We start from the raw sequence: 57,671 nt of genomic DNA, 5'->3' as shown, positions 1-57,671 counted from the left end.
TTTGCGAGAACCTTCAAATTTAAATGGCACAGTTACTACGCCAACGGATAAAATACCTAAATCATGAGCTATTTTAGCGATAGTTGGTAATGCACCAGTACCAGTACCAGCACCGAGTCCTGCTGTTAAAAATACCATATCAGCGCCAACTAAAGCTTTTTTCAGAACATCATAATCGTTTTCTGCCGCTTGTTGAGCAATTTTTACATTGCCACCGCAACCGAGCCCTTTTGTTAAGCTAGCACCGATTTGGATTTTAGTGATTTTTTCGCTGTCTAAAGAATTTAATTGTTTGATATCTGTGTTTACAGCGATTAAATCTAAATCGAGATTTGAAATACTAGCAATTCGTTTGACAACGTTGTTACCACCGCCGCCAATACCGATTATTTTTATATTAACGATGGCATTTTTTATTTCATTAGTTATTTCATTCAAATGAGGCACCTTCTTAAAAAGTATTTAGTATTAGATTATCACAATATTTAAGCTTTGAATAGACTAGAAGTTTTAAATATTATTACACCTAAGATGCCTGATAAAACAGATGCACATAAAATGCTTATTTTAGCACTAGCTAAATAGTTAGCATTATCAAAAGCAAGAGCAGCAATAAACAGTGACATAGTAAATCCAATGCCACCTAAAGAACCTGCACCAGCAAGTTGAATTTTAGTTGCTCCTTCTGGCATTTTAGCAAAGCCGAGTTTAAATAAAATAAAGCTTGCTCCGCAAATGCCAAGTGGTTTACCAATACATAAACCAAGAATAATACCAATACCGATAGGTGATAAAATATCAGATAAACCACCATCTACAGTAACACCGGCATTAGCAAGGGCAAAAACTGGCATTATGACATAAGCTGACCAAGGGGAGAGTTTATGTTCTAAATGGTGTAAGAGAGATTTTTCTTGATTTTTATTGTCAGCAGGAATGAGCATACCAAGGGCAACGCCAGCGATTGTAGGATGAATACCAGCATTTAAGAAGGCAAGCCAAGCAATTAAACCGACAAAGAGATATGGTAAGAAATTACGACATTTTAAGCGATTTAAGATAAATGCACCAAGTAGTGCTACAAGCCCAATACCGAGAGCGGCAAAGGAGATATTTGAATTATAAAAGATAGCGATTACGATGATGGCACCAAGGTCATCAACAATGGCAAGTGCTGTTAAAAATATAGCAATACTACGTGGTGCATTGCTGGCCGCAATTGCCAAGATACCGAGAGAAAAAGCAATATCAGTTGCCATTGGAATTCCCCAGCCAGAAATCGTATCTTGTCCCATATTGACAAGTGCATATAAAATAGCAGGTACAATCATACCACCGATAGCTGCACTGATTGGCAAAATAGTAGCAGATAGAGATTTTAATTCTCCAAATAAAAATTCACGTTTTATTTCTAAGCCAATGACAAAAAAGAAAATAGCCATTAAGGCATCATTAATCCAATAAAGTACGGATAAATCTAAATGTAAACTAGCAGGACCAAGTGCAATCTTAGTATTTAAGACTTGATTATAAAAAGATGCTGCACCTGTATTAGCTAAGACTAAAGCTAAGATAGCAAAACATAATAAGATGATACCACTGGAGGCTTCATGACGGAAAAAAGTCATGAATGGAGCAGTTAAAAGTTCAACCTTATTCTTTACGATGTGATTAACGTTTTTTCGCAATAATATAACCTCTTTCTATAAATATAAATAAAAAAATAAGCGTAATTTCTATAGTCTAATTATATAATTTTTTATATATATAAAGCAAATATATTTTATATTGTATAAAACAATAATTTAATTAATAGTTATTTATCAAAAATAAGTTGATACTTATCAAAAAAATACTGATTGTGTTATATCTTGTTGAATCATATAATAAAGATATCGATAGACAAAGGCGTCAGACAGATGGAAAAACCATTTGCTGGCGCCTTTTTTCCTAGGAATTTATCGGTAGATTTTATGAAGAAAGAAGTTGTTGGTTATGGCAAAATATCCTAAATATAAAGTTGCAGCAGTACAGGCTGCTCCAGTTTATCTTGATTTAGATGCAACAGTTAAAAAATCTGTTAAAATCATTGAAGAAGCAGCTGCTAATGGAGCAAAATTAATCGGTTTTCCAGAAGGATTTCTTCCTGGTTATCCTTGGTTTGCATTTTTAGGTAGAGCATTGGATTATGTTCCAAAATTTTATCATAAATTGTATCTTAATGCAGTTGAAGTTCCTAGCGATGCTCTTGCCAAAATTAGCCAAGCAGCTCGTGATAATGATATTTATGTTTGCATTTCTGGTTCAGAAAAAGATGGCGGTTCTTTATATTTGACTCAATTCTGGTTTAATAATAAAGGCGATTTAATGGGCAAACATCGCAAAATGAGAGTTTCTGTAGCAGAACGATTGATATGGGGCGATGGCTCCGGCTCCATGATGCCAGTCTTCGATACAGAATTAGGTAGATTAGGCGGCGGTCAATGCTGGGAACATGATGTAGCTTTGGATATTGCTGCAATGAATGCACAGAATGAACAAGTTCATGTAGCATCGTGGCCAGGATTTTTTGATGATGATATTGCTAGTAAAGCATATGCTATTCAAACAGGAACATTTGTTTTAATGACTAGCTCTGTTTATAATGATGAACTTTATAATATGCTTTGCACTGATGAAAATGGCAATTTAGAAGAAGAACGTCTTGCATATTTCAAGACTTTAAAGCAAGGCCATACTGCAATCATTGGACCTGATGGCAATTTAGTCAGTGATTACGTTCCATCTGGACAAGAAGGCATTGCTTATGCAGATATCGATTTAGAAGATATCATCGATTATAAATATGGTTTTGATGCAGCAGGTCACTATAGAAATCATTATCTCACTTTGAATTTCTATCGCAAACCACATCCTTTCTGCAATTTTATCGGAGAAGATAGTCAAGAACCTATTGCTTATGATGAACTTCAGCCATATGCAGAAGAAAAATAATTATAAAACAGATTGACAAGTTTGTTATTTTGAATTAGATTTAAGTGTATAAGGGGTAGCTCTATATAGAGTTACCTCTTTTTATTTAATATAAAGAAGATGATATGATGAATTTAAAAGATATGAATTGTTTTATAGTGGTTTGTGATAAAAAAAGTATTACTGCCGCTGCGGAAATATTATTTTTAAGTCCTCAGGCTTTGAGTAAAACCATTCAGAAAATGGAAAAAGAAGTAGATGCAGAATTATTTATTCGTTCAAGTAATGGTGTAAAAATGACTGCATACGGTGAAATTTTATATAATTCTGCTAAAAATATATTAAATGAATACGATGATATGGTGGCGAAAATACGAAGTTTAACAATGCAAAATAAAGGAATATTGCGAATGGCATCTGCTTTTGGTATTTTACGTTTTTTAACACCTGAATTTATCAATGTATTTGCACAAAAAAATCCGCAAATGCATTTAGAGTACATGGAGTTTCCAGATAAATATGTATTAGAAAATATCATAAATAAACATTGTGATATTGGATTAATTCCGTATACAGAAAAAAATAATGAACTTGAATATATTGACCTTTTCAAGGTAGAAATCTTTTTTATTACTCATAAAGAAAGTGATTATTATAATTGTAAAGAAGTTAGTCTTAAAAATGTAGTAACAGAACCTTTAATTGTTGAAAATGAAAATTTTATAATTCGACAAATCTTATTGAATTTATGTTATAAAGAGCATATCCAGCCTAATATTTATTTTAATACTAGTGGTTTTAGTTTATCTTATAAACTATGTAAGGAAGGAAAAGGAAATACTATTTCTATGGATTTTATTTTCGAAGATATGAAAGATAAATCGCTTCGTAAAATACCATTTCAAGAACATCCGATGTGGAATGTGGCTATAGTCTATCGGAAAGATTGTTTTTTATCAGATAATATGAAAAAGTTGATTCAATTTTCATGTGAATGGTGTAAAATACTAAATTAGTTTTTAATAAAATAAATGGGAAAACAGTATCTTTATCATGAATGTAATAACATATATGATTTAAATAAATATAATGTCCTCGGTGATATAATGCTTTATGCTTTAACACTGAGGACATTTTCTACTAATTTTGTATAAATTTAATTTAGTCTTTGTGTTTTAGTCAGCTTTGTTGTAAAATATTACTAAGTATTTTAAGCTGTAGATTTTGGAGTTGATGAATTTGGATAGTAGCATTATGAGAATTGTAATGCCAATGCTAGAAGGTTCACAAGTAACCTTGCAAATTTTCTTTATTACTTTAATTTTATCGTTACCGTTAGGTATGTTATTTTCTTTAGGAAGATTATCTTCAATAAGAGTAATTAGATACATAACAGAAGTATATATTTGGTTAATGCGTGGTACACCACTTATGTTACAGTTGTTATTTGTGTATTTTGCTCTTCCTATGGTAGGAATTCGTTTACCAGATATTGCAGCTGCATTATTAGCATTTTCACTTAATTATGCGGCATATTTTGCAGAAATATTTAGAGCTGGTATTCAATCTGTTGATAAGGGTCAATATGAAGCTGCTAAAGCTTTAGGAATGAATTATCCGCAAATGATGCGACATGTTATTTGGCCACAAGTTATTAGAATGGTATTGCCACCAATAAGTAATGAAACAATTAATCTTGTAAAAGATACATCACTTATCTATATATTGGCGATGAATGATTTATTGCGTGTAGCTCGTTCTATTGTACAACGAGAATTTGATATGACACCGTTTTTAGTAGCGGCTATATTCTATTTATTTATGACATTTATTTTGACTTGGGGCTTTAAGAAGCTGGAAACAAAATATAATATTAAGGTTTAATTGGATATGAGGTAAAATAATGAATAAACGATTAGCTATAGTTTCTTTGGTTTTGTGTTTAACATTAATTTGGTTTCAAAGTATTGTTTTAGCGGCAAGTGATGTAGCAACTATAGAAGATTTGCGTGTTAGTACCAGTGATGATAAAGTACGTATTGTAGCTGATGCAAATAAGGAAGTTGATTATCAATCGTTTGCATTATCTTCTCCAAATAGAGTGGTGGTAGATTTAAGTAATGCTACTTTGGGAAAAAATGTATCAAAAGAAATTGATGTGGATAATCGTTATGTAGAAAAAGTCCGTGTAGCACAGTTTAATAAAGATGTAGTTCGTATTGTAGTTGAATCACCTGTTAAGAAAAACGATTATGATGTATTCGGTATTGTTGGTGGAAGTAGTCCTTATAGAGTAGCTATGGATTTTGGGCAGATATCATATAATTTAGGCAATAGTTCTTCAAGTGGTAGTCAATCAATGAGTAATAATACTTCTATTAACAGCAATAATAATAGTAATAATTATAAACCGAGTGTAAATGTAGATAAAAATACTAAAAAGGTGCTCAAGGGAAAAGTGATTACAATTGACCCAGGGCATGGTGGCAGTGATTCAGGTGCAGTAGGACCTACTGGTTTATATGAAAAGACAGCAACACTTAAGATTGGCTTAAATGTTGCGGAAATGCTTAAACAATCAGGTGCAAAAGTTTATATAACGCGTAAAACTGACAAGGATGTTTATGGGCCAAATGCATCAGCAACAGCAGAACTTCAAGCTCGTTGTGATGTAGGAAATTGGTCGGATTCAGATATTTTTGTAAGCATTCATTTAGATTCATTTACATCACCATCTGCAAAAGGAACGACTGGCTATTATTACACTGGTGGCAGTTATAACAGTCAAAAATTAGCAACGTATGTAAAAGATGGTATTATTGAACAAATTGGCACACCAGACCGTGGTACTAAGACAAGTAATTTCTATGTAGTTAAGAATACAGAAATGCCAGCAACGCTTGTTGAAGTTGCTTTTGTATCTAATCCAGATGAAGAAGCTATTTTAAAAAGTGAAGATGGCATAAAAAAAGCAGCGATAGGTATTTTTAATGGTATTGTAAAATATTTTCAAAGCTAAATAAAAAAGAAAACACACAGTATAATTACTGTGTGTTTTTTATTATGCAAAGTACTTTGTTTTAAAGGAAATAATATCAGCTTCATTTAAAGGGCGAACTTCTTCTAAGTGAGCAATTTCTTGTTTAGCACCATCAGTTTTAATGCTTTCCATATAGACAACACCGTATCCTTTAGCTAAATATTGAATCATGCCCTCGCCTGTTTTTTCATTGTAGATTTTTATGCCGATGCAATCATCAAATGTACCGGCCTTTGTTATGATTTTAAATTTGCCTAAATAAACGATATTTGTGCTGTCACCACCAAGATATGCTTGTGGTTTTTCAGAAGTTGTTTGAACTTGGCGATATGTTTGTTTATAAGGCGGTTTCCCTTGTTTATTTAAGATTATTTCTGAAGTCTCAGAATTAGTTCCAGTAACTTTTTTTACATTTAAGGGATTTAATTTATTATTTTGGTCAATTAAGCAAGTTCCTTGATAAAAATTTATTTTATTACCATTTTGTTGTTGGTCAAAATTAAATGTGGCAATGTAAAAATTGTCATTTTCAAAAGGAGCCGCCATTACATTGACAATTTTAGGCGATTGTTGATACTCTCTAAGGTCGATATTTGCAGGAGAAGCAAAAGCACTAGCATTAACTGCTATTAAAGCTGATAATATGAATAATAATTTTTTCAACATAATAGTTACCTCCTATTCATTATAAGATATATAGATATTATTCTCTTAAAGTGTTAAATTATCCTGTTCACTCTTCATTTTAATGTATAAATAGGAAAAAATAAATAGGATTATAAGGTGATTTCTTATAAAATTTTTATCTGAAATACATATAATAAAAGCTATGGCAATTGAGCTTAATTCATTTGTCATAGCTTTTAATTTTATGTTTAATTATTCGTAACGAAGGGCTTCTATTGGGTCAAGGCGTGCTGCTTTTCTGGCAGGGTAAATGCCGAAGAATAAGCTGATGCCAACAGAAAAACCGAAGGAAATCAAAATCGGTGTAGCTGTAATCACAGTATTGAAGCCACCAAATTGAGAAATAATCGTAGCAAGTCCAATACCAAGACCAATGCCGATTATACCGCCAATTATGCCGACGAAGACTGCTTCAATGAGAAATTGAAACATTATATTGCTATAAGTGGCACCGAGTGCTTTTCGTATGCCGATTTCGCGCGTTCGTTCAGTTACAGATACCATCATGATATTCATGATGCCGATACCACCGACGAGCAGTGAAATGCCAGCAACACTACCTAGCATTAAAGTAAGCATTGTGCTTGTGCTAGTCATGGTTTCCATGATACTGGTCAAATTGCGAACGGTGAAGTCATCTTCTTTATCACCTGTAATGCGGTGGCGTTGGCGCATCAAATTTTCAATCTCCGCTTGAACTTGGTCCATTTTATCAGCAGAGACTACTTGTATGCTTATAGATTGAATATGGTCCATAGCCATTATACGCATGGTAGCGGTCGTTATAGGAATTATCACGATATCGTCTTGGTCTTGACCTACAGAGGATTGACCTTTGCTTTCTAATAAGCCGACGACTTTAAATGGGTCATTATTGATACGAATATTTTTACCAACTGGGTTTACACCTTCACCAAAGAGATTTTCAGCGACAGTAGTACCGATAACTGCTACACGAGAACGCGTATCAACATCTTTTTGGGTGATAAATGTACCATTGGCGATTGATAAAGAACGTATATACATATAATCTGGCGTTACACCAACAACTTGTGTATTCCAGTTTTGATTGCCATTTACTATCTGATAATTTTTTTGTACGGAAGGAGAAACATATTCAGCATCAGGTATTTTTGCTTTTATAGCTTCAGCATCTTCTAATTTTAGTCGAACATTTGAACCTGCTGCTTGTCTAACGCCAGCAGCATTTTTGGTGGCACTAGCATTGACGATAAGCATATTACTACCGAGACTAGCGATGGAGTCTTCTACTTGTTTTTGAACACCCATACCGATTGATACCATAGCAATTACAGCACCAACGCCAATAATTATGCCTAACATAGTTAAAAGAGAGCGCATTTTATTTGACCATAATGCTGATATAGCCATTTGAACGGTTTCTTTAAACAACATCCATAACTACCCCCTTACCAGCGTCTTTAGTGATGACGCCATCTACTACGAGTAGTTGACGGGAGGCACAAGCTGCAATATCTGGCTCATGTGTTACGAGTATCATGGTTTTGCCTTCTTCATGAAGACCGATAAAAATATCCATAATTTCCTTAGTGGATTTAGTATCAAGATTGCCTGTTGGTTCATCTGCCATTATGATGCTTGGATTATTTACGAGCGCTCTGGCAATGGCTACACGTTGACGTTGTCCACCGGATAATTCATTAGGTTTATGGTCAGCTCTATCATCAAGTCCTACAGCTTTTAAATAATGATGAGCGCGCTTTGTGCGTTCACTCGCGCTAAGTCCAGCATAAACAAGTGGCAATGCAACATTTTCCAGCGCTGTTATTTTTGATAGTAGATTAAAGTTTTGAAAGACGAAACCGATTTTTTGATTGCGTGTTTTAGCAAGTTCATCATCACTTAAATGAGCAATTTCCTTGCCATCTAATTTATAAGAACCACAAGTAGGTCGGTCTAAGCAACCTAAGATATTCATTAAAGTGGATTTGCCAGAACCAGAAGGTCCCATTAAAGCGGCAAATTCACCTCGTTTTATCTTTAAATCAATACCGTTTAAAGCGGCTACTTCTTGCGTTCCTACTTGATATATTTTTTTTATGCCAGAAAGTTCAATAGTAATGTTTTCATTATTGTCCATACCATTTACTCCTTTCTCTTTAGAAACGAGGAGGTGGGCCACTGTTTCGTTGATTATTATTGGATTTAGTCGTCTTTTTAGCCATAGCTACAGAAACAGCTTCTCCTTCAGATAATCCACTGATGATTTCTACATTATCATCACTGTAAATACCTGTTTCAACATAGCGATTTTCAGTAGTACCATCTTTTTTTACGATTACAACATAAGAACCGTTGCTATCTGTTTTAAGTGCGGAGAGAGGTACAGCAAGAGCGTTGTCTTTATTTGCTGTTTCAATTTCAACACGAGCTGTCATTGATGGCATTAAAAGTCCTTCAGGGTCATCTACATCAAGCGTTACACTGTAGTAAATAACTGCAGCAGAAGAAGAACTACTTGAAGAACTGCTAGTGTTCCAGCTATTATCAAGGTCCGTTTGAGAAATTTTGGAAACAGTGGCAGTAAATGTTTTGCCACTATAAGCATCAACAGTGAAAGTAGCTTTTTGACCAACTTTTACATTGCCGATATCTGTTTCATCTACTTTAGCAGTGATTTGTTTTTGTGATAAATCAGCAATTCGCATTATTACAGTAGGATTGCTATTGCCTTGAACAGCCATAGTACCATCGGTTACAGGTTCGCCAATTACAACGCCATCCATAGGAGATGTGATAACTGTTTCAGCTAAATTAGATTCAGCTTCAGCTAGTTTACTTTCAGCTGTATCATAATTATATTGCGCATCATCGAGTTCTTCTTTAGATTTTGCACCGATATTATATAAGTAGCTAGTGCGGTCATATTTTATTTTCGCATTATTTAATGTAAATTCAGCTTGCTCTTTTTGAGTTTCATAATCTTTGCCATCTAAAAGTGCAACTGTTTGTCCTGCTGTAACATGGTCATTTTCTTTGACGAGTACTTGTTTTACACGTGCCGTTATTTTTGAGCTAACTTCAACAGATTCTAATGGTTTTATGGTACCTGTTGCTGAAACGACAGATTTCATGCTTATATATTTTGCTGGAACTGATTCAATGATAGGAGTATTAGCTATTTGTTGTTTTTGTTGATAATAATTATAGCCAAAAGTTCCAGCAGCAATGATAACGATTAAAAGGATTATCCATTTTAGTCGTTTTTTTAATTTTGTTTTATCCATCGATTGATTCTCCTTCCGGTACGCCTATGGCATATTCAAGGCTTGCTTTATAGCGTGCATAATCGTACTGAGCACTACTATAATTTAATCTAGCTTGTGATAAAGCAAGTTCAGCATCAATTACATCTAAGATAATACCTTCGCCAACACGATATTTTTCAGTGGCAATGAAATAATCTTCTTCAGCTTGTTTTACTGCTAAAGCAGTAGAGTTAAAGCGTTTTTCAGCTTCACGCATATTAAGATATGCTTGTCTAACTTCAAGGTCGATATTATCAAGTGTTTCTGATAATGTATATCCAGCTTTATCGTATTCAGCTTGTGCAGCTTCGATATTTGCTCTTGTTATATTACTATCAAATAGATTCCAATTAGCAGATACTGTAGCTCTATAATCGTAATCATTTGAACTAGGTAAAGGTTGTTTATCCCAATTAGTACTTAAAGAAAAATCAACTGTAGGAAGATATCCAGCTTTAGCGATATCTATATCATTTTTAGCAATGTCTAAATCAAGTTTAGCAGACATAGCATCACGTCTAGAACTTAAAGCGTAATCTAGACATTCATTTAAAGACATTTTAACTGGTGTATATGAAAAACCATCTGTTAAAGTTACAGATTCGGCACGGTCTAATTTAATGATATTACGAAAAGTACTTACATTAATATCATAAGTGTTTTGTGCTAAAATTAATGATTGTTGAGCATTAGATAAAGCAACTTCTGAACGTAGTAAATCAGAACGAGGTACAGCACCGCCTGCATAGAGATTTTGTACATCAGTTAAATGGCTTTGATAGTTATTAACAGATTCTTGATTTATATTTACGTTTTGTTGTGCTTCAAGAATGTCGTAATAAGCTTTAATTGTATCATGACGTACAGTTTCTTTAGTGCGTTCTAGATTAAGTTGAGATTTTAATAAATTAGCTTCATTATTATCGATATTGAGTTCATTTTTTTTACCAGTATAAATAGGAATAGATGCAGAAATTCCATTGCTATTGCCTTTTTCAAAGGAACTCATAGCACCGTCACTTCCAGATAAGTTTGAGCTTAGAGAAACTGAAACGCCATTAGCACCTTTTGCTGCTTTTAAATTAGATGCAGCGATTTTTGTATCTTGATTGGCAATTTTTATGCTATTATTGCGTTCAAGTGCCATTTGTACAGAATCATTAATAGAAAGAGAGGCAGCTCCAGCTATAGGCACATTTATTCCCATACATAAAGATAAAATTATTACTAAAGTGTTTATTTTGGAATTAGCCATAGTAGTATCCTTTCATTAGTTTTTTTATATTGAAGTTGATATATTTAAGATATATTAAAATTATACAACAAATTATGTACAAGATTTATTAAAAAAGAATTAAAATCAAATAAATTTGCATAAAAAATTTTTTTCTTGACGATTTCAAGTGAACACAATAGAATATTTAGATATACAATATTATTACACAATTGTATTTTTTAGCTCTATTATTATCGAGGAGAGATTTACAGATGAAAGTATTAGTAGCTGATGGTGTATCACCTAAAGGCATTGAAATTTTGCAGCAAGCTGGATTTGAATGCGTAGTAAAGGATAAGTTGCCAGCAGAAGAATTATTGGAAATTATTCCAGAATTTGATGGCATAATTGTACGCAGTGCTTCTAAAGTAACAAAAGAAGTAATAGACCGTGCGCAAAATCTCAAAATCATTGGCCGTGCTGGCGTAGGTACAGATAATATTGATATTGCTGCTGCGACAGCTCGCGGTATTGTAGTAATTAATTCACCAGGTGGCAACACTATTGCTGCTACAGAACATACTATGGGTATGATGCTAGCAATGGCAAGAAATATTGCTGTAGCAAATGAAACACTTCATAAAGGTGAATGGAATCGTAAAAAATATACTGGGGTAGAACTTCGTGGTAAAACTTTAGGCGTTGTTGGTCTTGGTCGTATTGGTAGTGGTGTTGCTACTCGTTCATTAGCTTTTGATATGAAGGTAATTGGTTATGACCCATATGTAAATGAAGAACGCGCTCAATCTTTGGGTATAAAAGTTGTTTCTTTGGACGAGCTTATTGAACAGTCTGATTTTATTACTGTACATATGCCTTTAACTCCAAAAACAAAAGGTATGTTTAATAAAGATAATATCTACAAAATGAAAAAAGGCGTTCGTCTCATAAACTGTGCACGTGGTGGTATTATTAATGAAAAAGACCTTGCTGAAGCAGTAAAATCTGGTCATGTAGCAGGTGCTGCAATCGACGTATTCGAAAGTGAACCACTTGCAGCTAATAGCCCACTTTTAGGTGTACCAGGTATAACTATTACACCGCATTTAGGTGCTTCAACAGTAGAAGCTCAGATTGGTGTATCTGTAGATGTAGCACAGGGCATTGTTACAGCATTAAATGGAGAACCAGTTTCTACAGCTGTTAATATGGCACCTGTATCAGCACAGACAATGAAAGTTATTAAACCATATCTTGATTTAGCTGAAAGACTTGGTTGCACAGCATGCTCACTTGCTGATGGCGGAATAAGTGAAATTAAAATTAAATACAATGGCGGAATTGCTGATGTAGATACAAAAATGATTACAATTGCCGTTGTAAAAGGTATACTTAATCCTATTTTGGAAGATAAGGTAAACTATGTAAATGCGCCTAGTCTTGCAAAAGAACGCAATATCAAAGTAAAAGAAGTAAAAGATAAATCTGTAGAAAACTTTGCAAACCTCATAACTGTTTCTGTTGTAGCTAATGGCAAAACTCAGACAGTACAAGGTGCACTCTTTGGTGATGAAGGACGTATCGTTACAATTAATTCTTATCGTGTAGACGTTGACCCACATGCACGTATTTTGATTTGCCCACATATCAATCGTCCTGGTATCATCGGTACAATTGGTTCACTTCTTGGCTATGCTAATATCAATATTTCTGGAATGCAGGTTGGTAAAACAGAAATTGAAGGTACTAGTATGATGGTTCTTACAATTGATAATGAAATACCGGATAGTGTTATGCAGCAAATTATAAATATGAACGGTATTTTTGATGTGAAACTTGTAAATTATAATGTAGTAAAATAAGAAAATCGGCTTTTTAGCCGATTTTTTTATTAAAATATAAATAAATTTTAAGATTTATAAAAAGTGGTTTGTATAATCTGTATTTTGGCTGATTTGTTAAAAAAAGCATATTGATATTTTATGCAAAATTAATATTAATGTACAAAAATAATGAATAATAATTTATATTATTATTGACATTTTAACTTTATCTAGCTAAACTAAAGATAAATAGAATTTCACTTTTAGGGAGATGTTCATTTATGAAAATTTCAGTTATTGGTTCCGGTAACGTAGGTGCTACTTGCGCTAACGTACTTGCACTCAAAAATTTTGCAACAGAAGTAGTTATGGTTGATATCAAACCAGGCTTAACAGAAGGTAAAGCTATGGACATGATGCAGACTGCACAGATGATGCACATTGATACTAAAATCATCGGTAAAACTGCACCTGTTGATGATGCTGCAGCAGCTGACGAAGCTTACAAAGCAACTGAAAACTCCGACGTTGTTGTTATTACTTCCGGTATTCCTCGTAAACCTGGTATGAGCCGTTCCGACCTTATCGGTGTTAACTCCAAAATCGTTAAAGGCGTTATGGACCAGGCTTTAAAACATTCTCCAGAAGCAGTATTCATCATTGTTTCTAACCCTGTTGATACTTTAACTTACCTTGCTCTTAAAGATAGCGGTCTTCCACGCAACCGTGTAATCGGTATGAGCGGTTTATTAGATGGTAGCCGTTTTGAATATTACCTCGCAGAAGCTATTGGATGCCCAGTTCGCGATGTAAATGCAATGGTAATCGGTGCTCATGGTGACTTAATGGTTCCTCTTACTCGTTTCGCAACTTACAAAGGTAGACCTGTTACTGAACTTCTTTCTGAAGAAAAACTTGCTGAAATCGAACATGCTACACAAGTTGGTGGCGGTACTTTAACTAAATTACTCGGCACTTCCGCTTGGTATGCTCCTGGCACAACTGCTGCTACTATGGCTGAAGCTATTGCTAAAGATAGCGGTCTCCAGATTTCTGGTATTGCTTACCTCGATGGTGAATACGGCGAAAAAGACGTTTGCGCTGGTGTTCCTCTCATCCTTGGTAAAGGCGGCGTTAAGAAAATCGTTGAACTCGACCTCAACGACAAAGAAAAAGCACAGTTCGATGCAAGTGTTGCTTCCGCACGTGAAACTAATGCTAAATTAGCTGAAGCTTTAAAATAAGTTTTTGCTCATAAAGTATTAGAAAAAAGTTAATCTATTAATGAAAATGCTCTCTTTCTAACAGATGTATTCTGTATAAAGAGAGCATTTTTGTTAATTACTTGAAATAAGCGATAATAAATGTAATATATGGGTGAATGATATGGAAAATATTTATGGAAAATACTTTTCAACACTTGAAGCTATTATGGAAAATATAGTTAAAAAAATTAAGGCATATAATGAAGAAGAGATTGAAAAAAATGGAGAGGCAGCTTATGAACATTTGATTTATCGTATAAAATCTTCTGATAGTATGAGTGAAAAATGTATTCGTAAATCATTACCACAAACTACTTATTCGGCACTACATGAAATACAAGATGCTATAGGCATTCGTATCGTTTGTCGTTTTGTAGACGATATTTACACTAATTTGAAATATATAAGAAACTTAAAAGATATTCGTATAATTGAGGAAAAGGATTATATCAAAAATGTAAAACCAAATGGATATCGCAGTTACCATATTATTATTGAAACAATACAGCCATTTGAAGATGTAACAGGGAGAAATCCAGGTCATTTTTTTGCTGAATTGCAAATAAGAACGATAGCTATGGATACTTGGGCTAGTTTAGAACATCAAATGAAATATAAACATAATATAAAAAATTCTGATTTAATTGTACGAGAATTAAAGCGGTGCGCTGATGAACTGGCAGCATGTGATATTTCTATGCAAACAATACGAAATTTAATAAAAGCGGATAATTAATGAAGGTAGGTATAAGATGAGATTATTATTAGCAGAAGATGAAAAGGAAATGTCAGCAGCTGTTGAAGCTGTATTGAAGTATTCTGGTTATAAAGTTGACTGTGTATTTGATGGACTAGCTGCTTTGGATATGGCACAAAAAAATGCTTATGATTGTTTGATTTTCGATATTATGATGCCTAAAATGACTGGCGTAGAGGCATTAAAAATTCTACGTCAAAATGGTGATGTAACGCCTATTATTATGCTTACGGCAAAAACCGAGATTGATGATAGAATTAATAGTTTAGATGCTGGTGCTGATGATTATTTAATGAAGCCATTTTCAATGGGGGAATTACTAGCACGTATTCGTTCTATAATAAGAAGAACTAGTTCTTTTTCGCCTTCTATATTGTCTGTAGCTTCTGTGAAGTTAGATATAGAAGAACAAACGTTATCTTGTAAAAATTCTATTGGTTTAAATGGTAAAGAAACAAAACTTATGAAGCTTTTTATGCTTAATGAAAATAAGTATTTATCCACAAAAGATTTATTTTCACATATATGGGTAGAAGAAAAAGAAGTTAATGAAGAAATTGTATGGATATATATATCATATTTACGCCAAAAATTAGAATCTGTAAATGCAGATATCCAAATTTTAGGAGAAAAGGGAGAGTCTTTTGTATTGACAAAAAAATAAATAAAGAATAGATGGTGTTATCTATGAATGTAATAAGAAGACTGCGCCGTAAGTTCATTTTAATTTCTACAACTACAGTTATCATCATTGTGGTAGGAGTGCTTGGGCTGGTTAATACTATTGCTTATATGCGGGTGTATACACATATAGAATCAAATTTAATGTATTTAGCACAAAATAATAAAAATCTCATGCCTAAAGAAATGCTTCAAAATAGTAACAGTTTATTTGGTGAAATAGATTGGTCAGAAAATACACCTGATTTTCCATATCAAATTCGTTTTTTTAGTTTACTCATGGAAGAAAATGGACAAATTAAAGAGCTTAATCTTAAAAATATTGCTGCTTTTACAGAAAAAGAAGCTATTGAATATGCTTCTTTTGTGCTAAATAGTGGACGGACAACAGGATTTTTTAAAAAGGATAGAGCAACGTATGCGTTTTTAATTACGGAAAATAAGAATAATGATGTAGCAATAGTTATAATGGATTGTACGCCAGATATTTCTATTGTAGAAGATTTTATGCGTGTTTCTATTACGTTAGGTTGTTTAAGTACATTATTATATGTAATTATTTTGGCGATATTAAGCAATTTTGCAATTAAACCATTTGTTCGTAATGTAGAAAATCAAAAACGGTTTATTACAAATGCAGGTCATGAGTTAAAAACTCCTATTGCAATAATATCTGCTAATACTGAAGCAATGGAATTGATTAATGGCAAAAACCAATGGACTGAAAGTATTTTAAAGCAAGTGCGTAGATTGTCTAAAATGATAAATGATTTAATAATTTTAGCTAAAGTTGGTGAAAAAACGGAGTCTGAGATAATTTTTACAAAGATAAATTTTTCGGAGATAGCAATAGAAGTTGTCAAATCATTTGAGCAGATGGCAATAGAACAGAAAAAACAACTTGAATATAAAATTGAACCAGATGTCTTTATTAAGTCAGAAGGAAAATGCTTATATGAATTGATTAATATTCTTGTAGATAATGCCGTTAAGTATTGTGATGATGGAGGTAGTGTACAAACTGAGCTTATCACTAAGAAAAAAGAAGTGATATTAAGTGTTTCTAATAATTATGCAGATGGAAAAAATGTGGATTATTCGCGATTTTTTGAACGCTTTTACCGTGGCGATATTTCACATAGTAGTGAAAAAGCAGGTTATGGAATTGGTTTATCTATAGCAAATGAGTTAGTACAATTATTAAAAGGAAAAATTCAAGTAAAATATATCGATGGAAGAATAATATTTACTATTAAATTTAATCTTTAATATTATATGTAAAATAAAAGAGAGAAACAAAAATGTTTCTCTCTTTTGGGAATTTATATATTTTAAGCGTTTAACAAATTAATTAATCTCTAATAATACGGGCCATACGTACGCCAAAGAAGTAGTTCATAACCCATTTGAATACAACTGTAACGTTAGTAAGAGGACCTGCAAGTCTTAATACATGAACTGCCATCCAAGCAACCCAAGCGATTAAACCTTTAGATTTCATCATGCCTTTGAACATTACAGCATCGCCGGCACCAATTGTTGCCATGCTACCGAGGTCTTTATAAACAAATGTTTCTTGTTCTTCGCCTTTAATAGCGTGCATGATATTTTTAACAGTTGTTTCAGCAGCTTCATAAGCAGCTGGTGCAATTGTAGGAAGTGGACGACCATCTTGTTCAAAATGAGCACTATCACCAATTGCATAAATTTCAGGGAAGCCTTTAACTTGTGTTGTTTTTTCAACGATTACACGACCAGCACGGTCAACTTCAGCACCAAGGCTAGCAACTACTGGTTGAGCTTTTACGCCAGCAGCCCAAATAACTGTACGAGTTCTGATTTTTTCAATTTTATCATCATGTTTAACTGTGAGGTATTCGCCATCGTAGTCTTGAACCATAGTTTGGAGACGAACATCAACGCCTTTTTTAGTTAAAACATCAACAGTATTTTTACGAAGATTTTCAGGCATCATTGGTAAAACTTTATCAGTAGCTTCAATTAATTTGATATCTACATCGTCCATATTGAGATTATGATAATCTTTTTTCATAGCAGTATGTACGAGTTCGGAAATTGCACCTGCTTCTTCGATACCAGTAGGACCACCGCCAACTACAATGATAGTCATAAGAGCCTTTTTCAATTCATTATCGTTTTCGATACGAGAAGCACGTTCAAAAGTACGAATGAGATGATTGCGAAGTAATGTACTTTCACGTAAGGTTTTCATTGGATAAGAATTTTCTTCTACGGATTTCATACCGAAATAGTTTGTAGTAGCACCTGTAGCAATAATTAAATAATCATAGCTAACATCGCCATGAGATGTTTTAACAATTTTATTTGCTGGGTCAAAACCAACTGCTTCAGCCATAAAGAAATCTATGTTATCGTTTTTTTGGAAAAAGGCACGAATTGGATAAGAAATTTCATCTTCAGACAAAATAGAAGTAGATACCTGGTATAATAATGGTTGGAATAAATGATAATTGTGTTTATCAACAATTGTTACATCTACATCTTTATCTGCAAGTAATTTGGCTGCTTTAATTCCTCCAAAACCTGCTCCAAGAATAACTACATGTGGTCTTTTTCCTGCGCTTTTTTTAGGCATTTTTATCTCCCCCAAAATCATTTTAAATAATACTTGTGAAAAAGTTCACAATACCATTAAAACATTACCCTTAAAATCATAAATAAAAAAATGATATAATATAAAAATTAAAACAAGATTGTAATTGTGAATAAATTCACTTTTTCAATTAAGCAAAATATATATTTAACTCTCTGAGATATAAGATACATTTTTCTATTCACTTTGTCAAGATGAATTCAAAATATTTTATAGTTTTTTAAAAAGATTTAAAATAATGATAGGTATTTATTTATAAGAAAAGATTAAGATATAAGTCAAAGGTTTTCATATACTTATATCTTAATCTTAATTTATTTTAATATCGGATTATAATTTTTCGATAATACTGTTGTAAATATTATCAAGGTCTTCATCGGTTGGTTGATTAGCAATACGAATCATATCATGGAAAATATCAAAACCAATTTCTTCTAATTCTTTTTGTACAAGAGCAATACTTTGTCCGCCCCAACCATAAGAACCGAAAGCTAAAGCTTTGCGATTGCTTTTTTTCGGTGTAAGTCCTTTTAAATAACATAAGAAAGCTGCAACATTAGGCATCATATTATTATTGAGTGTCGGTGAACCAACTGCGATGTATTCGCTATCGAGAAAATCTGTAACGATATCAGAATAATGAACGACTTTTAAATCACAATATTTAGTGGAAATGCCTTTGGCATTAAAAGCTTCACCGATAGTTTTAGCGATTAATTCTGTAGAATGCCACATGCTATCGAAGACAACGAGAGCTTTATGTTCATCAGCTTCAAAGTTACTCCATTTATTATAAAGGTCTAAAATATCTTTTATATGGCTACGCCAACTAATACCGTGACCTGTTAAAATCATTTCAATATCAAGATTAGCTACAGTTTTTAAAGTTGTTTGAGCTTGACGACCGTAGAGCATTAAAATATTGGCATAATATTTTTTAGCTTCATGCATCAAAATAGAATAGTCAAATTCATCATCAAAACGTTCATTTGTAGCTAAATGTTGACCAAAACCATCATTGGAGAAGAGAATTTTTTCTTCTGGGCAATAAGTAACCATGCTGTCTGGCCAATGAAGCATAGGAACAGGAACAAATGTCAAATTACGTTTGCCGATATTGAGAGTATCACCAGCTTTTACACCGTTATAAGAATGTTCACCGCAGAATTTAGCTATGTTTTTTAAACCATTTGGTTGGCTGACGAAAATTTGTGCATTTGGGCAGTATTGTAAAATATCATTCATGGAACCAGAATGGTCAGCTTCTAAATGGTTGCAAACTATATAGTCAATTTTTGCTGGGTCAATAACGGAAGAAATACGAGAAAGAATTTCAGCAGAAAATTCTTTTTTAGTTGAATCGATTAGAGTGATTTTATCATCGATGATTAAATAAGCATTATAAGTGCTACCGCGACCGGTTTCATAGCCATGAAAATTGCGAACAGACCAGTCAATTGCACCAACCCAATAAATATTGTCACGTATTTGTATAGCTTTCAAAATATTTTCCTCCTAAAACAATATTATATTTGGATACGAATGTACAGTAATATATATCAATTATTATACAATCTGAAGATTATAATTACAATATATAATAGGAACTATTTCTCAATAAATTGAGAGATATTATCATTGATTGCTTGGGCATAAATTTTTTTTGTTGGAATATCACCATGAAGTCCATCCATGCCGTAGTACGTTGGCAAAATAGCAGGGCTATTTAAAGCAGCAGCAGCATCGATATGAGGTTGGGTACGAATAAATTTATTTACGATATTGAGATTTCTTTGCCAAACGGGTGATGTGTTTTCATCGAAGACTTTTTTTATATTTTCAGGATTTATAGGCGCTAAGGTTAAAAATATAGGTGTAATATTATTTTCATAACATTTTTCTCGAATGGCTATTAAGTCTTCAATAACATTTTCGGCTGGAATACCAGCGCGTAAACTATTTGTTCCACCCATGATTAAGAGATATTGTGGATGAAATGGTACTACATCTGTATCGAAGCGTTTGACCATGGTTTCGCTAGTATCTCCGCTACAAGATAAATTAATCGTAGGAAAATCAAGATAATAAGCATAGCTGTATTCCCAATCAGCAGGGCCGAAGGATAAATGACCACCACCGTGACTTATACTATCGCCAAAAATACCGATTTTCCAGTTGTCATTAGGATTGTTTTCAAATGTTTGTGCATCACTGTAAACACCGACTGGATTATTATCATCATCAAGACCACGTACGCGCCAATAATATTTACCGATACGAGCTTTAGGGTCATAATAATCACATAAATTAGTAATGGCAGAAAAAATGCGGTATTTAGAAGGTGTAGTTCCATTGGGATTTTCTGGTGGTCGGTCAGTTACTTCAATTTCAAATTGCGTTGCATGAGCGTTGGGAATAAAAGCGTATACAGGATAAAGGAGTGTTGTTCCATTTTCTTTATTATAAGTGACATGAGGTAGTGGTGAATTCATGCTAGAAGGTGCATCTGTAGCGTATAAGGTTTCTAATTTAGAAAAAGAAGAGATAGGATTGCCATCGATATCCATAGAACGAACGCGCCAGTACAAAGGTTTTTTATTTAAATATTCTGGAGCTATATCTTTTAAATCAATTTGATATGCATTTGTATAAATTGAAGCGGTATAATATAAATGGTCTGATGATAAATCATCATTGGAAAGATTTTCTGGTACAGTGTCAAACAATTCTAATTCATAATAAACAGCATTTAAATCTTTATTCCATTCTAAAAGAGGAGCTGATGAAGCAGGAATTTCAGCAGAAAAATGTGATAAAGCTACTATTTTTGAACTAGAAGGTGGAACAGGTTCATTTTGTTCAAAAGATGGATTGTTGCTTGAATTATAAGTATGAAGGTATAAAGCAAGTATAATTAAAATGAATAGATAAAGAAATTTTTTCATAAATAAAACACCTTTTTATAGTAAATTTTATGTATTTTTATTGTAATGATTAATAAGCACTATATTAGTTGTTATTTTATTAATGCAAGATAAATTATAAACATTGTAGTGTAGTACAAGTCAAGCAAAAAAATAATTTTAAGGGATTTGTATTAAAGACTAGATTTTTTAGTATGATTTGTGATAAAATATATATCGTTTCCGACTATAAATATGTAGTATTTAGGGCGGATTGTATTGCAATTTGCATTATTACGTGATAAACTATTTTGGTACAATTATAATGATGAAAGGGTGAATTTCTTGCCAAACATTAAATCTTCTATCCTCAGCGTAAAAACAGATGCTCAGCGTCGTGCAAAAAACGTTTCTGCTAAATCTGCTATCAAAACTGCTTCCCGCAAAGTTTTAGATGCTGTTGCTGCTGGCAATGCAGAAGAAGCAAAAGCATTACTTGCAATCGCTTGTAAAAAAATAGACCAGGCTGCTGCTAATAGATTATTCCATAAAAACTGTGCAGCTCGCCGTAAATCTCGTTTAGCTCGCCGAGTAAACAGCTTAAGCAAATAATTTGCAAAACAAAGTAAGGACTGATTTCTAAATGAAAGCAGTCCTTTTTCGTTTTTATATGATATTTTAAATAGATTAAAGTTTTTCAGCAGCGTATTTAATTAAAATATGAGCGCTTTTTCTATTAGTAGCGAGTGGAATATTGTGTACGTCACAAATGCGAAGAAGTGCATTGATATCTGGTTCATGTGGTTGAGCATTGAGTGGGTCACGCATGAAGATTACATAATCGACTTTTTCTGTTGCAACCATAGCGCCGATTTGTTGGTCACCGCCGAGTGGACCGGACATCATAGTTTCAACATTGAGATGATATTTTTCGTTGATTAAAGTACCAGTAGTGCGAGTAGCAACTAAATGAAAATTTTTGAGTGTTTCAAGATGATTGCCAACAAATTCGAGCATTTCTTCTTTTTTTTGGTCATGGGCAATTAATGCGATTGTTTTCATAAATAAACACCTACTTAATATGATATTCCTTCTAATGGTTACAAAGAAGAGGAATACAGCAGTGTTTCTTTGTACCCATTGAAAATAAACTTAAACGATATTTTTAGTATAAACTATTTAATTTTTAAGGTAAAGTAAAATTATGGTAAATAATTTATATAACTGTGCTTGTCATAAATATGATATTGTGCTAAAATATCATCTGATAACAGTTTCTCATGTAAGACGGCGGTATTTGGGTCTCGCGCAATGGAGACTCATGAACCCCGCCAGGTCCGGAAGGGAGCAACGGTAAGTGATAATCTTCATGTGCCGTGAGGGCGCCTAAGTACCGTCTTCTTACCTGAGAAGCTGTTTTTTTGTATGCAAAAATAGATATACATTCAGGAAGGAGTGGTTATTTATGGTTTATATGGCACTTTATCGTAAATGGAGACCGCGAGATTTTTCAGACCTCATAGGACAAGAGCATATAACTAAAACATTGTCTAATGCTATTGTAAATGGTAAAGTAGCTCATGCATATTTATTTGCAGGTCCACGTGGTACAGGTAAAACGAGTACCGCTAAAATTTTAGCAAAGGCATTGAACTGCGAGCATGGGCCAACGCCATCACCATGTAATAAATGTGTATGTTGCCAAAAAATAAATGACGGCTCTTTTATGGATGTTTTTGAAATAGATGCGGCTTCAAATCGCGGTATTGATGAAATTCGTGATTTGCGTGAAACTGTAAAATTTGCTCCAGTAGATGGCAGATACAAGGTTTATATCATAGATGAAGTGCATATGCTTACGACAGAAGCTTTTAATGCTTTGCTAAAAACTTTAGAAGAACCACCAGCTCACGTTGTATTCATCTTAGCTACGACAGAAGTACATAAAGTACCGATAACAATTCAGTCGCGTTGTCAGCGTTATGATTTTAAGCGAATAACAAAAGAAGATATTTTAAATCGATTAATATACATTACAGAAGAGATGGATATTAAAGTCACAAAAGAGGCTTTAGAAGTAATCGCTGTGCAAGCTGATGGCGGTATGCGTGATGCACTAAGCTTACTTGACCAATGCTTGGCTTTTGCTAAAGATGAACTCACGACTGATGAAGTGAAAAAAGTTTTAGGTTTAGTAGGGCATAATTGGATTTGGCAAATAACAGATTTTTTAGCGCAAAAAGATAGTGCATCAATTTTGACAACCTTAAATGATGTCATTGCTCAAGGTAAAGAAATAAAACAACTGTTAAATGAATTTGTATTGCATTTGCGTTCAATTCTTTTGTACAAAGCGACTAATAAGATGTTAAATCTCGATATGTATTTGGAAGATGAAGCTGTTTTACAAAGACAAGTAGCGCTTTTTACACATGAACAGATAATCGCAATGATACAAAAGGTGCATGAAGCGATTAATGAATTAAAATGGGCTTTACAACCGAGAATAACGGCAGAAGTTTTATTTTTAAAATTGTGCTGGCAAGATGAAAATATTGTTTCAAGTGAAAAAAATATAGAGGCAAAAACTCAGCAATATTCAAATGTTGATATGCCTATGATGACAAATCAAGCGTCTAGCACTAAAATTACAGCATTAGAACAACAGATAGCGCGCCTTGATAGAATTGTCAAAGCTTTGAGTAGTCAAGTGGCAGCTCTTAACGAAAAGCAACAATCTGTAGCAAATACTAATATGAATGCGCCGACTCCAGTGCAAGTTCCAATAAAACAAAATACTTTTGTAAATGAATTGCAAAATAAGCCGTCAACTCAAACGGCAGTTGAGCAAGATGGTGCAGCTATGCCACTGCAAAATGTTGATGTTACAGCGATTTGGCAAAATGTATTGGCGGGGCTCAATGCTCGAAGAAAAAAAGTTGTCGTTGCTTGTGTGAATAGAGCTGTTCCATATCAAGTGGTGAATAATCAATTCTTCATTCATTTTGATAGCCCGTTTTTGCAGGCACGTACGGAAAAAGAAGATTATCGAAAATTAATCGAGTCTGTTTTATATGATGTTACAGGACATAATTTGCGTCTTGTCTGCACATGTAAAGATGTTGTAGCAGTAGCAACACCTGCACAGGTATCATCACCTTCTCCAGCAAAGCCTAAACCTATTAAAGTAAATTCCCCTTCTGTGCCAATTCCGATGATTGAAAGAGAACCTGTCATACCGCAAGGTGATTATCAAGATGATATACCAATGCCAACGGATGATGATTATAGCAGCGTGGGGGATAGTGATATAGATTATGGTGAATTGACAGAGGAAAATAAACATACTTTAGAAACGGCAATGGAAATTTTTGGAGGAAAAATAATTCCAGAAGATGAAATGAATAATTGACGATTGTACTATATTTTGATACTCTAATTAGAGAAAAATTTTTAATGGAGGTTTATCGAATGTTTAATCAAGGTAATATGGCCGGCATGATGAAAAAAGTTCAGAAAATGCAGGCTGATATGAAAAAAATGCAGGATGAACTCAAAAAGAAAACTGTAGAAGTAAGCGTTGGTGGCGGTGTTGTTAAAGTCGTTATGAACGGTGAAAAACAAATGCAGTCTCTTGTTATTGATAAAGCAGCAGTTGACCCGGATGATGTAGAAATGTTGCAAGACCTCATTTTATCTGCTGTTAATCAGGCAATGGTTAAAGTTGATGAAATGATGGCTAGTGAAATGAACAAACTGACAAGTGGACTTAAATTACCACCAGGATTATTTTAATGAGATATATTGAGCCTATGGCTAAGCTGATAGAACACTTTCGGGCCTTGCCGGGAATTGGTTCCAAAACGGCTGTACGCTTAGCATATCATATTTTAGACATGGAGCCTGCCCAAGCAAAAGCCTTGGCGCAGGCTATTATTGAAGCTAAAGAAAAAATTGGCTATTGTAGCATTTGTTTTAATTTAACAGATACAGACCCATGTGCGATTTGTTCATCGCCAGCGCGTGACCATTCTACTATTTGCGTGGTAGAACAGCCTAAAGATGTTGTAGCGATGGAAAGAATGCGCGATTATAAAGGTGTATATCATGTACTACATGGAGCATTATCACCGATAGAGGGAATTGGCCCTGAAGATATTAAGGTTAAAGAATTATTGACTCGCCTTTATGATGAAAATGTAAAAGAAGTAATCATGGCTACAAATCCTAATATTGAAGGCGAAGCTACAGCTATGTATATAGCAAAGCTGTTAAAACCTCTTGGAATAAAAGTAACGCGTATTGCACACGGTTTGCCTGTCGGCGGAGATTTAGAATATGCTGATGAAGTTACGCTTGCAAAGGCTATTGAAAATCGCCGCGAAATGTAATTTATTGACAAGGATTGTGAACGAGGTAAAATGATAGAATCATCGTTAGTCGTAGCCTTTTTTGTAGGGCTATTTATTTTATGTATAATAACGAAAGTATTTTCTTTGCCATTACAATTATTGTGGAAATGTATTTATAACAGTGTTATAGGTGCAATCGTATTATATGTGATAAATTTTTTAGGGATTGTTTATATACCTATTAATTTTATAACGGCATTTATCGCAGGTATGTTTGGTATACCAGGTGTATTAGTACTTGTGATATGGGCTTTATTATAGACTGCAAAAAGCAGTCTTTTTTTATTATTTAAGTGGTTAATTGATTATTTGTTTTAGTTATGTTAAAATAGCTATTGTTTAGATAATAAAAAACTATTTAAAATTTTTTTGAAGTGAGAGTGTATGATATTGAATTTAAAAAAAATCTTAGCTATTGTAATGGTTTTTGTTTTTGCCTTTAGTGGAATTGGCATGGCTAAAGCTAAAGTTGGCGGTGGCGGAATGAAAGCACCTACAACAACAAGCAAATCCATGGTACCATCAACACAATCTAAATCGACTACTCCTAGTAGTTCAAGTAATTCTGCGCCAAAGACTAATGCAGCAGATACAAATAAATCTAATGCGACAACAAATTCCAATACGACAAATTCTACTAATAATACAACAAGTAATGCGACAAATAATACAGCTAATAAAACAAATACTACAACAAATTCTACAGCTACACAGCAACAATCTGGTAGCCGTTGGGGTAGTGCTCTTAGAAATATCGGTTTATTCGCTGGTGGTATGTTCTTAGGTAGTATGCTCAGCAGTATGTTCGGCATGGGCGGTTTTATGGGTGATGTACTTGGCTTGATTGCAAATGTAGTGCTTATCGGTATTGTAGTCATGGTAATCATGGCTGTATATCGTAAATTTTTCGGCAAGAAAAATGAAGGCAATGCATATGCTTCTAGTCGATATGATGAAAATAATATTCGTTGCAGTAATTGTGGTTGGGTTTGCCCAGATAGAAACAATCCACCAAAATTCTGTCCAGAATGTGGCAATCGTATGAATGGTGGTAATGGTGATAGTGGATATAATCAATATCAGAATGAACAAGATGCACAGTATCAAGAACCATCTTCGCATAAAATCATTGATATAACGCCACCAAAAGATAAAGATAAATTCTAAAAAACAAAGACTCATGGATTGATTTGATATGCACCCAAAATATTGGACATATTAATTAAGCTACTAATTGAGACTTAGTTCTGTATTCTACGGGACTAAGTCCTTTTAGTTTTATCTTTATCCGTTTTGTATTATAATATTTTATATAAGATTTTAACTCTTTTATAAAATCTTCAACGGATTTAAATTTTTTTAAATAGAACAATTCGCTTTTTAGCAAACCAAAGAAATTTTCTATTACGGCATTATCTAAGCAGTTTCCTTTTCGGCTCATGCTTTGGATAATGCCTTTTTCTTTTAATAACTCCTGATATTTTCTATTCTGATACTGCCATCCTTGGTCTGAATGTAGAATTATCCCTTTTGTTTCTTTTATCTTTCTTGTTGCATCTTCTACCATATCTAATACTTGCTTTAGTATTGGTCTTTTTGATATTTTATAACTTATTATTTCTCCGTTATATAAATCTATTATTGGTGATAAGTATATTTTTTCATTACATAATGCAAATTCTGTTATATCTGTTGCCCATTTTTCGTTTGGTTTTGATGCTTTGAAATTTCTATTTAATATATTTTTAGCTATTTTCCCTTCTTGCCCTCTATACGATTTATATTTCTTTGCTCTTACTTTGCATGTTAAATTTTCTTTTTTCATCAATCTCATAACAACTTTATGATTGACTTTTATTCCTTGTTTATGCAGCTGCAAAGTTACTCTTCTATATCCATATCTTCCATGATTTTTATTACAAATATTATGAATTAATGTTTTTAATCCTTTATATTTATCTTCTCTAGATAATTTTTTTAATGCATCATAATATGTGCTTTTAGCTAATTTTGTATAGTTTAATAGGGCTTTTAGAGTATATTTTTTCCTTAATTTAGCAATTACTAGAACTAGTGTTTTCCTTCCTTTTCCCATTGCTTCATTAAGGCATGCCACTTTTTTAATAGGTCATTTTCCATCCTTAATTGATAAACTTCTTGTTCCAATTGTTCAACATAAGAAAGTTCTTTTTTAGGTTTGTTAACCTTATTTTTAGATTTAGATTTTTTCATAGATGGTCTACCTCGTTTCTTAGAAATTAAGCCAGAAAATCCATAAGAACTATACAACTTTTCCCATGTAGAAATTGTACCAGTATTAGGAATGGAAAATTTGGCTGCTGTTTGATTTAATGATAAATGATGTAGCCATTTATATTCAATAACTTTTTGCTTAAAGATAGGAGTATATTTACGATTTTTATGAAGAAGTTGTGAAATGCCACCATTTTCATAATGAAATATCCATCTGCGAAGAGAAGCTGTATTTGGCATGTTTAGAATTTTAGCTACATGATAAATAGAATCTCCTTTTAAAACCATTTTAATTGCTTTAACTTTAAATTCATTTGAGTATTTAGTCATAAAAAAACTGCACCTCCAAAAGTTGTTTTTTTGTCCAACTTTTGGGGTGCAGTTCAATTTCCATGAGTCTTTTTTATTGGCAAAATTCAATTAAAATATTTTCGATTAAAGCAGGTTCATTTGAGCCTGTTTTTAATTTATAATCGGCAATAGCTAATTTGTGCAATGTGCGTTCAATACATTGCAGTGAAAAATTATTTGCCTGTTTTACGATTTTTTCAGTAATGAATGGATGAAGCTTTAAAGTAGAAGCGATTTGTTTTACGTTTTGACCTTCTGATAAATAGATTTTGACTTGCCAAAGCTGGCGTATTTGTCGTACGAGAAAGGCGAGCAAACGAAGTGGATGCACTCCAGAAGATTGCTGTATTAAAAACAATTCTAAAGCGATTGAGATGTTTTTTTCGCACAAGCTATCCCAAAGCCTAAATGCAGAAATCTCTGGAATGGTGGAAAATACATTTTCTAGTGTTTGGCGATTTATGAATTTATCGTCAGTGTACAGGGTTAATTTCACAAGTTCTTGGTCTAAAAAACCGAGAGAAATTTTATCCATGGATTTAACGGCTTCAATGAAATAAGCATAAGCTTCTCTATCAAAGCGCAAATTTAATTCATGCAAACGCGCGTTGAGCCAATCGTTTATATTCCAATAGTTTAATGTCTCACATTCAATAATAGAGCCGTATTTATCGATACTTTTAAATAATTTGCGCCGTTTGTCTATTTTATTTTTATGGTAACGCAAAATCAATATGCTGTACTCGGGTAAAGTCGGTAAATAATTGATGAAATCCTGTTCATCGCGCTTATCTTTTTCGGATAATTTATCTTGAAATATTTTTAAATCATTGGCTATAATGATGTTTTTTTCACTGAAAAATGGTGAACTATCGAGTGCTTGCAAGAGTGCTTTCATATCGCTAGAAGTGTCAAAATACTGTATAGCTTCGGAGTCATTTTGAGGATTGACGATAGAAAGCAGTGTTTTTAAAAATTTTTCTGCAAGATACGTTTCTTCACCGTAGATTAAATATATGGGAGATATTTTTTTTCGTTGAAGTTGTTTTAATGCCTCAGTGTATTTCATAAAAAATCCTTTCTATCAAAAATTTAATAGCATGATTTATCTATTAGCATGATACCATAATTAATTGAATGTATCTATTTTTAATTTATAGCCATCAGTAGAAAATACGATAGCGCCATTTATATCCGTTCGATAAATAGGAATGTTTAATTTATTTAAACGCTCGATAATTTGAGAGCTAGGGTGGTTAAAGCTATTGTATTTACCTACACAAATCACAGCAAATTGGGGATTTACAGCTTGAAGAAATTCTAAACTAGAAGAGGTTTTTGAACCGTGATGTGCCACTTTTAAGATAGTTGATTGAAGGTTTTGGCATTCGTTTACAAGCTGTTGTTCTTGTCTTTGAGGTAAATCACCAGGAAATAATGCGGAAAAATTGTGATACGTTAATTTTAGTACATTTGAAGCTTCATTGCTAGAAGATGCGGAAGGATTTTCATTGGCGCGGAGAAATTTAAATTGAACATCATCTAATGTGAAATTCATATCAGTTTTAGCTATGATAGCTTGAGAGAGTAATTCACAATTAGGTGGAAGATTGAGCGTTTTTATATATTCTTCTGGAGGTTGATTGGCGATTATTAAATGATTGACAGGTATTTTTTGCATTATGGTATAAGTAGCTTCAGCGTGGTCAACATCAGCATGAGATAAGATTAAATAATCTAATTTTGTGATACCATAGTGGCGCAAATAAGGTAAATCTACTCGCAAGCCAATATCAAAATCAGAATTTACACTGCCACCTGTATCAATCATCACGGATTTTTTATTAGGCGTGATAATCAATATGCAGTCGCCTTGTCCAACATCGATAAAATGTATTTCTAAAGGTTGCGGTTTAAAAACAAAATACATAGTTAAGACAAAAGAACTTAAAAATATCATATAGCAAATAATTTTATATCTGTGTAAAAATTTTATCCAAAATTTAGCTAAGGATTTATTAAATATGTTAAATAAAACTAGATAGTAAAGAAAAATACATATAAAGGGAAATGTAGGAAAATAAACCGAAGCAAATGGCATTTTAGCTAAATGCAGGGTAAAAATATTGCTGATGCCTAAGATTAAGCTAGATAAGATAAAGAGAATTTTAGCCATGATAGGAATAAAGATTACAAGGCAAGCGATGAGGCTTAAAATTATGATGAATTCTAAAATAGGAACTGCTATGATATTAGCGATTAAACTACTTAGAGATAATGAGTTAAAATACCAAGCTATTAAGGGAAGTGTCATTATTTGTGCACTTAGGGTAAGTGATAAATTATCGGCTAAAAAACATGGCAGAAAATAAAGTTTTTGTCGAATTTTAGACATTAAATAGACAAGCCCTGCTGTAGAGGCAAAAGAAAGTTGAAAGCTGATGTCAAATAGTAATAGAGGATTGATTAATAGCATGATAAGCGCTGTAATGCTCAATAGATTAGAGGCTTCATGAGATTTTTGTAAGCTCAAAGCTATGGCAGTGAGTATTCCCATGACTGTAGCACGCATTACAGGTGCAGAAAGACCGCAGATAAATGCATAAAATGATATGATGATGATTAATAAAGTGATGTTTATAAAACGGGGTAAACGGCATAATTTACCTAAACTAAGCAAGAATCCAGCGATTAGGCTGACATGAGAACCAGAAACAGAAAGTATATGAATTATGCCTGTTAGAGAAAAAGCTTCTAATAGTTCAGCTGGAATGTTGGCATAACCGCCGAATACCATAGCGTAAATCATATAGGCATCATCTTCGGGCATAGTATTTAATAATTTATCTAAAATATGTTTTTTTATATCAATGCTAAATTTTTTAAAATTGAAATCGTTGTTTGCTTTAAGGATTTGCATATCAGCTTTGCCCAAAGAGATAAAACCATAAATTCCTTGGGATTGAGCACGAAGTTCGCTATTGATTAAGCCAGGGTTATGATAGCCGTGAATTTTGCGTATTGTTCCTGCTGTAGAGACGATATCGCCGATTTGAGCTATTGAATTTAAATCATCTTGTTTTTTATAGATATAAATTTTGCCCGTAGTATTTTGTGCCTGTTTTTGCCAAAATACTGTTTGAACATCAACGATATAGGTAATATGATAAATTTTTTGTTCATCTTGTTTGATGATTGGCTCTTCACAGATTGTACCTTCAATCGTGGCTGTTTTATTTTCATAATTGATGATGTTATTAGGTGAAGGTGAAAGGGCAAATATTCCAGAAAGGTAACCGAGTAGGGTAAAGATGATTAAAAATGGGATAAAAGTCAAATCGTGTTTTTTTAATATAAAAATAAAGGCAATGAAAAAATTAACAATAAGTAATAAAAAAAGGCATTTTTGAGGCAGAATGTATTTTTCTGCGCCAAAAACGCCTAAGCTATAACAAAATATTAAACTGTTTAAAAATAATAAAGGGTATTGCCCATATCGTATCTTTATCATATCTGTATCCTACTTTGCATTTTAGAAAATTTAGCTTCACCGATACCACGTACATTTTTAATATCTTCAATTGAGTTGAATTGTCCGTTCGTTTCGCGGTATTCAATGATTTTATCGGCAGTGGCAGGGCCAACACCTGGAAGGGTATCGAGTTCCTCTTTGCTAGCGGTGTTGATATTTACCATAGTTGTGTTTTGAATAGATTTATTATTATTATTTTCGTTTGAATTTGTATTATTATCAGTTTTATCATTTTGATTTTGTGATAAAGCTGATATTTTTATCTGCATACCATCAGTTACTTTTTGCGCTAAATTTACACTGTTTTTATCTGCAAGTGGTGTAAAATCGCCGCAAGCTATTATGGCATCTTTTATGCGACAATTACTATCAAGTGTTATGACTCCAGGTGAATTGACTTCGCCACTTACATATATTGTGACTTCATCATTTACAGGTATATTTTCTGTAATATCAGTAGAAGGTGTTTCAATGGTTTTTTCTTTATTAGTAAATTGGTTATAAAAAACTCCACCACCTGAGATTAGAGCAATGAGCAGTAAAATACATAACGATTTTTTGTACATGGGCATATATATCATTCACTTTCTAGATTGCGACATTTTTGGATTAAATCCAAAACGGCAAAATCTTTTACAGCAATATCTTCTAAAGTATTTAATGCTGCTTTATATTCTCCATTTTGACATAATAAATAACCGAGATTTTTTAGGATAATATCATTTTCATCATCAAGTAAGAGGGCTTGTCTTAATAAAAATAGAGCTGAATTTAGATTATTGTGCTTGCGGAAAACGTCCGCTAAATAATTAAACAGCCAGATTTTCTTTTTATAAGATAAAACTTGTTTCATGATAGCGGAAGTGATTTCTTCGGCTGAGCTATTTAGGATTTTTTGAGTATCTTCTTGATTTACGGATTGCATATCCCAAATATGATTTAAAAGAGAGTTTAATTGTGAATTACTTGGTATGTTTTGTGTTGATGTTGGCATGATAGTCCCTTCGATTTGAACAGGTTGAATGGATTGAGTTGTTTCTTTATCAACCTGTTGTGTATTTTTTAAAATATGACGGCGTTTTCTTTGATAGTCATTTAACAAAGGACAACGGCGTGCTAATTTATCGGCTTTAAATATTTTTTTTAGACGATTGATTATATAATCAAGTTTCTGGTAATCTTCTTCGCTTTTGATTTCGACTTTTTGTGAAAATAATTGATTGATTATAGTGAGAACTTCTTCTTTTTTTCCTTGTTGAAGAAATATTTGAGCTTTTAATAAGAAGCCCTTACAATTTTTAGGTTCTGCAGTTTGAAATTTCTGTATCCATTTAAGGCTACGAGTGTAATCGTTCATTAGAAAATAGATATCAGCTAATTCATAAAAAGTATAATTATCAGCATATTTTTTTTCAAAAATAGTACTGAAACAGGAAAGTGCTTCTGCATAGAGTTTTTTTGCTTTAAATTGATGAATTTCTTCCCAAAGGATATCTTTTAATGATTTTTCAGCTGTAGTAGTTGTCGTTTGAGCTGAATTTGGTTTAATTGAAGTGTATTCATTGCTAAATACGGTAAATTTTGAAAATGTTGAAGCGGGTGAAGTGTTTGTATTTGGTTGAAACCATTTGCGGCGGATTTTTTTCAAATAAATACCTCCTTTCAAAATAGCGGTTAATCATCAGCATTACTAGCTAAAACAAGACCGCATACTTTAATTGCACCATTTTCTTTTAGTGTTTTGGCGCAATTTTTTAATGTGCTTCCTGTGGTGAAGATATCATCAAGCAATAAACATTTGCAATTTTTTACGGATATATTATCTTTTAAAATAAACGCATCTTGTAGATTTTGATTGCGCTCCGTGGAATTTAATTGAAATTGCGATTTTGTATTTTTGGTGCGGATTAATATATCAGTATAGGGTAAATTATGTGTTTTAGCCCATGGCTTAAATATTTTATCCACCTGATTAAAACCACGTTTTTTCAATTTTGCTTCATGAAGTGGTACAGGAATTATAAAATCAAAATCAGATATTTGCCATGGCATATCTACATTGTTTACTAAAGTATGAATATATGGCAAGGTGGAAAAATCATTTTTATACTTTAATTCGTGGATTAAATCTTTAAGTCCTTTATCATATTTACCTATGGTTATAATTGGTGAAATATATTGGCGGACAGCAATATCGTATGCGAGATTTTTATTGCGCATGATTTCTAAAAGACAACTATGGCACCATTGCCCTTCTTTTTCTACATAGCAATGGCAAGAAGGACAACGGCTTGGAAATAAAAATTGTGTTATTGCTTGATAAATTGAATTTAACAAAAGCAAAATCTCTTTTCATATTAAGATAATTTATGTGCCAATCTTTCAGCAAGTAGGGTATATCTTTTCTGTGTTCGATTATTTTGAACAGCTGTCGTCAATGCTTTTTTTGAACCGAGTAAAATGACTTTTTCTTTTGCTCTAGTTATAGCTGTATAAAGCAGATTGCGCTGTAACATAATATAATGGCTTACAGATAGAGGCATTATGATGATTTTGTATTCACTGCCTTGACTTTTATGCACACTAGAAGCATAGGCGAGCGTAAGCTCGTTTAATTCGTTTTTAGCGTAAGATACATTATGGTCGAGATATTCGACAGATATATTATCGTTGTTTATCGCGCGAATAAAACCGATATCACCATTGAAGATATTTTTTTGGTAATTGTTGCGAATGTGCATGACTTTATCTCCTGTGCGGAAAATTTGTGCCCCCGATTTTATCTCATTTTTATCATCACTTGCAGGATTTAAAGTTTGTTGTAAAAGTAAATTTAAATTTTCAACGCCACAAGTAAAGCGGTGCATAGGTGATAAAATCTGTACATCAGTTAAGATATTGTATCCTTCTTTAGGTAAGATATCTGTACATAATTCGAGAATTTTTTTATTGATGAGTTCATCATTGTCAATTTCGTAGAAGATGAAGTCATCGTATTGCTTGCGAATATCAGGTAAACGACCAGCATTGATGATATGGGCATTTTGAATAATCATGCTCGTTTGTGCTTGGCGGAAGATTTCATTTAGCTCAATAGAAGGAATGACTTTGCTGCGGATTATATCTTTTAAAACAGAACCAGGACCAACAGCTGGTAATTGGTCGATATCGCCGACTAAAATTAAACGACAACCATCAGGAACTGCATTTAAAAAATGGTGCATCAATGCGATATCCACCATAGAAACTTCATCTAAAATGATGGCATCGGCATCTAATTGGTCATCGATATCTTTGGAAAAACCGAGTTGAGGTGAATTCGTATCAGATAAATTATTAGCTTCTAATAAGCGGTGGATAGTTAAAGCTTTTCTGCCTGTTGTTTCGCTGAGCCTTTTAGCGGCGCGACCTGTCGGTGCAGCAAGACGAATTTTTAATCCCTGTGCATTTAAGATTGATAAAATTCCTTTTATTACTGTAGTTTTACCAGTACCAGGGCCACCTGTCAATACAAATACACCATGGTGAAGACAGGCTTTTACTGCTTCTTGTTGTTTTTGTGCTAAATGTATGTGATTTTCCTTTTCCCATACTTTAATGAATAGATTGATATTGTCTTCGTCGAGATTTTTACTGCTTTGTTTTAGTTCTAATAATCGTTTTGCTACTTTTTTTTCTGCATAGTAAAGATATGGCGGGTAAATTAGAAGTTCGCCACCGATTGTTTCTGTATTTAAGCTTTCATCTTTAATGCGTTGATTTAATACTTGATGAACGGAATTTGTTTCCAATTGTAAAATTTTAGCCGTTTTAGTGACTAGTGTCATTTCGGGAACACAGCAGTGACCATTTGCGCAAAGTTGCATTAAAGCATAGTCAATCCCTGATGAAATGCGTTTGAAATCGTCTTTTTGAACACCGAGATTAAAAGCAATTTTATCAGCTGTGAGAAAACCGATACCGTCGATATCTTGAAATAGGCGATATGTATCTTTTTCCATGATATCTATAGCAAATGAACCGTATTTAGCAAAAATTTTACCTGCATATGTGCTTGAAATACCATGATTTTCTAACCATACCATTATTTCAGTAAGTTCACTTTGTTCTTTATAGGAAGAGGCAATTTTTTCAGCCGTTTTTTGACCGATACCAGCTACTTTTAATAATTCTTTAGGTGATGATAATACATCAAGTGTTTTTTCACCAAATTTAGCCACAATGCGCTTTGCCATAGCAGGGCCAATGCCAGAAATCGCACCGGAAGCGAGAAATTTTTCAATGCCAGATGCTTCTATTGGAGCGACGATTTTAAAAGAATTGGCTTTAAATTGTTGACCGAACTTTGGATGTTGTGTCCAGTCACCATTGATTTCTAATAATTGCCCAATCAGTGGAGCCATGCCATTTAAAATGACAGTTATTTTTGTCGAGCGTTTTTCAGGTGTTAGTTTTAATACAGTAAAACGGTTATCATTGCTAGCAAAAATAATATTGTCTACTGTTCCACGTATGTTTTCCATAAAAATCCTTCTCTTAAGTTTATTGTATTATCTGATTTTATATATAATCTTTGTGGTTTTATACGGATAAAGCCATAAAGCGTTTATTTCAAAATATTGAGGAAAATAAAACAATAATTAATCTGTATTTTTAATAAAAGTATTATTGTTTTAGGGTATATTTTAAAGCCATAGAATATTTTATATTGCATTTGTTAATAAAATATAAAGCAAATATAAAACTTCTATGGCTGTATATTAAATATTTATTTTGCCGATAATTGGTCAGTTAATTTTTCCCATTCTTGATATTTGTCGTCGAGTTCTTGTTCTTTTTGAGCGTATGCTTGAGCTATTTCATGACTCTTTTTCGGGTCTTGTTGTAATATAGGGTCATTCATTTGGTATTCAAGTCCCTTTAATTCAGCTTCAAACATGGCAATAGTTGCTTCACAGCGTTGGATTAACATAGTGAGTTTATCTGTACTCAGTACAGCATAATTAGTTTTAGAACGAGAAGTTTCTTTTTTTGGTGCAGTTGGTACAGCTTTTTTTTCTGCTGTTTTCTTTGGTGCAGTAGCTTGTTGTTCTTCTAGTTCTTTTTGCATTTCTAATTTTTTTTCACGGTAATAGCTATAATCACCATTATATTGAGTTAATACACCATTTGATAATTCGCAAGTAAAATTAGTTACTTTATCTAAGAAATAGCGGTCATGTGATACGACGATAAATGTGCCAGGGAAAGCCATTATAGCTTCTTCGATGGCTTCTTTAGCAGGAATGTCGAGATGGTTAGTCGGTTCGTCGAGCACTAGGAAATTAGCACCGGTTAACATCAATTTTAAAAGTGCTAGGCGAGATTTTTCGCCACCGGATAAATCGCTTACGCGTTTATATACATCATCGCCTTTAAATAAAAATGAACCGAGACAGCTGCGAGCTTGTTCATCGTTTAAGCCGAAAGATGAAAGAATTTCATCAAAAACAGTGTTGGATGGAGTTAAACCTTCATGTTGTTGTGAATAATAACCGATTTTTACACGGCTACCAATTTTTATGCGGCCAGTAGGTGATTCTAATTCTCCGAGAATAAGGCGAAGTAATGTAGTTTTTCCAGCACCATTTGGGCCGACAATTGCAACACCATCACCGCGACGTATTAATAAAGATAGATGTTCAAAAATTTTGTGTGTATCAAAACTTACAGATACATCATCAAGTTCGAGTACGCGTTCAGCACATTCATCTGGTTTATGAAACATAAAGAAGTTAAATGAAGTTTTTGTTGGCGGTAAAATGATGCGTTCTAAGCGCTGTAATTGTTTTTCGCGACCGCGTGCTTGTTTTGCTTTAACGCCGGCTTTATAACGGCGAATAAATTCTTGTGTTTCACGAATGTGTTCTTGTTGCTTAGCGTATGCGGACTCCAAAGCAGCACGGCGTTGTGCTTTGACTTCCATTGCGGTAGTATAATTTCCGTCATATAAGACTGTTGTTTTATTATCTAAATCAAGAATTTTTGTTGCTACTTTGTCGAGAAAAAAGCGGTCATGCGAGATTAAGAGTACACCGCCTTTGTAACTGCTTAAAAATCCTTCAAGCCATTCAATCATTTCTATATCAAGATGGTTTGTCGGTTCATCGAGAAAAAGAAAATCAGGCTCACGCAAAAGTGCTTTAGCAAGGCAGATGCGAGTGCGCTGTCCACCGGAAAATAAAGAAGGGCTTTTATCAAAATCTTCTTCTTTAAAACCGAGACCAAATGCAACGCGACGCAAACGGCTTTCATAATCATAGCCACCGAGTTGTTCAAATCTATCGGAAATACGGCTGTAATCCTTCATCAATTCTTCCATTTGTTCATCAGTGGAAGCTTGTTCGATTTCTTTTTCAAGTTCTGTTTTCTGCACGCCTAAAGCTAAAATATCGGAAAAAGAGTCGAGTAATTCTTCATGAAGTGTTGCGTGTTTAAAGTCAAATTGTTGTTGCATATAGCCAATAGTATCAGCACTATCTATGCTGATACTACCATTATCATATTCTTCTAAGCCGAGTAAACAGCGCATTAAAGTTGATTTTCCTGCGCCGTTTGGACCTACAAAACCTATTTTATCGCCACGGGCTACATCAAAAGTTACATTATGAAATAATTCTTCTATACCGAAAGCTTTACCTAAATCTTTTATGCGTAAAATGCCCAAGTGAGTTCACGTCCTTAATTTCAGTATTGATTTATTTTTGATAGTCGAGACCTATATTTACTGTTGCTTGTCCTGGACTGCCACCTGACATAATTGTGCAGGTAAATGGCATACCATAAAAGCAATTTAATTCATTTTCATTAGCTGTGATGGTTGTGTGTTCACGCGATGAAGTATTACCTGTTTCAACGCTGGAGATTTTAAAGCCTTTATGTTTTAAGATATCAGCTACTTCAGCACCAGCTCCGTTTATACCACTGGAATTTATGACAAGTACAGTGATATCTTCATTTTTTACAGGAACAGGCTTTTCTTTTGCGTCTTTTTCTTCTGTAGAAGAGGTTTCTTCATCAGAATTATTGCCCATTTTTAATCCTTTTGGTAAGGATTTTTCATATTGAGTGATGGTTTGTTCTGTATCTTTTTGAGCTGCTTCATCAAGAGTTATATCCATATTTTGAGCAATGAGTTGACGTGTTTTGGCAATATCAGGTATCCAATAACTTATATCTTCTATATAAGCAGGTTTACCTGGAACCATTGTAGAATTTAGTCCATTTTGTTGAACTGTAGGTAGATCTGTCATTAGAGAAATCATTTTATCAATTGGCATATCTGTTTGAATTGCAGAAGAAATATTTTGAATGATTTCAGGTAATTTTGGAAGAATTGACGGAGAAATAATTTGACTCATAAAAGCTTTTATGAATTTTTGTTGGCGAGTAATTCGTCCGATATCCCCTTCGCCATCACGATAACGTACATACTGAATAGCTGTTTTTCCATCCATGTGTTGTTTGCCTGGATAAAGGTCGATTACAAGTCCCCCATCATCGTCCCAAGGGTCTTCATAGTACATTCTTTTTTCGACGTCAATATCTACGCCACCCACGGCATCAATGATTTTTTCAAAAGCATGGACATCTATCATTACATAATAATCTACGGGAACATTTAAAAAAGCTTCTACTGTTTTTTTAGTTAATTTATGACCGCCATAAGCGTAAGCGTGATTTATTTTATCATAATCATTTTTTTCAATATGAACACGAGTATCACGTGGTAAAGATAATAGTGAAGCTTTTTTATCTGCAGGATTATATGTAAGAACCATTAAAGTATCACTGCGACCAACATCATCAGCACGTCTGTCTACCCCCATTATCATTATATTTATAGCATTTGATTGCTGAGTGGTAACGGTAGGGGCAGCATCTTCATTATCATTTGTGTATAAATAATAAATTAAACCACCGATTAAAGCTACTAAGATGATGATGAGTGCAATTAAACGGTTGTAATTTTTTTTCTTAACATATTTTTTCTTAGGTGCAGAAGAATTTTTTTCAGAAGAGTGTTCTTCTTGCCACTTGCGACTTATCCACTCTGGAGTATCAGGCAAATCTAAAGTATTATCAGTATTATTTTCGTTAGAAATAGTGTTTGTTTCTGTTTTGTCGTTTGTGTCTATATCTGTTTTTTTGTCCAAGATAAAAAACTCCTAAATAATATAAGGTAAGCTAATTTTATTAACTTAGTTAGTATAACAAATATAAGGCATGTTTTCAATTTTCAATTTGTATTAATATTTATAAATATATCGTATAATAATTCAAAAACTAAGGCGTTTTTTTCGAGAATTATACAATTTATAAAATAAATTTTGCTTGATTTTTAATTGATAAACACTTATACTAAAAGCAGTAAACAGCTTTTTTGTTCTGACGTAGAATCATGTGCTTCTGGATAAAACGGCTTGGCTTAAATGAACCTTAAGGAGTTTTCTAAATGGATTTTCAAGACAAAACATTAGTATGTAAAGATTGTGGCAAAGAGTTTGTTTTTAGTGCAGGTGAACAAGCTTTTTATGCTGAAAAAGGATTTAAAAATGAACCGGCACGTTGCCATGAATGCCGTGATAAAAGACGTCGTGAACGTAATGGCGAAGGACAGCAACGTCAAATGTACACTGTAATATGTGCTGAATGCGGAAAAGAAACACAGGTTCCTTTTGAACCAAAAGGAGATCGTCCTGTTTATTGCCGTGACTGTTTTAATGCTAAACGTAATAAATAATTTGTCTTAACCGGCAAGGAGGCTCGGAAATTTCCGAGCCTTTTTTAAGGTTAAATGCAATAATAATTTATTAATATAAAAAAGAAAGGAAGTTACATAATGAGTAAAAAATTATTAACTTTATGTGCTCTTTGTATGTTCGCTGTAAGTGCACTTTTTGCTGGCTGTGGACAGAGTGGTTCTGATAAGGCAGCTTCAAGTGATGAAAAAGTATTACGTGTTGGTACGAATGCAGATTTTGCTCCATTTGAATTCCAAGATGAAAATGGTAGTACTGAATATCAAGGTTTTGATATGGATTTAATCAGAGCTGTAGCTAAAGAAATGGGTTATACAGCTGAAATTCAGAATGTTAACTTTGATGGTTTAATTCCTGCTATGGAATCTGGTAATATTGATATAATCGCTTCTGGTATGACTATTAATGACGAACGTAAAGGTCAGGTAGAATTCTCTGATCCTTATTATACTTCTGGTCTTACTATTGTTGTGCCAAAAGATAATAATGATATCAAAGGTTTTGCTGATTTGAAAGGTAAAAAAATTGCTGTACAAATTGGTACAACTAGCATGGAAGAAGCACAAAAAATTGAAGGTGCTGATGTAAAAGCTTTAAATAGTTCTGCTGATACATTCATGGAATTAAAAGCAGGTAATGTTGATGCTGTTATCAATGACCTTCCTGTAAATGATTATTACATTGCTAAAACTAAAGATACTGATGTAAAACGTTTAGATGATAAACTTACTTCTGAAGAATATGGTTTTGCAATGAAAAAAGGCAATACAGAATTAAAAGAAAAAGTAGATGCAGCATTAAAAACACTTAAAGAAAATGGTGAATATGACAAAATCTATGAAAAATGGTTTGGTACAAAACCTGCTAAATAATAGATTGTGTATTTGACATAGTAACCTATGAGGACACTGTCTGGTGGTCAGTGTCCTTTTTCTATAATAGAAGAAAGTGAGGAGGTTTTATTTTTGGATTTTAAATTTGATATTATTATCAATGCTTTTCCATTACTTATTGAAGGTGCTATTTTTACAATTCAAATTACAGCACTTAGTGTAGCAATTGGTATTATTATTGGTTTATTTGTTGGTGTTGCTCGTATTAGTAAAATAAAAATAGTTAAATGGTTAGCAGCTATTTATGTTGATTTTTTACGTGGAACTCCATTGTTGGTACAAATTTTCTTGATATATTTTGCTTTGCCAGTTTTGACAGGTATAAAAATGAATCCATTTGTAGCTGCTATTGCTGCTTGTAGTATTAATAGTGGTGCGTATGTAGCTGAAATTTTCAGAGCAGGTATACAATCTATAGATAATGGACAGATGGAAGCTGGTCGTTCTTTAGGTTTGTCATGGTTTCAAACAATGCGATATATAATTATTCCGCAAGCTTTTAAACGTGTAATACCACCATTAGGTAATGAATTTATTGCTTTATTAAAAGATTCATCATTAGTATCAGTTATTGGTTTTGAAGAATTGACACGTCGTGGTCAGTTAGTTATCGCTAGAACATATGCTTCATTAGAAATTTGGGTTTGTGTTGCTTTAATTTATTTAGTAATGACATTATCGATTTCTCGTTTTGTGGCATATTTAGAACGGAGGTACCAAATTGATGATAGAAATTAAAAATCTGCATAAATCTTTTGGACATGTAGAAGTATTAAAAGGTGTAGATGTTTCCATAGCAGAAAAAGAAGTAGTAGTTATTATAGGTCCAAGTGGTTCAGGTAAATCTACTTTACTTCGTTGTATGAATTATTTAGAAGAACCAACAAGTGGAGATATTACTGTGGATAATATGAAACTTGATAAACATGCTGACATTAATAAAATTCGTGAAAATATTGGCATGGTATTTCAACGTTTTAATTTGTTCCCACATATGACTGTGCTTGAAAATATCACACTTGCGCCAATGAAAGTACGTAAAATTTCTAAAAAAGAAGCAGTAGAAACAGCAATGGATTTATTACAACGTGTTGGATTAAAAGAAAAAGCCTCAGCTTATCCAAGTCAGCTTTCTGGTGGTCAACAGCAACGTGTTGCTATTGCTCGTGCTCTTGCTATGAAGCCTAAAGTTATGCTTTTTGATGAACCAACTTCAGCACTTGACCCAGAAATGGTTACAGAAGTTTTAGATGTTATGAAAAAATTGGCACAACAAGGCATGACAATGGTTGTTGTAACACATGAAATGGGTTTTGCTCGTGAAGTAGGTGACCGCGTATTATTTGTTGATGAAGGTCGTATTATAGAAGAAGGTACTCCAAAAGAAATTTTTGAAAATCCTAAGCAAGAACGTACAAAATTATTCTTGTCCAAAATTTTATAATGAAAAATCCTAATAAAATAGCTCAGAATATATCTGAGCTATGTTTTTTAGGTTGACAAATTTGATTTTTTTTGATAGAATTTTTTATTACCAGACGTATGAAGAATTAGCTAAGACGAGTCTTTGTACAGAAGCAAAAAACTATATGTTTTTTATTAGATTATTGTGTTAAAATAATCTTTGGGGATGGACATAAGCCCAGCAAAAAAGTATGTCATCAAGTAAATATCCTTGATTAATGTTGTAGATTTAATTCTATGACTTTATATATTTTTAGGAGTGAATGAGGTGTACAAAATGGAATATCTTTGGCAATTATAAAGCAAGGTCTTTAAAAAGAAAAAGTGCCTTGCCTTTTTAGCGTTAATAGAAGATATTTCTTATACAACATTCACATATTTTAATTAGTTTCAATTCGGTTTGAGGGGTGAAGATTTTAATGTTCAATCCTGTCTCAGTTGGTAAACGGACCAGGTATAGCTATGCCAAAATCAAAGAGGTTATGGATATGCCTCATCTTCTGGATATCCAGAGAAATTCTTATGATTGGTTTATGAAGGAAGGCTTACAGGAAATTTTCCATGATATTTCTCCTATTCAGGGATTTACTGGAAATCTTTCTTTGTCGTTTGAAGGTTTTTCTTTAGGAAAACCAAAATATGATATTGATGAATGTAAAGAACGTGATGTTACTTACGCTGCGCCTTTACGTGTTAAGGTGTGCCTGGTTAACAATGATACCGGAGAAGTAAAGAAACAGGAACTTTTCATGGGTGATTTCCCACTCATGACAGAAACAGGTACATTCATTATCAATGGTGCAGAACGTGTTATTGTAAGTCAGCTCGTTCGTTCACCAGGGGCTTATTATAGTGAAAATATAGACCCTACAGGAAAAAGACTTTATAATACTACGGTTATTCCTAACCGCGGTGCATGGATAGAGTTTGAAACAGATTTAAATGATGTTATTTCTGTTCGCCTTGACCGCAATCGTAAGTTGCCAGCTACAGTATTAATTCGTGCTTTGGGTTATGGTACAAATGATGCTATTTTGTCTTTATTTGATAATGATGAACGCATTAGAAACACTATTGACCGTGATACTACAGTAACAAAAGAAGAAGGTTTAGTTGAAATCTATAAAAGACAGCGTCCAGGTGACCCGCCAACAGTAGATAATGCTAAACAACTTTTAGAGCAACTCTTATTTGACCCAAAACGTTATGATTTAGCTACAGTAGGTCGTTATAAACTTACTAAAAAATTGGGTTGGAAACGTCGTATTTTAGGTAAAAAATTAGCTGAGCCACTTGTTGATAAAGAAACAGGTGAAGTTCTTGTTCCTGCCGATGTAATTATAGAATCTTCTATGGTAGAAAATATTACTGTAGAACAGGAAGCTGCAATTTTTGGAGAAGACGAACCAGCTATTGTTTATATTAAAGATAAAAATGATAATCGTATTAAGATGATTTGTTCACGTACTTTACCATATAGTCATCGTACGATTACTGTTAATGATATTATTGCTTCCATAAGCTATTTATTAAATTTGATGGATGGTCATGGTCATAAAGATGATATCGACCATTTAGGTAACCGTCGTATACGTTCTGTTGGAGAACTTTTACAAAATCAATTCCGTATTGGTCTTTCCCGTATGGAACGTGTAATCAGAGAACGTATGAATACACAGGATAATGATGTTATTACAGCACAAGCACTTGTAAATATTCGTCCTGTTGTAGCTGCAATCAAAGAATTCTTTGGTTCTAGCCAGTTATCTCAGTTTATGGACCAAAACAATCCACTTAGCGAACTTACACATAAACGTCGTTTATCCGCACTTGGTCCTGGTGGTCTTAGCCGTGAACGTGCAGGGTTCGAAGTACGTGACGTACACAACTCTCACTACGGTCGTATGTGTCCTATTGAAACACCAGAAGGTCCAAACATCGGTCTTATCGGTTCACTTGCAACTTATGCTCGTATCAATGAATTTGGCTTTATGGAAACTCCATATCGTAAAGTTGATAAAGTAAATAAAGTTGTAACAAATGAAGTTCGTTATTTAACAGCCGATGAAGAAGACGATTTAGTAATTGCACAAGCCAATGAACCACTTGATGAAAACAACTGGTTTAAAGCTAGCCGTGTAACAGCGCGTGTTCATGAAGAAACAATGCTTGTTGATGCTAACAGCGTTGATTACATGGACGTTTCGCCAAAACAAATCGTATCCATCGCAACAGCTATGATACCATTCCTCGAAAACGATGACGCGAACCGTGCACTCATGGGTGCGAACATGCAACGTCAGGCTGTTCCACTTTTCAGAACACAGGCTCCACTCGTTGGTACTGGTATGGAATATAAAGCAGCATGTGACTCCGGTGTTATGATACTTGCTAAACATGCAGGTGAAGTTGTACGTGCTACAGCTGACTTTATCGAAGTTCGCGCTGATGAAACAGGCGAAATCGACCATTATAAATTACAAAAATACATGCGTTCCAACCAAGGAACTTGCATAAATCAGGTGCCAATTGTTTATAAAGGCGACCATGTAGAAGCAAAAGAACCAATTGCAGACGGTCCAGCAACAGACCATGGTGAACTTGCACTTGGTTATAACGTAATCGTAGCTTATATGCCATGGGAAGGTTATAACTACGAAGACGCTATTTTGCTCAGTGAAAAACTTGTAAAAGAAGATATATATACTTCCATTCATATTGAAGAATATGAATGCTCCGCTCGTGATACAAAACTCGGACCAGAAGAAATCACTCAGGACATTCCAAACGTAGCAGAAGATGCGCTTAAAGACCTCGATGCTGATGGTATTATTCGTATCGGTGCAGAAGTTCGTGCAGGTGATATCTTAGTTGGTAAAGTTACACCAAAAGGTGAAACAGAACTCACGGCAGAAGAAAGATTACTTCGTGCTATTTTCGGTGAAAAAGCACGTGAAGTTCGTGATACATCTCTTCGTGTACCACACGGTGAATCTGGACGCATTGTCGATGTAAAAATCTTTACGCGCGCTCATAATGATGAATTGCCAGCTGGTGTAAACGAACTCGTTCGTGTATATATTGCTCAGAAACGTAAGATTTCTGTCGGCGATAAAATGGCTGGTCGTCATGGTAACAAAGGGGTTGTTTCCCGTGTTATGCGTGAAGAAGATATGCCATTCTTACCAGATGGTACACCAGTTAATATCGTGCTCAACCCATTAGGCGTGCCTTCTCGTATGAATATCGGTCAGGTTCTCGAAACTCATCTTGGTATGGCAGTTCGTGAACTCGGTATGCAGATTAAAGCTGGCGATCCAACAGTTGAAAAACGTTTGCGTGCTATTGGCTATGATTTTGATAAATATGGAATGCCAAAACCAGATGTTGCTGGTATTCACATCGCAACACCAGTATTCGATGGTGCTAAAGGTGATGAAGTATTTGAAACACTCAAAGCTTCTGGTTTCTCCGAAAATGGTAAAACTATTTTATATGATGGACGTACTGGTGAACCATTTGAAAATCCAGTTACTGTTGGTTGCGTGTATATGCTTAAATTACATCATCTCGTTGATGATAAAATCCATGCACGTTCCACAGGCCCATACTCACTTGTAACTCAGCAACCATTAGGTGGTAAAGCTCAGTTCGGTGGTCAGCGTTTCGGGGAAATGGAAGTTTGGGCACTTGAAGCATATGGCGCAGCTTATACACTTCAAGAAATATTGACAGTTAAATCCGATGATGTTGTTGGTCGTGTAAAAACTTATGAAGCCATCGTTAAAGGTGAAAACATTCCAGAACCAGGTGTACCTGAATCCTTCAAAGTATTGATTAAAGAATTACAAAGTATTGGTCTTGATATCAAAGTGCTTTCAGAAGATGCACAAGAAATCATGATTAACGATACTGATGATGATATCAATAATGAAGAAACAGCAAAAGAACTTGGTATGGATGCTACAGCTGCTAAAGAATCATATGGACAAGCTGTTAATACAGACGAAGTTTCCAATGAAAATACAGTTGATGATGATTACACAACTGATAATAATAATGATGCAGATAATGACATGGATGATGATGACATTATCGCTCATTTAGGTAATTTTGATACAGATGATGATTTTGATAAATAATCTGAATTTGAACGATTATTATAGATACAAGGCTGAAATTAGAGAAAGGGAGTGACAGCCCCTTGTTAGATGTAAACAATTTTGATTCAATGCGTATAGGACTCGCTTCTCCAGAAAAAATACGTGAATGGTCTTACGGTGAAGTAAAAAAACCGGAAACTATCAATTATCGTACATTAAAGCCAGAAAGAGATGGCTTATTCTGTGAAAGAATTTTTGGTCCAACACGCGATTGGGAATGCCACTGCGGTAAGTACAAACGTATCCGTTATAAAGGTATTATCTGCGACCGTTGTGGTGTTGAAGTAACTCGTGCAAAAGTACGTCGTGAACGTATGGGACATATAGAACTTGCTGCTCCAGTATCTCATATTTGGTATTTCAAGGGCATTCCAAGTCGTATGGGTCTTATTCTTGATATTTCACCTCGTTCTTTGGAAAAAGTATTGTACTTTGCTTCATATATAGTGCTTGACCCAGGCAATACGCCTCTTATTAAGAAACAGCTTTTATCTGAAAATGAATACCGTGAATGCTATAACAAATACGGTAATACTTTTAAAGTAGGCATGGGTGCTGAAGCTGTAAAACAGCTTTTAGAAGAATTAGACCTCGATAAAATGAATAAAGAATTGCGTGAAGAACTTCGTACATCTAGCGGTCAACGTAAAGTTCGTGCTATTCGTCGTTTAGAAGTAGTAGAAGCCTTCCGCAAATCTGGTAATAAACCTTCATGGATGATTTTAGATGTAGTTCCGGTTATTCCACCGGAATTACGTCCAATGGTTCAACTTGATGGTGGTCGTTTTGCAACATCTGACCTTAACGATTTATACCGTCGTGTTATCAATCGTAACAATCGTTTAAAACGTCTTTTAGAATTAGGTGCACCAGATATTATTGTTCGTAATGAAAAACGTATGCTTCAAGAAGCTGTTGATGCACTTATTGATAATGGTCGTCGTGGTCGTGCTGTAACTGGCCCTGGCAATCGTCCTCTTAAATCTTTAAGTGATATGCTTAAAGGTAAACAAGGTCGTTTCCGTCAGAACCTTCTTGGTAAACGTGTTGACTATTCTGGTCGTTCTGTTATCGTTGTTGGTCCAGAACTTAAATTACATCAGTGTGGTTTACCAAAAGAAATGGCTCTTGAATTATTCAAACCATTCGTTATGAAAAAACTTGTAAACTCTGGTTTAGCACATAATATAAAATCTGCAAAACGCATGGTAGAACGTGTTCGTCCAGAAGTTTGGGATGTACTTGAAGAAGTTATTAAAGAACATCCAGTACTCTTAAACCGTGCCCCTACGCTTCACCGCTTAGGTATTCAGGCATTTGAACCAGTTCTCACAGAAGGTCGTGCATTAAAACTTCATCCACTCGCTTGTACAGCATATAATGCTGACTTCGATGGTGACCAGATGGCTATTCACTTACCACTTTCTGCTGAAGCACAAGCAGAAGCTCGTATCTTAATGCTTGCTGCTAACCATATCTTAGCTCCAAAAGATGGTGGTCCAATTATCGTTCCTACACAGGATATGGTACTTGGTTCTTATTATTTAACAATTCTTCGTCCAAATGCACAGGGTGAAGGAAAAATATTCACTGGTATAAATGAAGCTATTTTAGCTCATCAACATAAAGAACTCCATTTACAAGCACTTATTCAAGTTCGCTTAGATGGTTATGGACTCGTAAAAACTACACTTGGTCGTATGATTTTCAACGAAATTCTTCCACCAGAAATTCGCGATTTCTACCAAGTAACAAAAGTTTCATTAGAAGCAGATACACCAGAACAGCGTGAAGCTATTGTAAATAGCTTAAAAGGCAAGAAAATGGCTGAACCTATCGTTGATAGCGAAGGCAAAGAACTTGTTCCTGCTGATATGGCTGTAGAAGCTACTCATGTTAAAGCTATTTTAGCAAGTGATGCTAAAGTTGCTATCGTTCATGGTGGTAATAGCGGTCAGTGGTATCTCGGATTTAAGACTGGTAAAAAAGAACTTGGTAAACTTGTTGCAAGATGCTTTGATACTTTTGGTAGCTCTAAAACTGCTGAAGTTATCGATAGCGTTAAAAACTTGGGTTATCATTATGCTTGCCTTGCAGGTATGACAGTTGCTATCTCCGATATCATCGTTCCACCAGAAAAGAAAGAAATCTTGGCTGCTACAGAAAAAGTTGTTAACCGTGTTGAACGTGACTATAACCGTGGTCTTATCACTGAAGATGAACGTTATAAGAAAGTTATCAAACTTTGGAGCGATGCTACAGATGACGTTGCTGATGCCATGATGGCAAACATGGATACATTCAATAATATATTCATGATGGCTGACTCCGGTGCCCGTGGTAACAGACAGCAGATGCGTCAGCTCGCTGGTATGCGTGGTCTTATGGCTGACCCATCTGGTAAAATCATCGACTTACCAATCAAAGCTAACTTCCGTGAAGGTCTTACAGTGTCTGATTACTTTATTTCTTCTCATGGTGCACGTAAAGGTCTTGCCGATACAGCTCTTAGAACGGCTGACTCTGGTTACCTTACTCGTCGTCTTGTTGACGTTGCGCAAGATGTCATTGTACGTGAAGAAGACTGTGACGTTGTAGGTATTAATCTCGTTCGTGAACGTGCAAAACTTGCAACATCTTCCGTTGCTGCTATTAAAGAATTAGGCGATAGCTTAAAAGGTCGTATTTTGGCACAAGACGTTATTAGTCCAAAAACAAATGACGTACTTTATCCTGCTGATACAACTCTTGATGAAGCAGCACTCGAAGCTATCGGTGAAAATGGTGTAGGTGAAATTGTTCTTAAAGGTTCTGCTATTTATGAAGGTCTTAACTCCATGTCTACAGAAGTTATCACTCTTGGTGCTCCAGAAGAACAAGTTCGTAAGACACTCAAAAAATCTATGATGCGTGAAATGCTCGGTAAAAATACTACTGATGCTGTTTATGATAGCACTGGTAAAGAAATTATCCCAGCAAATACACCACTCACAGAAGAATATATCGAAGCTGTTTTAAATAGTGATGCTAAAGAAGTAAAAGTTCGCAACAATAATGTTCGTGGTATCGCTGTTGAAGCTATAAAAGAAGGTTCAGCTATCATTGAATCCTTGAAAGACCGTATCGTTGGTCGTGTATTGGCTGAAGATATCATCGACCCTGCTACAGGTGAAAAGATTGCTTCTCTCAACGAAACAGTAACACCAAAATTGGCTGATGCTATTTGCAAAGTTCGTGAAAAAGTTACAATCCGTAGCGTACTCACATGTAAATCTCAGCTTGGTGTCTGCATCAAATGCTATGGCCAAGACCTTGCTACAGCAAATGAAGTTGAAGTCGGCGAAGCAGTTGGTATCATCGCAGCACAGTCTATCGGTGAACCAGGTACACAGCTCACAATGCGTACATTCCACTCCGGTGGGGTTGCCAGTGATGAAGATATCACACAAGGTTTGCCACGTGTCGAAGAATTGTTCGAAGCAAGAAAACCAAAACATCATGCTATTATTGCTGAAATTGCTGGTACTGTTCTTGTTTCTGAAGAAAATGAAATGCGTGTTGTAACTATCACTCCAGATGATGGCGAATCCAGAGAATACTTAATTCCATACGGTTCTCGTCTCACTGTTAAGAGCGGTGATAAAATTAAACCGGGTGATAAAATCACTGAAGGTTCCGTTAACCCACATGATATATTACGTATCTGCGGCTTAGGCGAAACACAGCGTTACCTTGTATATGAAGTACAGAAAGTATACAAATCACAAGGTGTTGGTATCAACGATAAACACATTGAAGTTATGGTTCGTCAAATGCTTCATAAAGTTAAAATTGAAGACTCTGGTGACACTGATTTCTTACCAGGTGAATATATTGATATCAATAGCTTTGAATCTGCAAATGCTAAAGCTATCGAAGATGGCGGACTTCCAGCAGTAGCTCGTCCAATTCTTCTCGGTATTACAAAAGCTTCCTTGGCAACAGACTCCTTCTTATCTGCTGCTTCCTTCCAAGAAACAACTCGTGTTCTTACTGATGCAGCAATTAAAGGTAAAGTTGACCCTCTCATCGGTCTTAAAGAAAATGTTATTATCGGTAAACTCATTCCAGCTGGTACTGGTATGAGCAGATATCGTAATATCAAAGTTCAACCATTAGACGAAGATGATGAAAAAGATGAAGCAGAAGTAACAACTGAAGCTAAATAAATACGTTTTATAAATTGAAATACTGTCGACATTTTTGTCGGCAGTATTTTTTTTGCACTTGCATTATGTGATAAAATAATACGTGTATATATTTAAGGAGGTATGCAATTTGAATGTAGCACAAGCTAAAGTGGGAGTTTCTTATATAGTAAATAAAATTAATTTGACAGGAGCTTTAGAACGTCGCTTAGAAATGTTGGGCATGACAAGTGGCGTCAAATTAGAAGTTCTGAATAAAAAAAATCATGGAGCAGTGATTTTAAAAGTTAGGGGAACACGTTTTGCCGTAGGCAGAGAGATTGCTGAAGCAATTGAAATAGGAGGAAACAAAGATGAATAAAGATGTACATGTGGCGTTCATTGGTAATCCAAATTGCGGCAAAACTACATTATTTAATGCGTTTACGGGTGCTCATTTAAAAGTGGCAAATTGGCCAGGTGTTACAGTTGAAAAAAAAGAAGGCGCAATGCGTTTTCATGATAAAAATTATAAATTAGTTGACCTTCCAGGTATTTATAGTCTTACTTCGTATACGATGGAAGAAAAAGTTTCACGTCAATATATTTTAGATGATGAAGTGGATATAGTTGTTGATGTAGCAGATGCCTCTTCTTTAGAACGTAATTTATATTTAGTACTTCAACTTATTGAACTTGGAAAACCAATGGTATTGGCACTTAATATGATGGATATTGTAGAAGAACGTGGCATGGATATTGACTTGCACCGTTTACCAGAAATGCTTGGTATTCCAGTTGTTCCAGTCAGTGCACGCAAAAAAAGAGGCTTGGAAATTTTGATGCATGCTGTAGCGCATCATCAAGGACGTAAGCCTAATGATAGAATAGAACATCAGCATGAAGAACAGGAACTTTCCAGTAAACATCGCCATAATCATCATAAAGATTGCGTTGTAGTTTACAGTGATGAAATAGAAGATAAGATAGATATAGTTGAAGATGCACTGCGTGAAAAATATGGTGAATTGCCTAATATGCGTTGGCATGCAATTAAAGAATTAGCACAAGATGCAGAAATAACGAAAAAATATCCGCTCGATTTGCCTGATGTATTAGATAGAAGTTATGAAAAGGACATCATTAAACAAAAATACGATTTAATTGAAGAAATTGTTCAAGAAGTACTTGTAAACAAAGATAAAAAGACTCAAGCTACGGATAAAATTGATAAATTTCTCACACATCCTATTTGGGGCGTGCCGATATTTTTAGCAATCATGGCATTTATTTTCTTTTTAACGTTTACAATAGGTGATATATTCAAAGAATATTTAGTAGAAGGCATAGATTTTGTAAGTACAAATTTAACTATGCTATTAGATAGTATACATGCAAGTCCTGTAATATCATCATTATTGATTGATGGGGCTATAGCCGGTGTAGGCGGTATTTTGGCATTTTTGCCGAACATATTCATTTTGTTCTTAGCGCTTGCAGTATTAGAAGATAGTGGATATATGTCGCGTGTTGCCTTTGTAATGGATGGTATCATGGGAAAAGTCGGTTTGTCTGGTAGAGCTTTTATTCCATTGTTATTAGGTTTTGGATGTTCTGTGCCTGCAATCATGGCTTCAAGAGCATTAGAAGACCCAAGGGATAGACTTAAAACAATATTGGTTACGCCGTTTATGTCCTGTAGTGCTCGTTTGCCGATTTACATTTTATTTTCAGGTATGTTTTTCCCAGATAATGCAATGCTTGCAGCATTTTCTATGTATATATTAGGTATTGTAGTAGCTATAGTAATGGCTAGAATTTTTTATAAATTGGACAAACCTACTGAAAAAAATGTGCTTTTAATCGAATTGCCAGAATATAAATCACCAAATGTAGCGTCAATTTTCTTTTATGCTTGGGAAAAAGTAAAATCATATTTATCTAAAGCAGGTACGACAATTTTCGTGGCTTCAATAATCATATGGTTTATCTTGAACTTCAATTTTGATGGCATGGTAAATATAAATGATAGCTTTGGTGCTTCTATCGGTAAATTCTTAGCACCGCTTTTAATTCCAGCAGGTTTAGGATTATGGCAAATCGTAGTAGCACTTATTTCTGGACTTGCAGCAAAAGAAGTTGTCGTAGCTAGTTTGAGCGTGCTTTATGGTATTAGTAATATCAATTCTAGCGAAGGCATGAGCTATATGGTATCACAATTAGCACAGGTAGGTTTTACTCAGCTCAATGCATATGTATTGATGATATTCTGCTTATTATACACACCATGTATAGCAAGTATAGTTACGATAAAGAAAGAAACGAATTCCACTAAATGTATGATGTTTTCAATCGTATTTCAATTGATAGTAGCTTATATCGTATCAACAATTGTATATCAGATTGGCAGTATATTATTAAATTAAATTATCGTTTTTTAGATAATAAAAACAGCATTATATATCTATAAAAAAGATATTTGATGCTGTTTTTATTCATATATATGTTTATAAATTATTTTGATATAACGATAAAATGTAAATAATTTGCTATTATAATAATTATTTAGTAAATTTTATATCTTTTTTATTGAAATATTTCTAAATATAACTTATAATAAAACTTGTTTGATTTAGAAAGTTGTATTTTGTTATAACAAGTTGTAATACAACATTAGAGTTGATAAAACAAGTGTTAATTCTAATATGAAAAAGGGGTAGTTAAAACATGACAGACATCAATACTTTATCCGTTAATGCTATTCGTGTATTAGCAGCTGACGAAGTGCAGAAAGCAAACTCTGGTCATCCAGGTCTTCCACTCGGTTGTGCTCCTGTTGCTTACGAACTTTGGGGCAAACATATGAAACACAATCCTAAAAACCCTAAATGGGCAAATCGTGACCGTTTCATTTTATCCGGTGGACATGGTTCTTCCATGCTCTATGCACTTTTACATTTATTCGGCTATGGCTTAACAAAAGAAGACCTCGAAAACTTCCGTCAAGATGGCTCTTTAACTCCAGGTCATCCTGAATATGGTCATACTGTAGGCGTTGAAGCAACAACTGGCCCTCTCGGTGCTGGTATGGGTATGGCAGTTGGTATGGCTATGGCAGAAGCTCATTTGGCTGCAACTTTCAATAAACCAGATTTCCCAGTTGTTGACCATTATACTTATGTACTCGGCGGCGACGGCTGCATGATGGAAGGCATTTCCTCTGAAGCTTTCTCCTTAGCTGGTACACTCGGACTTAATAAATTAATTGTTATCTACGATAGCAACCAAATTTCTATCGAAGGTAGCACAGATATCGCTTTCACTGAAAACGTACAAAAACGCATGGAAGCATTTGGTTTCCAGACTATCACAGTTGAAGATGGTAATGATTTAGCAGCTATCGGCAAAGCTATTGAAGAAGCAAAAGCTGATAAAACACGTCCTTCTTTCATCACTGTTAGAACTCAAATTGGTTATGGCTGCCCAGCAAAACAGGGTAAAGCTTCCGCTCATGGTGAACCTCTTGGCGTAGACAACGTAAAAGCTATGAAAGAATTCTTAGGCTGGCCAAGTCAGGAACCATTCTATGTTCCAGAAGAAGTATATGATAACTATAAAGCACTCGCTGCTGAAGGTGCAAAAGCTGAAGAAGCTTGGAACGCACTTTTTGCTGATTACTGTGCAAAATATCCAGAATGCAAAGCTTTATGGGATAAATTCTTCGGTGAAGTTGATGCACAAGCTCTCTTAAATGATGAAGAATATTGGGCATATGAAGATAAAGCTGTAGCAACTCGTGCTCTTTCTGGTACAATGATTAACCGCTTAAAAGATAGATTACCAAATCTCTTTGGTGGTAGTGCTGACCTTGCACCATCTAATAAAACTCATATGAATGATGTAGGCGATTTCAGCAAAGATGATTATCTTGGCAGAAACTTACATTTCGGTGTACGTGAACTCGCTATGACAGCTATCGTAAATGGTATTGAACTTCACGGTGGCTTAAAAGCTTACGGTGCTACATTCTTCGTATTCAGTGATTATACAAAACCAATGCTCCGTTTAGCTTCCTTAATGAATTTACCTATCACAATGGTATTCACTCATGATAGTATCGGTGTTGGTGAAGATGGTCCTACACATGAACCAATTGAACAGTACGCTATGCTTCGTTCTTTACCAAACTTCAATTTATTCCGTCCTGCTGATGCTACAGAAACAGCTGCTGGTTGGTATCTCGCTGTAACTAGCAAAACAACTCCTACAGGACTTGTTTTAACTCGTCAGAACTTACCACAACTTCCAGGTAGCTCTAAGGAAGCATTAAAAGGCGGCTATGTAATCGCTGACTCTACAAAAGAAACTCCAGATGCAATCATCATTGCAACAGGTTCTGAAGTATCTTTAGCTTTAGATGCTAAAGCAGAATTAGCAAAAGAAAATATTGATGTTCGCGTTGTAAGTATGCCTTGCATAGACTTATTTGAACAACAATCTGCTGAATATAAAGAAGCAGTTCTTCCAAAAGCTATTCGTGCTCGTGTAGCTGTAGAAGCTGGTACTGACTTTGGTTGGGGTAAATATGTAGGTTTAGATGGCGCAGTTGTAACAATGCATGGTTTCGGTGCATCTGCTCCAGCAGCAACATTGTTCAAAAAATTCGGCTTCACTGTTGATAATGTAGTAAAAACAGTTAAATCCGTACTTTAATATTTAAGATATATTAATAAAAAAGGCGATTGCTTTAGCAATCGTCTTTTTTTTATAATTGTATTTTTTAGGGTTGAATTTTGTGCTGAATGTAGTATACTTAGCGTAAGTTTATTTGAATAATTATAAATAAACGAATTTTATGTTTAGCACAACAAAGATACTGTGCAAGGAACAAGGGGATGTTAATGAATAGTTTTAAACTGACAAAAGAAAATGCTGAAATGTTGGCAAGCCAATATGCTACACCGATGGAGGTTATATCTATAAAGCATATTGAGGCAAATTACAAATTATTGCAGGAGCATATTCCAAGGCTAAAAATTTATTATGCAATTAAAGCCAATCCTGCAACGTGTATTTTAGAAAAATTACGAGATTTAGGCAGTAATTTTGATGTAGCTTCAGATGGAGAAATTGAAAAATTAGAAAAGCTGAAAATTTCAGGAGAGCGCATGATATATGCCAATCCTGTTAAATCTCAGAAAGGATTGGAAGCTGCCAAAAAAGCCGGCGTTAAGCGTATGACTTTTGACAGTAAAACTGAAGTAGATAAAATTGTAAAATATGTACCGAATGCAGAAGTTTTGGTGCGTGTTAAAATCAATCAATCTGATGCAGTTGTAAATTTAAATATTAAATCTGGTGCTGATGAAACTGATATTATTGAATTGTTGCAATATGCAAAACAAAAAGGTTTAAAAGCTGTAGGAATTTGTTTTCATGTAGGCAGTCAAACTCATTCAGCACAGGTTTATTTAAGTGCTTTTAAATTGGTGCGAGGCTTGATAGATAAGGCGCGTCAAAATGGAATTGATATAAAATATATAGATATAGGTGGAGGTCTGCCAGCTCCTGCATTGCAAAATGATGTCGATGCTATTAAAATAATGACAGATATCAATAAATGTATTGAAAAATATTTTGCTGATGTAGAAGTATGGGCAGAACCAGGACGCTATATTTGCGCTAGTGCTGTAAATATTTTGATGTCAGTAATCGGCAAACAACAGCGTAGTGGTCGTGATTGGTACTATGTAGATGACGGAATATATGGTTGCTTTTCGGGTAAGCTCTTTGACCATTGGGATTATGATATACGTTCATTTAAAAATGGCGAAAAAACAGTGGCAACTTTAGCGGGGCCAAGTTGTGATTCGCTGGATATCGTAAAAAATGAAATGTATTGTTCAAAATTAGAAATGGGTGATTTGCTTATTGCAGTAAATGCAGGAGCATACAGTAGAGTATCAGCTACGACTTTTAATGGTTTTAGTTTACCAAGGACTGTGGTTTGGAAAAAATAAAGAGAGGAGGAAATGCTATAAAGCTAGGAACTTTAATTAATTTAATCGTTATTTTGCTGGTTTTAGGTGTGGTATTTTTGTTGATGTCACCAGAAACAGACACGAAGATGTCAGCTCTTAGTGAAATAACAATCGGTGCTTTAGTTGTATTCATTGTTGTTACACTCATACGTATGATAATAGGAAATAGAAAAAAATAATCAGTAGAAATAAAAAATCCCAAGAGTTATCTCTTGGGATTTTTGCATTGATAAATATTTTTGCTTGAATTATTTTTTCATACCGAAGCGTACGATTACATAACTTATTTCATATAAAAGTATCATCGGAATTGCAATCATACATT

General features: G+C 34.2%; 48 protein-coding genes and 1 other RNA gene (2 of these 49 only partly in view). 27 read left to right on the top strand and 22 right to left on the bottom strand.

Annotated elements, in window-relative coordinates; all coding sequences use genetic code 11:
• Both ftsZ and nhaA read right to left on the bottom strand, forming a co-directional pair.
• A protein-coding gene (gene ftsZ, locus CKV65_RS06835) for a cell division protein FtsZ (RefSeq protein WP_027889429.1) crosses the window boundary here: on the bottom strand, window positions 1–438 show its 5' end (the start). Its footprint begins 726 nt before the window's first position; 438 of the gene's 1,164 nt are visible here — the first part of the coding sequence; the start codon lies at window positions 436–438; its stop codon lies beyond the left edge, outside the window.
• Window positions 439–485: 47 nt separating this feature from the next.
• The gene (gene nhaA / locus CKV65_RS06830) at window positions 486–1,688 is read right to left on the bottom strand and encodes a Na+/H+ antiporter NhaA (protein WP_027889430.1); all 1,203 of its coding nucleotides are present in this window, start codon (window positions 1,686–1,688) and stop codon (window positions 486–488) included.
• 307 nt (window positions 1,689–1,995) lie between these two features.
• Between nhaA and CKV65_RS06825 the strand changes: the two genes are divergently transcribed.
• The 4 genes from CKV65_RS06825 to CKV65_RS06810 all read left to right on the top strand — a co-directional run bounded on the left by CKV65_RS06825 (window position 1,996) and on the right by CKV65_RS06810 (window position 5,992).
• On the top strand, window positions 1,996–2,994 hold the full coding sequence (locus CKV65_RS06825; protein ID WP_027889431.1) for a carbon-nitrogen hydrolase family protein: 999 nt from the start codon (window positions 1,996–1,998) through the stop codon (window positions 2,992–2,994).
• A gap of 104 nt (window positions 2,995–3,098) precedes the next feature.
• Window positions 3,099–3,989, top strand: coding sequence for a LysR family transcriptional regulator (locus tag CKV65_RS06820; protein ID WP_081654832.1), 891 nt, complete (start codon window positions 3,099–3,101; stop codon window positions 3,987–3,989).
• Window positions 3,990–4,227: 238 nt separating this feature from the next.
• A complete protein-coding gene (locus CKV65_RS06815; protein ID WP_197695405.1) occupies window positions 4,228–4,857 on the top strand; it encodes an amino acid ABC transporter permease in 630 nt (209 codons plus the stop codon).
• 19 nt (window positions 4,858–4,876) lie between these two features.
• Window positions 4,877–5,992, top strand: coding sequence for an N-acetylmuramoyl-L-alanine amidase (locus CKV65_RS06810; RefSeq protein ID WP_027889434.1), 1,116 nt, complete (start codon window positions 4,877–4,879; stop codon window positions 5,990–5,992).
• 42 nt (window positions 5,993–6,034) lie between these two features.
• Here CKV65_RS06810 and CKV65_RS06805 read toward each other — a convergent pair whose 3' ends face one another.
• The 5 genes from CKV65_RS06805 to CKV65_RS06785 form a co-directional block, all read right to left on the bottom strand.
• Window positions 6,035–6,679 carry a hypothetical protein gene (locus CKV65_RS06805; RefSeq protein ID WP_231922650.1) on the bottom strand — a complete coding sequence of 215 codons (645 nt, stop codon included), beginning with the start codon at window positions 6,677–6,679 and terminating at the stop codon, window positions 6,035–6,037.
• A 213-nt stretch (window positions 6,680–6,892) separates the two neighbouring features.
• Window positions 6,893–8,116, bottom strand: a complete 1,224-nt coding sequence (locus CKV65_RS06800; protein WP_027889436.1) for an ABC transporter permease — start codon at window positions 8,114–8,116, stop codon at window positions 6,893–6,895.
• Window positions 8,106–8,822 carry an ABC transporter ATP-binding protein gene (locus CKV65_RS06795; protein WP_027889437.1) on the bottom strand — a complete coding sequence of 239 codons (717 nt, stop codon included), beginning with the start codon at window positions 8,820–8,822 and terminating at the stop codon, window positions 8,106–8,108. Before CKV65_RS06795 ends, CKV65_RS06800 begins: the two co-directional genes overlap by 11 nt.
• 19 nt (window positions 8,823–8,841) lie before the next feature.
• On the bottom strand, window positions 8,842–9,969 hold the full coding sequence (locus tag CKV65_RS06790; protein ID WP_027889438.1) for an efflux RND transporter periplasmic adaptor subunit: 1,128 nt from the start codon (window positions 9,967–9,969) through the stop codon (window positions 8,842–8,844).
• The gene (locus tag CKV65_RS06785; RefSeq protein WP_027889439.1) at window positions 9,962–11,245 is read right to left on the bottom strand and encodes a TolC family protein; all 1,284 of its coding nucleotides are present in this window, start codon (window positions 11,243–11,245) and stop codon (window positions 9,962–9,964) included. The genes CKV65_RS06790 and CKV65_RS06785 overlap by 8 nt, the downstream gene beginning before the upstream one ends.
• Window positions 11,246–11,478: 233 nt before the next feature.
• Here CKV65_RS06785 and serA point away from each other — a divergent pair, with 233 nt between their 5' ends.
• The 5 genes from serA to CKV65_RS06760 all read left to right on the top strand — a co-directional run bounded on the left by serA (window position 11,479) and on the right by CKV65_RS06760 (window position 17,001).
• On the top strand, window positions 11,479–13,068 hold the full coding sequence (serA, locus tag CKV65_RS06780) for a phosphoglycerate dehydrogenase (RefSeq protein ID WP_027889440.1): 1,590 nt from the start codon (window positions 11,479–11,481) through the stop codon (window positions 13,066–13,068).
• 242 nt (window positions 13,069–13,310) lie between these two features.
• Window positions 13,311–14,273, top strand: a complete 963-nt coding sequence (locus CKV65_RS06775; RefSeq protein ID WP_027889441.1) for a malate dehydrogenase — start codon at window positions 13,311–13,313, stop codon at window positions 14,271–14,273.
• A gap of 142 nt (window positions 14,274–14,415) precedes the next feature.
• Window positions 14,416–15,030 carry a GTP pyrophosphokinase gene (locus CKV65_RS06770; protein WP_027889442.1) on the top strand — a complete coding sequence of 205 codons (615 nt, stop codon included), beginning with the start codon at window positions 14,416–14,418 and terminating at the stop codon, window positions 15,028–15,030.
• Window positions 15,031–15,046: 16 nt separating this feature from the next.
• Window positions 15,047–15,715: a response regulator transcription factor gene (locus CKV65_RS06765; RefSeq protein WP_027889443.1), complete on the top strand. Its 669-nt coding sequence runs from the start codon at window positions 15,047–15,049 to the stop codon at window positions 15,713–15,715.
• A 23-nt stretch (window positions 15,716–15,738) separates the two neighbouring features.
• Window positions 15,739–17,001 carry a sensor histidine kinase gene (locus CKV65_RS06760; protein WP_027889444.1) on the top strand — a complete coding sequence of 421 codons (1,263 nt, stop codon included), beginning with the start codon at window positions 15,739–15,741 and terminating at the stop codon, window positions 16,999–17,001.
• 82 nt (window positions 17,002–17,083) lie between these two features.
• On the opposite strand, the gene CKV65_RS06755 is transcribed toward CKV65_RS06760, so the two are convergent.
• From CKV65_RS06755 to CKV65_RS06745, 3 genes are all read right to left on the bottom strand, one after another.
• Window positions 17,084–18,349 (bottom strand): NAD(P)/FAD-dependent oxidoreductase, encoded by a 1,266-nt coding sequence (locus tag CKV65_RS06755; RefSeq protein WP_027889445.1) that lies wholly within the window; start codon window positions 18,347–18,349, stop codon window positions 17,084–17,086.
• Window positions 18,350–18,697: 348 nt separating this feature from the next.
• A complete protein-coding gene (locus CKV65_RS06750; protein WP_027889446.1) occupies window positions 18,698–19,870 on the bottom strand; it encodes an FprA family A-type flavoprotein in 1,173 nt (390 codons plus the stop codon).
• A 104-nt stretch (window positions 19,871–19,974) separates the two neighbouring features.
• Entirely contained in the window at window positions 19,975–21,312 is a 1,338-nt protein-coding gene (locus CKV65_RS06745) for an SGNH/GDSL hydrolase family protein (protein WP_027889447.1), read from the bottom strand.
• A 303-nt stretch (window positions 21,313–21,615) separates the two neighbouring features.
• Here CKV65_RS06745 and rpsT point away from each other — a divergent pair, with 303 nt between their 5' ends.
• Window positions 21,616–21,882: a 30S ribosomal protein S20 gene (rpsT, locus tag CKV65_RS06740; protein ID WP_027889448.1), complete on the top strand. Its 267-nt coding sequence runs from the start codon at window positions 21,616–21,618 to the stop codon at window positions 21,880–21,882.
• 75 nt (window positions 21,883–21,957) lie between these two features.
• Here the strand turns inward: rpsT and CKV65_RS06735 are convergent, their stop codons facing one another.
• The gene (locus tag CKV65_RS06735) at window positions 21,958–22,332 is read right to left on the bottom strand and encodes a methylglyoxal synthase (RefSeq protein WP_027889449.1); all 375 of its coding nucleotides are present in this window, start codon (window positions 22,330–22,332) and stop codon (window positions 21,958–21,960) included.
• A 233-nt stretch (window positions 22,333–22,565) separates the two neighbouring features.
• On the opposite strand from CKV65_RS06735, the gene ffs reads away from it, so the two are divergent.
• From ffs to CKV65_RS06705, 6 genes are all read left to right on the top strand, one after another.
• An RNA gene (gene ffs, locus CKV65_RS06730) (signal recognition particle sRNA small type) lies at window positions 22,566–22,665 on the top strand.
• 70 nt (window positions 22,666–22,735) lie between these two features.
• Window positions 22,736–24,682, top strand: a complete 1,947-nt coding sequence (gene dnaX / locus CKV65_RS06725; protein WP_027889450.1) for a DNA polymerase III subunit gamma/tau — start codon at window positions 22,736–22,738, stop codon at window positions 24,680–24,682.
• Between the two features lie 59 nt (window positions 24,683–24,741).
• Window positions 24,742–25,065, top strand: coding sequence for a YbaB/EbfC family nucleoid-associated protein (locus CKV65_RS06720; RefSeq protein WP_027889451.1), 324 nt, complete (start codon window positions 24,742–24,744; stop codon window positions 25,063–25,065).
• Window positions 25,065–25,661, top strand: a complete 597-nt coding sequence (gene recR / locus CKV65_RS06715) for a recombination mediator RecR (protein WP_027889452.1) — start codon at window positions 25,065–25,067, stop codon at window positions 25,659–25,661. Before CKV65_RS06720 ends, recR begins: the two co-directional genes overlap by 1 nt.
• Window positions 25,662–25,691: 30 nt before the next feature.
• Window positions 25,692–25,943, top strand: coding sequence for a pro-sigmaK processing inhibitor BofA family protein (locus CKV65_RS06710; protein WP_027889453.1), 252 nt, complete (start codon window positions 25,692–25,694; stop codon window positions 25,941–25,943).
• A 123-nt stretch (window positions 25,944–26,066) separates the two neighbouring features.
• A complete protein-coding gene (locus CKV65_RS06705; protein ID WP_231922648.1) occupies window positions 26,067–26,849 on the top strand; it encodes a zinc ribbon domain-containing protein in 783 nt (260 codons plus the stop codon).
• A 55-nt stretch (window positions 26,850–26,904) separates the two neighbouring features.
• Here the strand turns inward: CKV65_RS06705 and CKV65_RS06700 are convergent, their stop codons facing one another.
• From CKV65_RS06700 to CKV65_RS06655, 10 genes are all read right to left on the bottom strand, one after another.
• Window positions 26,905–27,798 (bottom strand): IS3 family transposase, encoded by an 894-nt coding sequence (locus CKV65_RS06700; protein WP_157738453.1) that lies wholly within the window; start codon window positions 27,796–27,798, stop codon window positions 26,905–26,907.
• A complete protein-coding gene (locus CKV65_RS06695) occupies window positions 27,753–28,265 on the bottom strand; it encodes a helix-turn-helix domain-containing protein (RefSeq protein ID WP_095197701.1) in 513 nt (170 codons plus the stop codon). Before CKV65_RS06695 ends, CKV65_RS06700 begins: the two co-directional genes overlap by 46 nt.
• Window positions 28,266–28,338: 73 nt before the next feature.
• Window positions 28,339–29,355, bottom strand: a complete 1,017-nt coding sequence (holA, locus tag CKV65_RS06690) for a DNA polymerase III subunit delta (protein WP_027889897.1) — start codon at window positions 29,353–29,355, stop codon at window positions 28,339–28,341.
• A 60-nt stretch (window positions 29,356–29,415) separates the two neighbouring features.
• Window positions 29,416–31,797, bottom strand: a complete 2,382-nt coding sequence (locus CKV65_RS06685; RefSeq protein WP_027889896.1) for a DNA internalization-related competence protein ComEC/Rec2 — start codon at window positions 31,795–31,797, stop codon at window positions 29,416–29,418.
• Window positions 31,794–32,384, bottom strand: coding sequence for a helix-hairpin-helix domain-containing protein (locus tag CKV65_RS06680; RefSeq protein ID WP_231922646.1), 591 nt, complete (start codon window positions 32,382–32,384; stop codon window positions 31,794–31,796). The genes CKV65_RS06685 and CKV65_RS06680 overlap by 4 nt, the downstream gene beginning before the upstream one ends.
• Before the next feature lie 11 nt (window positions 32,385–32,395).
• Window positions 32,396–33,466: a tetratricopeptide repeat protein gene (locus CKV65_RS06675; protein ID WP_036254536.1), complete on the bottom strand. Its 1,071-nt coding sequence runs from the start codon at window positions 33,464–33,466 to the stop codon at window positions 32,396–32,398.
• A 26-nt stretch (window positions 33,467–33,492) separates the two neighbouring features.
• Window positions 33,493–34,155, bottom strand: a complete 663-nt coding sequence (locus CKV65_RS06670; RefSeq protein ID WP_036254534.1) for a ComF family protein — start codon at window positions 34,153–34,155, stop codon at window positions 33,493–33,495.
• A 20-nt stretch (window positions 34,156–34,175) separates the two neighbouring features.
• Window positions 34,176–36,341, bottom strand: a complete 2,166-nt coding sequence (gene recD2 / locus CKV65_RS06665) for an SF1B family DNA helicase RecD2 (RefSeq protein WP_027889893.1) — start codon at window positions 36,339–36,341, stop codon at window positions 34,176–34,178.
• A 245-nt stretch (window positions 36,342–36,586) separates the two neighbouring features.
• On the bottom strand, window positions 36,587–38,524 hold the full coding sequence (locus CKV65_RS06660; RefSeq protein ID WP_027889892.1) for an ABC-F family ATP-binding cassette domain-containing protein: 1,938 nt from the start codon (window positions 38,522–38,524) through the stop codon (window positions 36,587–36,589).
• A 31-nt stretch (window positions 38,525–38,555) separates the two neighbouring features.
• Complete coding sequence (locus CKV65_RS06655) at window positions 38,556–40,013, bottom strand: LCP family protein (protein ID WP_027889891.1); 1,458 nt, start codon at window positions 40,011–40,013, stop codon at window positions 38,556–38,558.
• Window positions 40,014–40,312: 299 nt separating this feature from the next.
• Here CKV65_RS06655 and CKV65_RS06650 point away from each other — a divergent pair, with 299 nt between their 5' ends.
• From CKV65_RS06650 to CKV65_RS10825, 11 genes are all read left to right on the top strand, one after another.
• Complete coding sequence (locus CKV65_RS06650) at window positions 40,313–40,600, top strand: zinc-ribbon domain containing protein (RefSeq protein ID WP_027889890.1); 288 nt, start codon at window positions 40,313–40,315, stop codon at window positions 40,598–40,600.
• A 99-nt stretch (window positions 40,601–40,699) separates the two neighbouring features.
• Window positions 40,700–41,491 (top strand): basic amino acid ABC transporter substrate-binding protein, encoded by a 792-nt coding sequence (locus tag CKV65_RS06645; protein ID WP_027889889.1) that lies wholly within the window; start codon window positions 40,700–40,702, stop codon window positions 41,489–41,491.
• Window positions 41,492–41,584: 93 nt separating this feature from the next.
• On the top strand, window positions 41,585–42,250 hold the full coding sequence (locus CKV65_RS06640) for an amino acid ABC transporter permease (protein WP_027889888.1): 666 nt from the start codon (window positions 41,585–41,587) through the stop codon (window positions 42,248–42,250).
• Window positions 42,237–42,956: an amino acid ABC transporter ATP-binding protein gene (locus CKV65_RS06635; protein WP_027889887.1), complete on the top strand. Its 720-nt coding sequence runs from the start codon at window positions 42,237–42,239 to the stop codon at window positions 42,954–42,956. The genes CKV65_RS06640 and CKV65_RS06635 overlap by 14 nt, the downstream gene beginning before the upstream one ends.
• 439 nt (window positions 42,957–43,395) lie before the next feature.
• Window positions 43,396–47,118 carry a DNA-directed RNA polymerase subunit beta gene (rpoB, locus tag CKV65_RS06630; RefSeq protein ID WP_027889886.1) on the top strand — a complete coding sequence of 1,241 codons (3,723 nt, stop codon included), beginning with the start codon at window positions 43,396–43,398 and terminating at the stop codon, window positions 47,116–47,118.
• 62 nt (window positions 47,119–47,180) lie between these two features.
• Window positions 47,181–51,347, top strand: coding sequence for a DNA-directed RNA polymerase subunit beta' (gene rpoC / locus CKV65_RS06625; RefSeq protein ID WP_027889885.1), 4,167 nt, complete (start codon window positions 47,181–47,183; stop codon window positions 51,345–51,347).
• Window positions 51,348–51,456: 109 nt separating this feature from the next.
• The gene (locus CKV65_RS06620; protein WP_027889884.1) at window positions 51,457–51,687 is read left to right on the top strand and encodes a FeoA family protein; all 231 of its coding nucleotides are present in this window, start codon (window positions 51,457–51,459) and stop codon (window positions 51,685–51,687) included.
• A complete protein-coding gene (gene feoB / locus CKV65_RS06615; protein ID WP_027889883.1) occupies window positions 51,680–53,731 on the top strand; it encodes a ferrous iron transport protein B in 2,052 nt (683 codons plus the stop codon). Before CKV65_RS06620 ends, feoB begins: the two co-directional genes overlap by 8 nt.
• Before the next feature lie 301 nt (window positions 53,732–54,032).
• The gene (gene tkt / locus CKV65_RS06610; RefSeq protein WP_027889882.1) at window positions 54,033–56,018 is read left to right on the top strand and encodes a transketolase; all 1,986 of its coding nucleotides are present in this window, start codon (window positions 54,033–54,035) and stop codon (window positions 56,016–56,018) included.
• Between the two features lie 188 nt (window positions 56,019–56,206).
• The gene (locus CKV65_RS06605; RefSeq protein ID WP_027889881.1) at window positions 56,207–57,325 is read left to right on the top strand and encodes a type III PLP-dependent enzyme; all 1,119 of its coding nucleotides are present in this window, start codon (window positions 56,207–56,209) and stop codon (window positions 57,323–57,325) included.
• Window positions 57,313–57,525: a hypothetical protein gene (locus CKV65_RS10825; protein WP_027889880.1), complete on the top strand. Its 213-nt coding sequence runs from the start codon at window positions 57,313–57,315 to the stop codon at window positions 57,523–57,525. The genes CKV65_RS06605 and CKV65_RS10825 overlap by 13 nt, the downstream gene beginning before the upstream one ends.
• Window positions 57,526–57,594: 69 nt before the next feature.
• Here the strand turns inward: CKV65_RS10825 and tatC are convergent, their stop codons facing one another.
• Window positions 57,595–57,671: the final stretch of a twin-arginine translocase subunit TatC gene (gene tatC / locus CKV65_RS06595; RefSeq protein WP_027889879.1), read on the bottom strand. The gene runs 718 nt beyond the window's last position; only the last 77 of its 795 coding nucleotides appear in the window; the start codon falls outside the window, past its right edge — the gene reads right to left on this strand; its stop codon occupies window positions 57,595–57,597.

The organism is Megamonas hypermegale (assembly GCF_900187035.1).
GTDB classification, from domain to species: Bacteria; Bacillota; Negativicutes; order Selenomonadales; family Selenomonadaceae; genus Megamonas; species Megamonas hypermegale.
Note: the sequence above shows the minus strand (reverse complement) of the source record. Positions and strands in the feature narration are given on the sequence as shown.

Coding starts and splice junctions, on each gene's coding strand:
- CKV65_RS06825 (WP_027889431.1), top strand. CDS start 1,996: ATGGCAAAATATCCTAAATATAAAGTTGCAGCAGTACAGGCTGCTCCA.
- CKV65_RS06820 (WP_081654832.1), top strand. CDS start 3,099: ATGATGAATTTAAAAGATATGAATTGTTTTATAGTGGTTTGTGATAAA.
- CKV65_RS06815 (WP_197695405.1), top strand. CDS start 4,228: ATGAGAATTGTAATGCCAATGCTAGAAGGTTCACAAGTAACCTTGCAA.
- CKV65_RS06810 (WP_027889434.1), top strand. CDS start 4,877: ATGAATAAACGATTAGCTATAGTTTCTTTGGTTTTGTGTTTAACATTA.
- CKV65_RS06805 (WP_231922650.1), bottom strand. CDS start 6,679: ATGTTGAAAAAATTATTATTCATATTATCAGCTTTAATAGCAGTTAAT.
- CKV65_RS06800 (WP_027889436.1), bottom strand. CDS start 8,116: ATGTTGTTTAAAGAAACCGTTCAAATGGCTATATCAGCATTATGGTCA.
- CKV65_RS06795 (WP_027889437.1), bottom strand. CDS start 8,822: ATGGACAATAATGAAAACATTACTATTGAACTTTCTGGCATAAAAAAA.
- CKV65_RS06790 (WP_027889438.1), bottom strand. CDS start 9,969: ATGGATAAAACAAAATTAAAAAAACGACTAAAATGGATAATCCTTTTA.
- CKV65_RS06785 (WP_027889439.1), bottom strand. CDS start 11,245: ATGGCTAATTCCAAAATAAACACTTTAGTAATAATTTTATCTTTATGT.
- serA (WP_027889440.1), top strand. CDS start 11,479: ATGAAAGTATTAGTAGCTGATGGTGTATCACCTAAAGGCATTGAAATT.
- CKV65_RS06775 (WP_027889441.1), top strand. CDS start 13,311: ATGAAAATTTCAGTTATTGGTTCCGGTAACGTAGGTGCTACTTGCGCT.
- CKV65_RS06770 (WP_027889442.1), top strand. CDS start 14,416: ATGGAAAATATTTATGGAAAATACTTTTCAACACTTGAAGCTATTATG.
- CKV65_RS06765 (WP_027889443.1), top strand. CDS start 15,047: ATGAGATTATTATTAGCAGAAGATGAAAAGGAAATGTCAGCAGCTGTT.
- CKV65_RS06760 (WP_027889444.1), top strand. CDS start 15,739: ATGAATGTAATAAGAAGACTGCGCCGTAAGTTCATTTTAATTTCTACA.
- CKV65_RS06755 (WP_027889445.1), bottom strand. CDS start 18,349: ATGCCTAAAAAAAGCGCAGGAAAAAGACCACATGTAGTTATTCTTGGA.
- CKV65_RS06745 (WP_027889447.1), bottom strand. CDS start 21,312: ATGAAAAAATTTCTTTATCTATTCATTTTAATTATACTTGCTTTATAC.
- CKV65_RS06735 (WP_027889449.1), bottom strand. CDS start 22,332: ATGAAAACAATCGCATTAATTGCCCATGACCAAAAAAAAGAAGAAATG.
- dnaX (WP_027889450.1), top strand. CDS start 22,736: ATGGTTTATATGGCACTTTATCGTAAATGGAGACCGCGAGATTTTTCA.
- CKV65_RS06720 (WP_027889451.1), top strand. CDS start 24,742: ATGTTTAATCAAGGTAATATGGCCGGCATGATGAAAAAAGTTCAGAAA.
- recR (WP_027889452.1), top strand. CDS start 25,065: ATGAGATATATTGAGCCTATGGCTAAGCTGATAGAACACTTTCGGGCC.
- CKV65_RS06710 (WP_027889453.1), top strand. CDS start 25,692: ATGATAGAATCATCGTTAGTCGTAGCCTTTTTTGTAGGGCTATTTATT.
- CKV65_RS06705 (WP_231922648.1), top strand. CDS start 26,067: ATGATATTGAATTTAAAAAAAATCTTAGCTATTGTAATGGTTTTTGTT.
- CKV65_RS06695 (WP_095197701.1), bottom strand. CDS start 28,265: ATGACTAAATACTCAAATGAATTTAAAGTTAAAGCAATTAAAATGGTT.
- holA (WP_027889897.1), bottom strand. CDS start 29,355: ATGAAATACACTGAGGCATTAAAACAACTTCAACGAAAAAAAATATCT.
- CKV65_RS06685 (WP_027889896.1), bottom strand. CDS start 31,797: ATGATAAAGATACGATATGGGCAATACCCTTTATTATTTTTAAACAGT.
- CKV65_RS06680 (WP_231922646.1), bottom strand. CDS start 32,384: ATGTACAAAAAATCGTTATGTATTTTACTGCTCATTGCTCTAATCTCA.
- recD2 (WP_027889893.1), bottom strand. CDS start 36,341: ATGGAAAACATACGTGGAACAGTAGACAATATTATTTTTGCTAGCAAT.
- CKV65_RS06650 (WP_027889890.1), top strand. CDS start 40,313: ATGGATTTTCAAGACAAAACATTAGTATGTAAAGATTGTGGCAAAGAG.
- CKV65_RS06645 (WP_027889889.1), top strand. CDS start 40,700: ATGAGTAAAAAATTATTAACTTTATGTGCTCTTTGTATGTTCGCTGTA.
- CKV65_RS06635 (WP_027889887.1), top strand. CDS start 42,237: ATGATAGAAATTAAAAATCTGCATAAATCTTTTGGACATGTAGAAGTA.
- rpoB (WP_027889886.1), top strand. CDS start 43,396: ATGTTCAATCCTGTCTCAGTTGGTAAACGGACCAGGTATAGCTATGCC.
- feoB (WP_027889883.1), top strand. CDS start 51,680: ATGAATAAAGATGTACATGTGGCGTTCATTGGTAATCCAAATTGCGGC.
- tkt (WP_027889882.1), top strand. CDS start 54,033: ATGACAGACATCAATACTTTATCCGTTAATGCTATTCGTGTATTAGCA.
- CKV65_RS06605 (WP_027889881.1), top strand. CDS start 56,207: ATGAATAGTTTTAAACTGACAAAAGAAAATGCTGAAATGTTGGCAAGC.